The sequence below is a fragment of the Bordetella sp. BOR01 genome, from assembly GCF_019218885.1.
GTDB lineage: Bacteria > Pseudomonadota > Gammaproteobacteria > Burkholderiales > Burkholderiaceae_B > Bordetella_A.
Genome location: NZ_JAHUWT010000003.1, coordinates 678,217 through 735,468, shown reverse-complemented (window position 1 = coordinate 735,468; position 57,252 = coordinate 678,217). Strand labels below are relative to the sequence as shown.

The 57,252-nt window shown below is 61.9% G+C and carries 54 protein-coding genes (2 of these 54 cut by a window edge); 29 read left to right on the top strand and 25 right to left on the bottom strand.

Annotated features, from left to right (window positions below):
- The 4 genes in view from glmU to KW845_RS18255 are tightly spaced (at most 59 nt apart) and all read left to right on the top strand, a layout consistent with a single transcriptional unit that may run on beyond the window.
- Positions 1-1,282, top strand: partial view of a bifunctional UDP-N-acetylglucosamine diphosphorylase/glucosamine-1-phosphate N-acetyltransferase GlmU gene (gene glmU / locus KW845_RS18270; RefSeq protein WP_218370755.1) — the 3' portion only. Its footprint begins 89 nt before the window's first position; 1,282 of the gene's 1,371 nt are visible here — the last part of the coding sequence; its start codon lies beyond the left edge, outside the window; it ends in the stop codon at positions 1,280-1,282.
- Entirely contained in the window at positions 1,279-2,670 is a 1,392-nt protein-coding gene (locus KW845_RS18265; protein WP_218370754.1) for an MFS transporter, read from the top strand. The genes glmU and KW845_RS18265 overlap by 4 nt, the downstream gene beginning before the upstream one ends.
- 59 nt (positions 2,671-2,729) lie before the next feature.
- Positions 2,730-4,052, top strand: coding sequence for a UDP-glucose/GDP-mannose dehydrogenase family protein (locus KW845_RS18260; RefSeq protein WP_218370753.1), 1,323 nt, complete (start codon positions 2,730-2,732; stop codon positions 4,050-4,052).
- A complete protein-coding gene (locus KW845_RS18255) occupies positions 4,049-5,116 on the top strand; it encodes a glycosyltransferase family 4 protein (protein WP_218370752.1) in 1,068 nt (355 codons plus the stop codon). The genes KW845_RS18260 and KW845_RS18255 overlap by 4 nt, the downstream gene beginning before the upstream one ends.
- Before the next feature lie 105 nt (positions 5,117-5,221).
- Here KW845_RS18255 and KW845_RS18250 read toward each other — a convergent pair whose 3' ends face one another.
- Entirely contained in the window at positions 5,222-5,740 is a 519-nt protein-coding gene (locus KW845_RS18250) for an Lrp/AsnC family transcriptional regulator (RefSeq protein WP_218370751.1), read from the bottom strand.
- A 149-nt stretch (positions 5,741-5,889) separates the two neighbouring features.
- On the opposite strand from KW845_RS18250, the gene glmS reads away from it, so the two are divergent.
- On the top strand, positions 5,890-7,722 hold the full coding sequence (gene glmS / locus KW845_RS18245; protein WP_218370750.1) for a glutamine--fructose-6-phosphate transaminase (isomerizing): 1,833 nt from the start codon (positions 5,890-5,892) through the stop codon (positions 7,720-7,722).
- A 188-nt stretch (positions 7,723-7,910) separates the two neighbouring features.
- Here the strand turns inward: glmS and KW845_RS18240 are convergent, their stop codons facing one another.
- Positions 7,911-8,519: an HD family hydrolase gene (locus tag KW845_RS18240; protein WP_218370749.1), complete on the bottom strand. Its 609-nt coding sequence runs from the start codon at positions 8,517-8,519 to the stop codon at positions 7,911-7,913.
- Between the two features lie 130 nt (positions 8,520-8,649).
- Between KW845_RS18240 and alaE the strand changes: the two genes are divergently transcribed.
- Positions 8,650-9,111, top strand: a complete 462-nt coding sequence (gene alaE, locus KW845_RS18235; protein ID WP_218370748.1) for an L-alanine exporter AlaE — start codon at positions 8,650-8,652, stop codon at positions 9,109-9,111.
- A 13-nt stretch (positions 9,112-9,124) separates the two neighbouring features.
- On the opposite strand, the gene KW845_RS18230 is transcribed toward alaE, so the two are convergent.
- Positions 9,125-10,093, bottom strand: coding sequence for a tripartite tricarboxylate transporter substrate binding protein (locus KW845_RS18230; protein WP_218370747.1), 969 nt, complete (start codon positions 10,091-10,093; stop codon positions 9,125-9,127).
- A gap of 43 nt (positions 10,094-10,136) precedes the next feature.
- On the bottom strand, positions 10,137-11,357 hold the full coding sequence (locus KW845_RS18225) for a CaiB/BaiF CoA-transferase family protein (RefSeq protein ID WP_218370746.1): 1,221 nt from the start codon (positions 11,355-11,357) through the stop codon (positions 10,137-10,139).
- Between the two features lie 85 nt (positions 11,358-11,442).
- Here KW845_RS18225 and KW845_RS18220 point away from each other — a divergent pair, with 85 nt between their 5' ends.
- The 8 genes from KW845_RS18220 (at position 11,443) to KW845_RS18185 (ending at position 19,390) form a co-directional block, all read left to right on the top strand.
- Complete coding sequence (locus KW845_RS18220; protein WP_218370745.1) at positions 11,443-12,384, top strand: LysR family transcriptional regulator; 942 nt, start codon at positions 11,443-11,445, stop codon at positions 12,382-12,384.
- A 430-nt stretch (positions 12,385-12,814) separates the two neighbouring features.
- Positions 12,815-13,780 carry a tripartite tricarboxylate transporter substrate binding protein gene (locus KW845_RS18215; protein ID WP_218370744.1) on the top strand — a complete coding sequence of 322 codons (966 nt, stop codon included), beginning with the start codon at positions 12,815-12,817 and terminating at the stop codon, positions 13,778-13,780.
- Between the two features lie 81 nt (positions 13,781-13,861).
- Entirely contained in the window at positions 13,862-14,704 is an 843-nt protein-coding gene (locus tag KW845_RS18210; protein WP_218370743.1) for an alpha/beta fold hydrolase, read from the top strand.
- A 31-nt stretch (positions 14,705-14,735) separates the two neighbouring features.
- A complete protein-coding gene (locus KW845_RS18205) occupies positions 14,736-15,623 on the top strand; it encodes a xanthine dehydrogenase family protein subunit M (protein WP_218370742.1) in 888 nt (295 codons plus the stop codon).
- Entirely contained in the window at positions 15,610-17,916 is a 2,307-nt protein-coding gene (locus KW845_RS18200; RefSeq protein ID WP_218370741.1) for a xanthine dehydrogenase family protein molybdopterin-binding subunit, read from the top strand. Before KW845_RS18205 ends, KW845_RS18200 begins: the two co-directional genes overlap by 14 nt.
- The gene (locus KW845_RS18195; RefSeq protein ID WP_218370740.1) at positions 17,913-18,407 is read left to right on the top strand and encodes a (2Fe-2S)-binding protein; all 495 of its coding nucleotides are present in this window, start codon (positions 17,913-17,915) and stop codon (positions 18,405-18,407) included. Before KW845_RS18200 ends, KW845_RS18195 begins: the two co-directional genes overlap by 4 nt.
- Positions 18,407-18,994: a carbon monoxide dehydrogenase subunit G gene (locus KW845_RS18190; RefSeq protein ID WP_218370739.1), complete on the top strand. Its 588-nt coding sequence runs from the start codon at positions 18,407-18,409 to the stop codon at positions 18,992-18,994. Before KW845_RS18195 ends, KW845_RS18190 begins: the two co-directional genes overlap by 1 nt.
- A gap of 27 nt (positions 18,995-19,021) precedes the next feature.
- Positions 19,022-19,390, top strand: a complete 369-nt coding sequence (locus tag KW845_RS18185) for a RidA family protein (protein ID WP_218370738.1) — start codon at positions 19,022-19,024, stop codon at positions 19,388-19,390.
- Here the strand turns inward: KW845_RS18185 and KW845_RS18180 are convergent.
- From KW845_RS18180 to KW845_RS18165, 4 genes are all read right to left on the bottom strand, one after another.
- Positions 19,374-20,312 carry a LysR substrate-binding domain-containing protein gene (locus KW845_RS18180; protein WP_218370737.1) on the bottom strand — a complete coding sequence of 313 codons (939 nt, stop codon included), beginning with the start codon at positions 20,310-20,312 and terminating at the stop codon, positions 19,374-19,376. The two genes, KW845_RS18185 and KW845_RS18180, sit on opposite strands and share 17 nt — an antisense overlap.
- Before the next feature lie 191 nt (positions 20,313-20,503).
- Positions 20,504-21,163 (bottom strand): flavin reductase family protein, encoded by a 660-nt coding sequence (locus KW845_RS18175; protein WP_218370736.1) that lies wholly within the window; start codon positions 21,161-21,163, stop codon positions 20,504-20,506.
- A 25-nt stretch (positions 21,164-21,188) separates the two neighbouring features.
- A complete protein-coding gene (locus KW845_RS18170; RefSeq protein WP_218370735.1) occupies positions 21,189-22,031 on the bottom strand; it encodes a tripartite tricarboxylate transporter substrate binding protein in 843 nt (280 codons plus the stop codon).
- A gap of 444 nt (positions 22,032-22,475) precedes the next feature.
- Positions 22,476-23,363 (bottom strand): LysR substrate-binding domain-containing protein, encoded by an 888-nt coding sequence (locus KW845_RS18165; protein WP_218370734.1) that lies wholly within the window; start codon positions 23,361-23,363, stop codon positions 22,476-22,478.
- A gap of 165 nt (positions 23,364-23,528) precedes the next feature.
- Here KW845_RS18165 and KW845_RS18160 point away from each other — a divergent pair, with 165 nt between their 5' ends.
- The 5 genes from KW845_RS18160 (at position 23,529) to KW845_RS18140 (ending at position 29,360) form a co-directional block, all read left to right on the top strand.
- Positions 23,529-24,374: a p-hydroxycinnamoyl CoA hydratase/lyase gene (locus KW845_RS18160; RefSeq protein ID WP_218370733.1), complete on the top strand. Its 846-nt coding sequence runs from the start codon at positions 23,529-23,531 to the stop codon at positions 24,372-24,374.
- 10 nt (positions 24,375-24,384) lie between these two features.
- Complete coding sequence (locus KW845_RS18155; RefSeq protein WP_218370732.1) at positions 24,385-25,581, top strand: CaiB/BaiF CoA-transferase family protein; 1,197 nt, start codon at positions 24,385-24,387, stop codon at positions 25,579-25,581.
- Positions 25,582-25,598: 17 nt separating this feature from the next.
- Positions 25,599-27,059, top strand: a complete 1,461-nt coding sequence (locus KW845_RS18150) for an aldehyde dehydrogenase (protein ID WP_218371422.1) — start codon at positions 25,599-25,601, stop codon at positions 27,057-27,059.
- 78 nt (positions 27,060-27,137) lie between these two features.
- Positions 27,138-28,199, top strand: a complete 1,062-nt coding sequence (locus KW845_RS18145) for a hypothetical protein (RefSeq protein ID WP_218370731.1) — start codon at positions 27,138-27,140, stop codon at positions 28,197-28,199.
- A 6-nt stretch (positions 28,200-28,205) separates the two neighbouring features.
- Positions 28,206-29,360, top strand: coding sequence for an acyl-CoA dehydrogenase family protein (locus tag KW845_RS18140; protein ID WP_218370730.1), 1,155 nt, complete (start codon positions 28,206-28,208; stop codon positions 29,358-29,360).
- On the opposite strand, the gene KW845_RS18135 is transcribed toward KW845_RS18140, so the two are convergent.
- A complete protein-coding gene (locus KW845_RS18135) occupies positions 29,317-29,808 on the bottom strand; it encodes a tripartite tricarboxylate transporter substrate-binding protein (protein ID WP_370628249.1) in 492 nt (163 codons plus the stop codon). The two genes, KW845_RS18140 and KW845_RS18135, sit on opposite strands and share 44 nt — an antisense overlap.
- Positions 29,809-29,903: 95 nt before the next feature.
- Here KW845_RS18135 and KW845_RS18130 point away from each other — a divergent pair, with 95 nt between their 5' ends.
- Positions 29,904-30,473 (top strand): sugar O-acetyltransferase, encoded by a 570-nt coding sequence (locus KW845_RS18130; RefSeq protein ID WP_218370729.1) that lies wholly within the window; start codon positions 29,904-29,906, stop codon positions 30,471-30,473.
- Here KW845_RS18130 and KW845_RS18125 read toward each other — a convergent pair.
- On the bottom strand, positions 30,439-31,242 hold the full coding sequence (locus tag KW845_RS18125; RefSeq protein WP_218370728.1) for a hypothetical protein: 804 nt from the start codon (positions 31,240-31,242) through the stop codon (positions 30,439-30,441). The two genes, KW845_RS18130 and KW845_RS18125, sit on opposite strands and share 35 nt — an antisense overlap.
- 165 nt (positions 31,243-31,407) lie before the next feature.
- On the opposite strand from KW845_RS18125, the gene KW845_RS18120 reads away from it, so the two are divergent.
- From KW845_RS18120 to KW845_RS18095, 6 genes are all read left to right on the top strand, one after another.
- Positions 31,408-31,788, top strand: a complete 381-nt coding sequence (locus KW845_RS18120; protein ID WP_218370727.1) for a c-type cytochrome — start codon at positions 31,408-31,410, stop codon at positions 31,786-31,788.
- 40 nt (positions 31,789-31,828) lie between these two features.
- Entirely contained in the window at positions 31,829-32,287 is a 459-nt protein-coding gene (locus tag KW845_RS18115; RefSeq protein WP_218370726.1) for a (2Fe-2S)-binding protein, read from the top strand.
- Positions 32,284-34,494, top strand: coding sequence for a molybdopterin cofactor-binding domain-containing protein (locus KW845_RS18110; protein WP_218370725.1), 2,211 nt, complete (start codon positions 32,284-32,286; stop codon positions 34,492-34,494). Before KW845_RS18115 ends, KW845_RS18110 begins: the two co-directional genes overlap by 4 nt.
- A gap of 121 nt (positions 34,495-34,615) precedes the next feature.
- Entirely contained in the window at positions 34,616-35,815 is a 1,200-nt protein-coding gene (locus tag KW845_RS18105; RefSeq protein WP_255592739.1) for a carboxylesterase, read from the top strand.
- A gap of 65 nt (positions 35,816-35,880) precedes the next feature.
- Positions 35,881-36,783, top strand: a complete 903-nt coding sequence (locus KW845_RS18100) for a LysR family transcriptional regulator (RefSeq protein ID WP_218371419.1) — start codon at positions 35,881-35,883, stop codon at positions 36,781-36,783.
- 335 nt (positions 36,784-37,118) lie between these two features.
- The gene (locus tag KW845_RS18095; RefSeq protein ID WP_218370724.1) at positions 37,119-38,000 is read left to right on the top strand and encodes an MBL fold metallo-hydrolase; all 882 of its coding nucleotides are present in this window, start codon (positions 37,119-37,121) and stop codon (positions 37,998-38,000) included.
- Positions 38,001-38,042: 42 nt separating this feature from the next.
- Here KW845_RS18095 and KW845_RS18090 read toward each other — a convergent pair whose 3' ends face one another.
- From KW845_RS18090 to KW845_RS18080, 3 genes are all read right to left on the bottom strand, one after another.
- The gene (locus tag KW845_RS18090; RefSeq protein WP_255592737.1) at positions 38,043-39,263 is read right to left on the bottom strand and encodes an MFS transporter; all 1,221 of its coding nucleotides are present in this window, start codon (positions 39,261-39,263) and stop codon (positions 38,043-38,045) included.
- Between the two features lie 88 nt (positions 39,264-39,351).
- Entirely contained in the window at positions 39,352-40,884 is a 1,533-nt protein-coding gene (gene proP, locus KW845_RS18085; RefSeq protein ID WP_218370722.1) for a glycine betaine/L-proline transporter ProP, read from the bottom strand.
- A gap of 877 nt (positions 40,885-41,761) precedes the next feature.
- Complete coding sequence (locus KW845_RS18080) at positions 41,762-42,712, bottom strand: LysR family transcriptional regulator (RefSeq protein WP_218370721.1); 951 nt, start codon at positions 42,710-42,712, stop codon at positions 41,762-41,764.
- Between the two features lie 117 nt (positions 42,713-42,829).
- On the opposite strand from KW845_RS18080, the gene KW845_RS18075 reads away from it, so the two are divergent.
- On the top strand, positions 42,830-43,840 hold the full coding sequence (locus KW845_RS18075) for a tripartite tricarboxylate transporter substrate binding protein (RefSeq protein WP_218370720.1): 1,011 nt from the start codon (positions 42,830-42,832) through the stop codon (positions 43,838-43,840).
- 8 nt (positions 43,841-43,848) lie between these two features.
- On the top strand, positions 43,849-44,733 hold the full coding sequence (locus KW845_RS18070; protein ID WP_218370719.1) for an MBL fold metallo-hydrolase: 885 nt from the start codon (positions 43,849-43,851) through the stop codon (positions 44,731-44,733).
- An 85-nt stretch (positions 44,734-44,818) separates the two neighbouring features.
- Here KW845_RS18070 and KW845_RS18065 read toward each other — a convergent pair whose 3' ends face one another.
- From KW845_RS18065 to KW845_RS18050, 4 genes are all read right to left on the bottom strand, one after another.
- Positions 44,819-45,640: a cyclopropane-fatty-acyl-phospholipid synthase family protein gene (locus KW845_RS18065; RefSeq protein ID WP_218370718.1), complete on the bottom strand. Its 822-nt coding sequence runs from the start codon at positions 45,638-45,640 to the stop codon at positions 44,819-44,821.
- 27 nt (positions 45,641-45,667) lie between these two features.
- The gene (locus KW845_RS18060) at positions 45,668-47,038 is read right to left on the bottom strand and encodes an APC family permease (RefSeq protein ID WP_218371418.1); all 1,371 of its coding nucleotides are present in this window, start codon (positions 47,036-47,038) and stop codon (positions 45,668-45,670) included.
- Positions 47,039-47,191: 153 nt separating this feature from the next.
- On the bottom strand, positions 47,192-48,565 hold the full coding sequence (locus KW845_RS18055; RefSeq protein ID WP_218370717.1) for a heavy metal sensor histidine kinase: 1,374 nt from the start codon (positions 48,563-48,565) through the stop codon (positions 47,192-47,194).
- Positions 48,562-49,260 (bottom strand): heavy metal response regulator transcription factor, encoded by a 699-nt coding sequence (locus tag KW845_RS18050; protein ID WP_218370716.1) that lies wholly within the window; start codon positions 49,258-49,260, stop codon positions 48,562-48,564. The genes KW845_RS18055 and KW845_RS18050 overlap by 4 nt, the downstream gene beginning before the upstream one ends.
- A 406-nt stretch (positions 49,261-49,666) precedes the next feature.
- Here KW845_RS18050 and KW845_RS18045 point away from each other — a divergent pair, with 406 nt between their 5' ends.
- On the top strand, positions 49,667-49,951 hold the full coding sequence (locus tag KW845_RS18045; protein ID WP_218370715.1) for a DUF4148 domain-containing protein: 285 nt from the start codon (positions 49,667-49,669) through the stop codon (positions 49,949-49,951).
- Positions 49,952-50,000: 49 nt separating this feature from the next.
- Here KW845_RS18045 and KW845_RS18040 read toward each other — a convergent pair whose 3' ends face one another.
- From KW845_RS18040 to KW845_RS18005, 8 genes are all read right to left on the bottom strand, one after another.
- Positions 50,001-50,786, bottom strand: coding sequence for an SDR family NAD(P)-dependent oxidoreductase (locus KW845_RS18040; protein ID WP_218370714.1), 786 nt, complete (start codon positions 50,784-50,786; stop codon positions 50,001-50,003).
- Positions 50,783-51,763: a tripartite tricarboxylate transporter substrate binding protein gene (locus KW845_RS18035; protein ID WP_218370713.1), complete on the bottom strand. Its 981-nt coding sequence runs from the start codon at positions 51,761-51,763 to the stop codon at positions 50,783-50,785. Before KW845_RS18035 ends, KW845_RS18040 begins: the two co-directional genes overlap by 4 nt.
- 47 nt (positions 51,764-51,810) lie before the next feature.
- The gene (locus KW845_RS18030) at positions 51,811-52,683 is read right to left on the bottom strand and encodes a MaoC family dehydratase (protein WP_218370712.1); all 873 of its coding nucleotides are present in this window, start codon (positions 52,681-52,683) and stop codon (positions 51,811-51,813) included.
- Positions 52,684-52,706: 23 nt separating this feature from the next.
- A complete protein-coding gene (locus KW845_RS18025) occupies positions 52,707-53,873 on the bottom strand; it encodes a CaiB/BaiF CoA-transferase family protein (RefSeq protein ID WP_218370711.1) in 1,167 nt (388 codons plus the stop codon).
- Positions 53,870-55,081, bottom strand: coding sequence for a CaiB/BaiF CoA-transferase family protein (locus KW845_RS18020; RefSeq protein WP_218370710.1), 1,212 nt, complete (start codon positions 55,079-55,081; stop codon positions 53,870-53,872). The genes KW845_RS18025 and KW845_RS18020 overlap by 4 nt, the downstream gene beginning before the upstream one ends.
- Complete coding sequence (locus KW845_RS18015) at positions 55,078-55,542, bottom strand: MaoC/PaaZ C-terminal domain-containing protein (RefSeq protein ID WP_218370709.1); 465 nt, start codon at positions 55,540-55,542, stop codon at positions 55,078-55,080. The genes KW845_RS18020 and KW845_RS18015 overlap by 4 nt, the downstream gene beginning before the upstream one ends.
- Before the next feature lie 58 nt (positions 55,543-55,600).
- On the bottom strand, positions 55,601-56,755 hold the full coding sequence (locus tag KW845_RS18010) for an acyl-CoA dehydrogenase family protein (protein WP_218370708.1): 1,155 nt from the start codon (positions 56,753-56,755) through the stop codon (positions 55,601-55,603).
- 111 nt (positions 56,756-56,866) lie between these two features.
- Positions 56,867-57,252, bottom strand: the 3' portion of a protein-coding gene (locus KW845_RS18005) for a DUF4286 family protein (RefSeq protein WP_218370707.1). Its footprint extends 307 nt past the window's final position; 386 of the gene's 693 nt are visible here — the last part of the coding sequence; its start codon lies off the right edge, out of view; its stop codon occupies positions 56,867-56,869.

The window sequence follows — 57,252 nt, the reverse complement described above, 5'->3', positions numbered from 1 at the left end:
CATGCTTGAACACGTGCTCGACAGCGCCAGCCAACTCGAGCCCGGCCGTATCGTGGTCGTGGTGGGCCATGGCGCCGACCGCGTGCGCGCCGCCTTCGAGGGCCGCGCCGGGGTGAGCTTCGCCTTGCAACAGCCGCAGCAGGGCACCGGCCACGCGGTGCAGCAGGCCGTGCCCTTGCTGCAGGAAGACGGCAAAGACGACGTCACCCTGGTGCTGTACGGCGACGTGCCGCTGGTGCAGCCCGATACCTTGCGCCGATTGCTGCAGGCGCGCGGACAGGGGGCGGCCGTGCTGACCGAGATCCTGGACGATGCTACCGGCTACGGCCGCATCGTGCGCAACGAACAAGGCCAGGTGCAGCGCATCGTCGAACACAAAGACGCCAGCGAAGTCGAGCGCGCCATCCGCGAAGTGAACACCGGTATCCTGGTGGCGCCCACGGCGCAACTCAAAGACTGGCTGGGCCGCATCGACAACAACAATGCCCAGGGCGAGTACTACCTGACCGACGTGGTGGGCCTGGCCGTGGCCGATGGCGTGCCCGTCGGCGCGGCACAACCCGGGGCCGGCTGGGAAACCCTGGGCGTCAACAGCCGGGTGCAGCAGGCCGAACTGGAACGCCGCTGGCAGCACGAACAGGCGCGCCTCCTGCTCGAGGCCGGCGTCACGCTGGCCGACCCGGCGCGATTCGACGTGCGCGGCACGCTGACCTGCGGACGCGATGTATTCATCGACGTGGGCTGCGTGTTCGAAGGCAAGGTCGAGCTGGCCGACGGTGTGCGCGTGGGCCCGCATTGCGTGCTGCGTGACGTGTCGGTGGGCGCGGGTACGCATATCGAGGCATTCAGCCACGTGCAGCAGGCCACCGTGGGCCGCGATGCGCGCATCGGCCCCTATGCCCGCCTGAGGCCGGGCGCCAGCCTGGGCGATCGCACTCATGTCGGCAATTTCGTCGAAATCAAGAACAGCGTGTTCGATGCTGACAGCAAGGCCAACCACCTGGCCTACGTCGGCGACGCTGATATCGGCGCGCGCGTGAATGTGGGCGCCGGCACCATTACCTGCAACTACGATGGCGCCAACAAGCACCGTACCGTCATCGAAGACGATGCCTTCATCGGGTCGGACACGCAATTGGTCGCGCCCGTGCGCGTGGGCCGCGGCGCCACACTGGGCGCGGGCACCACCCTGACACGCGACGCGCCGGCCGGCCAACTGACTGTCTCGCGGGCACGCCAGACCACTATCGAGGGCTGGCAGCGTCCCCAGAAAAAATCGTGAGTGCCGAGCCTGCGGCTTCAACCGGGTCGTGCGCTCGCCACGCGCTGCCCGATGGCCTGCCGACGCCACGCAGGCACTGGGCGGCTGCCACTGTCCTGACCGGCATCAGCCTGTCGGTGCTGGACACCACCATTGCCAACGTGGCGCTGCCCACCATCGCCACCGACCTGGATGCCTTGCCGTCCCAGGCGGTATGGGTCGTCAATGCATACAACCTGGCGGTGGTGGTGCTGCTGCTGCCCCTGTCGGCCCTGGCCGAACGCATCGGCTTCAAGCGTATGTTCACCATCGGCCTGGCGCTGTTCGCGCTGGCCTCGTTGTCGGGCGCCTTGTCGCAGTCGCTGTGGCAGCTGACTCTGGCACGCGTGGTGCAGGGCATAGGCGCCGCTTCGCTGATGTGCATGTTCGGCGGGCTGGTGCGCAATATTTATCCGCTGCACCTGCTGGGCCGCGGCATCAGCGTCAACGCGACAACCGTGGCGGTGATGTCGGTGCTGGGGCCCACGCTGGGTTCGGTCATTCTGGAAATCGCCCATTGGCGCTGGATCTTCGCCATCAACCTGCCCGTGTGCGTGGCGGTGATGTTCGGCCTGCGCTACCTGCCTGAAGTGCCGCGCAACAACGTGCGGCTCGACTGGCTGAGCGCGCTGCTGTGCATGGTGACGCTGGGCGTTTTCATTTCAGGCGTCGACACCCTGGGGCAGAGCCCCGTGCAGGGCGTGACCATGATCGCGCTGGCCACCTTGGCCGGCTGGCTATTGGTGCGCCGCGCCAGCGGGCAGCCCGCGCCGCTGGTGCCGGTAGACCTGCTGCGTATCCGCGCCGTGGGGTTTGCCGTGGCGGCCTCGGCCTGCACCTTCGCGGCGCAAATGGCCTCGTACGTGTCGCTGCCCTTCTACTTCCAGCAAATACTGGGCCGGACCTACCTGGAAGTGGGCATGCTGATGGGCGCCTGGCCGGTGGGCACCGCTATCGTCGCGCCCTTGGCGGGCCGCATGTCCGACCGCTATTCGGCGGCCACGCTCAGCGGCATAGGGGCGGCAGGCATGGTGGTCGGGCTGGCCACGCTGGCCTTCCTGCCATTGAGCGTGACCAATCCATGGATCATGGCCGCCATGTTCGTCACGGGCATGGGCTTCGGGTTTTTCCAGACCCCCAACAATCGCGCCATGCTCTCGTCGGCGCCACGCCAGCGCAGCGGCGCCGCCGGCGGGCTGCAGGCCACCACGCGCGTGTTCGGCCAAAGCTTTGGTACCGCGCTGGTGGCCATCGCCTTTGGCGTCAGCGGCGCGGCGGGCCCCACTTTTGCGCTGATCCTCGCCACGCTGTGCGCGGCGGTGGCGGTGGCAGTGAATGCGGTGCGGGTGAACAAACTGAAGATGAGCTAGCGGCCCCATAGCGGTGTCCTTCTATAATGCGGCCGAATAGACCCCTATAGGCATTGCGCATGAAAATCACGGTTATCGGCACGGGCTACGTGGGACTGGTCTCGGGCGCCTGCCTGGCCGACATGGGCAACGAAGTGATTTGCCTGGACGTCGACGCGGCCAAGATCCAGACCCTGCAGCAAGGTGGTATTCCCATCTACGAGCCGGGCCTGGACGAACTGGTCAAGCGCAATGCGCAGGCAGGCCGCCTGCGCTTCACGACAGACATTGCCGAAAGCGTCGCCTTTGGCGACGTGCAGTTCATTGCCGTGGGCACGCCGCCCGGCGAAGACGGCTCGGCCGACCTGCAGCACGTGCTGTCGGCGGCCCGCAACATCGCGCGCCACATGGACAACCGCAAAGTGGTGGTCGACAAGTCCACTGTTCCGGTAGGTACGGCCGACAAGGTGCGCCAGGCCATGGCCGCCATCCTGGCCGAGCGTGGCGTAGACATGCCTTTCAGCGTGGCCTCGAACCCCGAGTTCCTGAAAGAGGGTGCGGCCATCAAAGATTTCATGAGCCCCGACCGCATTATCGTCGGCGCCGATGATGACTACACCGTCGATGTGATGCGGCGCCTGTACGCGCCGTTCCAGCGCACGCACGAACGCCTGATGGTCATGGACGTGCGTTCGGCCGAACTGGCCAAGTACGCGGCCAACGCCATGCTGGCCACCCGCATCTCGTTCATGAACGAGATGGCCAACCTGGCCGAAGTCCTGGGTGCCGACGTCGAACAGGTGCGGCGCGGTATCGGCGCCGACCCGCGCATCGGCTACCACTTCCTGTATCCCGGCGTGGGCTATGGCGGATCGTGCTTTCCCAAAGACGTGCAGGCGCTGGTGCAAACCGCCGCCGAGCACGGGCTGCCCATGCGCGTCGTGACGGCCGCCGAAGCCGCCAACGATGCGCAGAAGCTGCGCCTGTCGCAAAAGATCGTGGCGCGCTATGGCGAAGACCTGTCGGGCCGCACCTTTGCGTTGTGGGGCCTGGCCTTCAAGCCCAACACCGACGATATGCGCGAAGCCCCCAGCCTGACCGCCATCGCCGAACTGACCCGGCGCGGCGCCCGCGTGCGCGCCTACGACCCCGTCGCCATGCCGCATGCGCGCCAGATCCTGGCGCACAACCCGGCCGTCGAATTCGCCGACGACATGTACCAGGCGCTCGATGGCGCCGATGGCCTGCTGATCGCCACCGAATGGAAAGTGTTCCGTGCGCCCGACCTGGACCGCGTGCGCACCCTGCTGAAGACCCCGCTGGTGATCGACGGCCGCAACCTGTACGTGCCTGCCGATATGCGGGCCCAGGGCTTCGAGTACGAAGGCATTGGCCGCGCATGAAGATCCTGCAGCTCAACTTCGAGAAAGGCTGGCGCGGCGGCGAACGCCAGACGCTGTACTGCATGCGCGCCTTCCGCGCCGCCGGCCATCAGGTTGAATTGCTGTGCCGCGCCGGCGGCCCGCTGGAAAGCCGCGCCGGCGAAGAAGGCTTCGTGGCCCATGGCGTGCGCAACGTGCCGGCGCAACTGGCCTTCCTGGCCCGTGCCGGGCGGGGCTACGACATCATTCACGCGCAAACCGCCAACACCGTCACGTGGGCCGTGTTGACCAAGGCCTTGCACCATCGGCCCGTGGTGTTCTCGCGCCGCACCTCATTCGTGGTCGAGCCGAACGAAGAATGGAAAACCGGCGCCAAGTGGCGGCGCGTGGACTGCTTCGTGGCCATCAGCGAAATGGCCGCGGCCGAACCGCGCCGGCTGGGGCTGCACCCCGTCATCATCCGCAGTGCCGTCGAACCTCACGAGGTCGACCGCGACCACGTCGAACGCCTGGTCGGCGAACTGGGCCTGCAGGGCAAGAAAGTGCTGGCCACTTCAGCCGCGCTGATCCGGGACAAAGACCCCTTGACCCTGATCCGCGCCGTGGGCGAACTGGCCCGCACGCGCGGCGATTTCGTCTTCGTGCATTTTGGCGCCGGGGGCGACCGCGAAGCCGAATCGCGCGCCGAAGTGCACGCGCTGGGCTTGCAAGACGTGTACCTGTTCGCGGGCTTTCGCAAGGGCATCGAAGACTTCTATAGCGTTTTCGACGTATTCGTCATGAGCTCGCAAGAAGAAGCGCTGGGCAGCAGCGTGCTGGATGCGTTCCTGCAGCATGTGCCGGTAGTGTCCACCGATGCTGGCGGCCTGAAAGAAAGCCTGGCCGACGGCCGTGGCGTGCTGTGCGCCACCGGCGACTGGCAAGCGATGGCGCAGGGCATGGCCCGCTGCCTGGACGACGCCGCATTTCGTGCCGACTGCACCAAGCGTGCCTACGACTACGTGCGCACCGAACACGACGTCACCGAAATGGGCCGCCGCTACCTGGCCCAGTTCGAGCGGCTGCTGGCAGCGAAAGCAGGGTAGGCGCGCCAGCCGCAGCCAGCGCAGCCAAGTGTCGCAGCCAGGGGTCAGGCTCCCGTCAGGGTGCCTGACCCCGTACGACTGAGACAGTGATGGCACACGATGGGGTCAGGCACCTGCGGAGCCTGACCCCTGGCTACCCGCCGACACATCGATCCGGGTTTCGAACTTTGCCCGGTGCACCGAAAAGAAGGTGCGCACATTGCGCACGTTCGCCTGTGCCGTGAACACCCGGTGTACCAGTGCATGGTAGGACGGCATATCGCGCACCTGCGCCACCACCACGAAATCCGGCCCCGGCGATACCCGATAGCACTGCAGCACGGCCGGTTCGTCCAGCAGGCTGCGCTCGAACGCGTCCAGGCTTTCCGCCGCCTGCACGTCCAGCGTGATTTCCACGATGGCCGTCAAAGTGCTGCCCAGCTTCTCGGGCGCCAGAATCGCCACCTGCCGCGCGATGACGCCGGATTCCACCAACCGTCGCACCCGCCGCAGGCAGGTAGGGGGCGACGCATGTACCCGCGCCGCCAGCTCCTGATTGGTCAGTGCGCAGTCGCGCTGAAGCTGATCCAGGATGCGGCGGTCCAGATCGTCCAGTTCAACAAGGGGAAGGGCCTGTTCTTGCATTTTTATTTCATAAAAGACTGATTTACGAAAATATATTTAATCACGTATTTGTAAGAAAATCAGCTTTCACATAAGACAAAATAAAGAAATCAAATTTCAGGCCAGCAAGTGCACAATGCGCCGATACGCAAATCATCGGAGATTGCCTTATGTGCGGCATTGTTGGCGCCGTCGCCCAGCGCGACATCACCCCCATCCTGGTCGAAGGCCTGAAGCGGCTGGAATACCGCGGCTACGACTCGTGCGGCGTGGCGCTGTACATCGACGGCCACTTGCGCCGCACGCGCAGCACGCAGCGCGTGGCCGAACTGGCCGACCAGGTCGCCCAGGACAAGCTGGCCGGCTTCACCGGCATCGCGCACACCCGCTGGGCCACCCATGGCGTGCCCGCTACCCACAATGCCCACCCGCATTTTTCGCACCTGGGCAAAGACGAGCCGCGTATCGCGCTGGTGCACAACGGCATCATCGAGAATCACGACGAACTGCGCGCTGAACTGCAGGCCGCTGGCTACGTGTTCGAAAGCCAGACCGACACCGAAGTCATCGCCCACCTGGTCAACCACCTGTACAACGGCGACCTGTTCGATGCCGTGCAACAGACCGTGCGCCGCCTGCATGGCGCCTACGCCATCGCCGTGTTCTGCCGCGACGAACCGCATCGCGTGGTCGGCGCGCGCCAGGGCTCGCCCCTGGTCGTGGGCGTGGGCCAGAACGAGAACTTCCTGGCCTCTGACGCGCTGGCCCTGGCCGGTACCACCGACCAGATCATCTACCTGGAAGACGGCGATGTCGTCGACCTGCAGCTCTCGCGCGTGTGGATCACCGATACCGAAGGCAAACCCGTCGAGCGCAAGGTGCACACCGTGCAAGTGCACACCGGCGCGGCCGAACTGGGCCCGTATCGTCATTACATGCAGAAGGAAATCTTCGAGCAGCCGCGCGCGGTGGGCGATACCCTGCAAGACATCGAGGCCATCTCGCCCGAACTATTCGGCGACGAGGCCCACAAGGTCTTCAAGGAAATCGATTCGTTGCTCATCCTGGCTTGCGGCACCAGCTACTATGCCGGCCTGACCGCCAAGTACTGGATCGAATCCATCGCCAGGATTCCGGTGGCCGTCGAGATCGCCAGCGAGTATCGCTACCGCGACAGCGTGCCCAACCCGCGCACTCTGGTGGTGACCATCTCGCAGTCGGGCGAAACCGCCGATACCCTGGCCGCGCTGAAGCACGCGCGTTCGCTGGGCATGGAACAGACCCTGACCATCTGCAACGTCGCCACCAGCGCCATGGTGCGCGAGTGCAAGCTGTCGTACATCACCCGGGCCGGGGTCGAGATCGGCGTGGCGTCCACCAAGGCATTTACCACCCAGTTGACGGCGCTGTTCCTGCTGACGCTCGCGCTGGCCCAGACGCGCGGCCAGCTCACTGCCGAACAGGAAGCCGAGCACCTGAAGGCGCTGCGCCACCTGCCGGTGGCCATCGGCTCGGTGCTGGCGCTGGAACCGCAGATCATGGCCTGGGCCGATCGCTTCGCCACCAAAGAAGATGCCCTGTTCCTGGGCCGCGGCATGCATTACCCCATTGCCCTGGAAGGCGCGCTGAAGCTGAAGGAAATCAGCTACATCCACGCCGAGGCGTATCCGGCCGGCGAATTGAAGCACGGCCCTCTGGCGCTGGTAACCGACCAGATGCCGGTGGTTACCATCGCGCCGAAGGATTCGCTGCTGGAAAAACTGAAGTCCAACATGCAGGAAGTGCGCGCACGCGGCGGCGAGCTTTATGTATTCGCCGATGCGGATAGCCGCATTGCCAGCGACGAGGGCATGCATGTGATCCGCATGCCCGAACACTATGGCATGCTGTCGCCCATCCTGCACACGATTCCGCTGCAACTGCTGTCGTATCACACGGCATGCGCACGTGGCACGGATGTGGACAAGCCGCGGAATCTGGCCAAGAGCGTGACGGTGGAGTAGTCGTGGAACTTCTTGGTTGATCTGATTGCGTGGAATAAATTTGGTCAGGAATCGGTCGTTACGGCCAACTTTATTTCACGTACGCAGTTAGAAGCAAAATCCAATAGGCATGGCAGTGTTGCCTAGTCAAAGGGATTTGCTGCGACCTTCAGATGGAGCAACTTTCGAATAAGACACGGCCTTGCCGCTCAATCTTCCTGCCTGGGGATTCCTGGCGCTTGTTCCGAAAAATGCTGGCTTATCCACTGCTCACACACCGTCCATAGCTGGGGCGCGCCCCTCTTGATGGCAGGGCCGTACCGAGAAAGCACCTGTTGACATGAAATACCGTTCTCCGTCCAGGTTCCTCCGCCGGTGAATATATTCGTCAGTAGCGGCTGAAAACGATCGAGTGCTTTCGCGAACTTCGCGTCTTCTGTTTCTGCCCGCTCAAATTCTTGCCACAGTCCGAGAAACTCGTCGCGTTGCGACGGCGGCAATCGGCCAAACAACCGCGTTGCCGCTCGGGACTCTTGCTCAGCCTGCAATTCGCTTGCATATCCGCCATGGATGGGAAAGTCACCGACATCTATCTCGACAATGTCATGCAGCAAAAGCATCTGTATGACCCGGTTCGAGTTCACCGCCCCGCAGGCATGCTCGTTCAGTACCAAGGCGTACATCGCCAAGTGCCAGGAATGTTCGGCGGAATTTTCCTTCCGGCTTCCGTCAAGCAAAGGTGATTGCCGTATGACGGTCTTCAGCCTGTCGATTTCTCTTAGAAAGCTCAGCTGCTTATCCAATGTAGGCAATGGCATGATCTTCTACGTATAAAGTGAATTCGCAGATCGTTGGCCCAGGCCAGGCCGAGATCGAGGCTTGGCATCAGGTCTACAATGACAGCCGGCTTTATATGATCGCTGTGAAATGATATAGGAAACATGCTACTTGGCGGCCACAACAAGACCTACACATACAACGCGGGCTTACATCGCAGATACGCTGGCCCTGGTCCTGTTCTTTACAACAACCGGCGCACTGAACGAACGCTTTATAGCTGGGATGACATGGGACCAGGTTCTTCATGCGCGCTTGATCGGCGGCGTCTTGATGATCCCGGTCGGGCGGCCGTACGGTATGTGGCGCGACTGGGTGATGCGCCACGCCAAGCAAACGCGCTCATCGCAGATTCTCTGGGACAGCTTGGCCCTGATGAGCTTCCAGGTGCCTATCTATGCCGCGATCATCGCGTTCAGTGGCGCGACCGGAGATGGCCTGTTGCGGGGAATACTTGGTGCGGCGGCGATGATGCTGTTCCTGGGCCGCCCCTACGGGGCATTCCTCAACTGGATCAGGCACCTTTTCGGCCTGCCGCCCGGCGGCGAGAAACCCATGTCGCTAAACAACTAAGCCAACGTTTGTTCTAGTCCACCTTCGCCCCGGATTGCCTCACGAGCTCGCCCCAGGTCGTGTATTCGCGCTTGAGCAGATCGGCGAACGCTTCCGGGCTGGACGGCCGGGGCAAGGCTCCCAGGGATTCAAGCTTCGCGGCAACCTCCGGGTCCCGCAGGATCGCCTGTAATTGGTCGTTGATGGTCTTTACGCATGCGTCGGGCGTGCCTGCGGGGAACACCATTCCAAGCCAGGCAGCCACGTCGAAGCCCTTGACGCCCAGTTCGTCCAGCGTGGGCGTGTCCGGGAACAGCTTCAGCCGTTCGGGCACAGTCACGGCCAGCAGCTTGAGACGGCCCGAATCGATGAAAGGCTTCGCTACCGTGACGGTCTCGATGCCGACGTCCACGTTGCCAGCGGCGATGTCCGTCATGGCGCGCGCGCTGCCCTTGTAGGGCACGTGGACAAGTTCGGTACCGGTTTCTCGCTGCAGCAGTTCCATGCCCAAGTGGGACAGGGTGCCGCTGCCCGACGAGGTGTGATCCAGTTCGCCCGGATGGGCCTTGGCATATTTCAGGAAACCCTTGAAATCATCGAAAGGCGCATCGGCGCGCGCCACCATCACCAGCGGGAAATCGATCAGGGTGCCGATGGGCTTGAAATCTTTCAACGTGTCGTAGCCGACCGACTTATACAGGTGCGGGTTGGTGACATAGGCCGCAGTCGCGGAAAGCACCATGGTATAGCCATCGGGCTTGGCCTTGGCCAACTGGGCCAGCGCAAGGCTGGCGCCCTGGCCGGGCTTGTTTTCCACGATGAAGGACTGGCCCAGTTTTTGTGCCAGTTTTTCCGCCACCAGGCGGCCCACGATGTCCGTCGCCTGGCCTGGCGGATACCCGATGATCATGGTCACGGGCTTGTCCGGGTAGGCCGCCCATGTGGGCGACGTGGCGGCAAGGGCCAGCGTGCCGGCCGCCATCCATTTGGCAAAAGTCTTCATTTTCCTGTCTCCTGTTTTTTTCGTCGGCCAATAACGGCTTGCATCAAATAACGCCCGCCTCTTTCAGCGCTGCGATGTCTTCATGACTTAGCCCCAGCGCCTGCAGGACCTCGTCATTGTGTTGCCCGATGGAAGGGCCGGCATGTCGCACCGTCCCGGGCGAGTTAATGAAAACCGGCGCCACGCTTTGCATGCGCACGGTGCCCAGTTCGTCATCCCGCACTTCGACCACTGCCTTGCGGGCGGCGAAGTGCGGGTCCGCGAAGATATCCGCGATGTCGTAGATGGGGCTGAACCCTACTTCGTTCTCGTCCAGGCTGGCGCCCAGTTCGTCCAGCGTACGCTTGGCGATCTCGTCCCGGATGATGGTATCGAGCGCTTGCCGGTTCGCCACGCGTTCGGGGTTGGCCAGGAAGCGCTCGTCGGCGATCAAGTCCGTCCGCCCCAGGGTGCGGCAGAAGCGTTCATAGATGCTCTGGGTGGATGCGGCAATCGACGCCCACTTGCCATCGCGCGTCTTGTAGATATTGCCCGGCGCGGCGTATTGGCTGAAGCTGCCGGAACGTTGCCGCACGATTCCCAACTGGTCGTACTCGATGGGCAGGAATTCCATGATCCGGAACATGGACTCCATCAGCGAGCAGTCGATTTCCTCGCCCTTCGCCGTACCACCCGTGTGGCGCTGGTACAAGGCGGCCAGCACGCCGACGGCGCCGAACAAGCCTGCCACCGCATCCGCAATAGGAAAACCCAGGTGCAACGGCGGGCCGTCGGCCTCGCCGCAGATATTGGTGAAGCCGGTCATGGCCTCGAATACCCGTGCGAAGCCAGGCCGATGGTTGTAAGGGCCGGTCTGGCCGAAACCCGTGACACGCAGGATCGTCAGGTCGGGATTGATCTCGTGCATCCAGCCCTTGGTGATGCCCCAGCCATCCAGTCTGCCCGGCCGAAAGTTCTCGACCAGTACGTCGTAGTCCGGCAGCAGCCGTCCCAGCAGCTCGCGACCTTCCGGGCGGCGCAGGTCGATGGTGATGCCGCGCTTGTTGCGGTTGGTGACCTTCCACCACAGGGGCACGCCGTCCTTGTATGGCGGCAGGCTGCGCAGCGAATCGCCCGCGCCAGGCAGTTCTACCTTCAGCACGTCGGCGCCCAGGTCGCCCAGCATGGTCGCCGCGAACGGACCCGCGTACACCGTGGACAGATCGAGTACCCGCAGGCCTTTCAAGGGCCCCGGAAACGTAGAGGGATCGTGCGCGTCAGGCATGGTTATCGCTTCAGTGGAATAATCGTTCCATCGAGTATAGGAAGCCACCCCATACGCCGGAACCTGCATATCCTGGATATCAGCCATGCATGATTTAGATAGCCCATTGCTGGACCTGAGGAACATCCGCTGCTTTGTCGTCGCTGCCGAGTACGGCAGCCTCAGCAGCGCGGCCAGCACGTTGGGCATGGCGCAATCGGCCCTCAGCCGGCAAGTGTCGCAACTGGAGTCCCTGCTGGGTTGCCGGCTGTTTCATCGTACGGGGCGCGGCGTGGCGCTCACGGAAATCGGGCAAGCCATCCTGCCGCGCGCGCAGATCATGCTGCAGACGGCAGGCCAGTTGGTGGACGACGTCCTGGCGCAGCGCAACCAACCGGCGGGCAGCGTCACGATAGGCGTGTTGCCGGGGCTGTCGCGCCCGCTCATGAGCCGGGTACTGAGGCGGTTGCTGGCCGCTTATCCGGACATTCGCTTGAAAGCCGTCGAGGCCTACAGCGGCGAAGTAGAGAACATGCTGGCCGAAGGCCGTGCCGATATCGGCATCTTCAACCGCTACCGTCCCACGCAACGCGATGCCCGCGAAGCCGTCTTCAGCGCGCCGCTGTACCTGGTGGGTAGGGCGGGCGCGCTCGCGCTGGCCAGGCAGCCGGTGCGGCTGGGCGCGATGGCGCGCGTACCCTTGGTGCTGCCGGCGCGGCCTAACGGCATGCGCTCGTACCTGGATGAAGTCTGCAACCGGCGCGGCCTGAAGTTGAATGTGGTGCTCGAAGCGAGCAGCGGTACGCTGATAAGAGAGGTCGTGCTCAATTGTGACGTCTACAGCCTGTTGCCATACCATGCGGTGGCAGACGAAATATGTGCAGGCACGCTTGCCATGGCGCCCATCAAGGACCCTGTTCTTCGACAGGCCGCTTTCGTGGACACCACCCGCAAGCACCCTTTGTCGAACGCGTCGAAAGCGGTACTGAAGGTGGTGCTGGAAGAAATGCGCGCGCTCGATACTACCGTGAAAAAAGCCGACGGCTGAAGGCGCCTGGCCTGTGGCCCGAGCAGCCGCACGTTATTGGGTCGCTGTGCCGCCCGCACGTGGTGGGCATTCAGATACGTCGTGACGAAGACGAGGCCGTCAGGTTGACAGACCTACATGTCGAGTTGACCATGGAGTTGGTCCCGGACGCCTCGCTGCCGCATGAGTCTATGGGCGAGGGCCGAGCGTTTTGACCGCTCCTGATTCTTCGGATTTCCTTCAATCTCACGCGCATGACAGCAGCTCCGAGGCGCATGCCGTTTCCTAGCCGCGCCATGCCGACGCCCCGTGGCTCGCATAGGTGTTATGAAAACTGCTCATAGCCCAAAGCAATATTCATCATTTGTCCCGGTCGCCTGGGAACCGTACGCTCTCAAGTCAGTTGCCTGCCCTCGCAACTGCCATAACTCCTACAACCATGGGACAGCGTATGAAGACCTTGCTTGCATGCCTGCTGGCACTCTCGACGATATCCGCCCCGGCCTTGGCGCAAAACTACCCCGATCGACCTGTGCGCGTGCTGGTGCCTTTCGCCCCCGGCGGCGTCGTAGACATTGCTGCGCGCCACGTCAGCGAACAATTATCCAAGACCTGGAATCAATCGGTAATCGTGGAAAACCGGCCCGGCGGCAACGGCTTTATTGCCACCACCGCGGCGGCGCGGGCTGCGCCGGACGGTTACACGCTACTCATGGCCCATACCGGGGAGTTCTCGGTCAACCCGGCGGTGTTCCCCAAAGTGCCCTACGACCTGGATCGAGACTTTGAGCCCATTACCCTGGTGAGCGATACGCCGTTGGTGCTTGCCACTAAGTCCGACTCCAAGCTCGATTCAATCAAGACCGTCATTGAACTGTCCAAGGCCACGCCCGACTCGCTGACTTTCTCGTCGCCAGGCAGGGGAAGCTTCAACCACCTGGCAGGCGAATGGTTCGCCAATAGCGCTGGCATCGAGTTGATGCACGTGCCTTATCGCGGCGGATCGCCCGCGGCAGCCGCAGTGGCCTCAGGCGAAGTATCGTTGGGAGTGGTAGCGGCTTCGTCCATGGACCAGTTCGTCAAGTCGGGACACGTCAAGATCCTGGCAGTCATGACCAAGCGGAAGATCGCTTCACGGCCCGACTGGCCCACGCTGGAGGACGCGGGCGTTAAGGACGTGGACGCAGCGAATTGGGTCGGCCTGTTTGCCCCCAAAGGTACTCCACCCGAAATTCTCGAGAAGATCAACCGTGACGTGAATGAGGCCCTGCAAAGCCGCAAGCTGCAGGAAACCTTCGCCATGGGCGGTGGCGAGGCGGTGGGCACTACGCCGCAGGAGTTTCGTGTGCGCATCGCGCGGGATCTGCAAACTAACCGAGAAATCGCGCAGCGCGCCAACGTGCAGATGCAGGAATGACACCGCTTTTCCTTGAGGCGGCCGGCCGTCGCCTGGCCACCTCAGCGCCGGCGAGCGATCGAAAAAACAGGAGTTGGCAGCATGTCCTCGAGACCGGATATTACGCCCCAGTACGGCCAGGCCCAGGCTGGCGATGGCGCAACCCTTCACTATCAGATCTATAGAAACAAAGCGAGCGACCAGTGCATCGTGCTTCTGCACTCGTTGGCCATGGACTATCGGTTCTGGCGCCTGATAGCGCCAGCCCTGGCAAGCTGGGCCACCGTGATCTGTCCGGACGTACGCGGACATGGGCAGTCATCCAAGCCGACTGGCCCGTACTCCATTTCGCTGTTCGCCCGGGACTTGAAGGAACTGCTGCAATCGCTAGGCTACCGACAGGCCATCGTAGGCGGCGCATCTATGGGCGGCTGCATCGCGTTGCAGTTTGGCATCGACTATCCCGAACTGGCAACCAGTCTGGCGCTGATCGATACCACGGCCTGGTACGGACCGACCGCGCCAGCGGACTGGAGCGGACGTGGCCAGAAGGCGGTCACCGAAGGATTCGGGGCGCTGGTGCAGTTCCAGACCACGCGCTGGTTCAGCGATGAGTTCCGCCGTGCGCAGCCCGACATTGTGCAAACATGCGTTGATACCTTTCTGGCCAATGACTCCGATGCCTATGTGGCGACCTGTCATGCCATGGGCAGCTTCGACGGGCGTGAAGGAGCCAAGCGCATTGGCTGCCCAGCCGAGGTCGTGGTGGGGGAACAAGACTACGCGGCCCCCGTGTCGATGGCCCAGGACCTGCATGCCGTCATTTCGGGCTCGGCTTTGACCGTCATACCGTCCGCCCGGCATCTCACTCCTCTCGAAACGCCGACGGTGATTGTCCAGGCCTTTGAGCGGTTGCTGGCCGGTGCAGGTGACACCCCTGTATGAGCGCCCGCCTACCCAAGCAAGGAACGCAGCAGTGATACCTTTCGATTATCTGACGCCTCGCACGCTCCAAGAGGCGATCCAGCTCCTGGACCCCGACGATCCTGACATTCGCCCGGTGGGTGGCGGAACGGCCGTCATGCTGATGATGAAAGCCGGCGTGTTGCGTCCAACGCGCCTGGTCAGCCTGAGCAAGGTCGAAGATGCGTACAGGCAGATCCAGGTGGACAGCGAGGGGACGCTTCGCGTTGGCGGGATGACGACCTTGGCCGAATTGGAACGCTCGCCGCTGGTGCTACGCGGCTGGCCCGTGCTCGCACGTGCCTTCAAGGCCCTGTCGAACATCCGGGTACGCAACGTCGCCACGATAGGAGGCAACCTGGCACACGGTGACCCGCACATGGACATGCCACCGGTATTGTCTGCGCTCGGGGCCAGAATCGTGGCACGCGGCCCATCCGGTGCACGAGAAATCGATGTCGAGCAGTTGTGCGTCGGCTACTACGAAACCGTACTCGCACGCAACGAGATCATCGCCGAGGTTGTCGTGCCGCCCATGCGCCAGCAGCGCGGCGCGTACCTCAAGGTGACGACCCGGGCGGCGCACGATTGGCCCGCCCTGGGCGTGGCGGTGACGTTGCAGTCCGAGGAGGATCTTATCCGCCAGGCCAGGATTGTCGTGGCGGCGGCCACCGACCGGCCCATCCGCCTGCTCACCGTCGAAGAGGCGTTGCGCGACGCCCGGTTCGATGAAGAAAGAATCCGGCAAGCCGCGTTGGCCGCAGCCGATGAACTGGATATCGCCAGCGATCAGCACGGTTCGGCACAATACAAGAGACATTTGCTGGGCATTTACCTGGGGCGCGCAGTGCGCGGGGCCCTGGCCGAGCAGGAAGGAGGCGCTTCAAATGAACAGCATTGACGAGCCCGGCCTGGCCCGTGCGCACGTAGGAAAATCCCGGCACCGGCTCGAGAGCCGGGCGAAGGTAACCGGCCGGGCGGACTATACGCACAACCTGGTGCTACCTGGCATGCTGCATGCCAAGATACTGCGCAGCACGGTCGCGCACGGAAGAATCGTATCCATTGACGCCTCCGAGGCGCGACAACTGCCCGGCGTGCATGCCGTGGTAACCGCCGACGACATCCTCAGGTTGATTCCCGAACCCTACTTCGGGCCGGCTTTCCATGACCAGCCTATCCTGGCGATCGGTAAAGTCCGCTACGTTGGAGAGCCGGTCGCGGTTGTCCTGGCGCAGGACCCCTACGTGGCTGAAGAGGCGTTGCATAGTATCCAGGTGGAGTACGACGAACTACTAGCGGTGTTCGATGAGGAAGAAGCCGCCAAGTCCGAGGTGATCGTGCACGAAGTCTTGAAGCCCGCCGGCACCTTTCCCGACCTCAAGCACCTGGCAGGCCAGCGCGATACAAACATCGCCCTGGACTTCACCGTACGAAAGGGCGACGTGGAGTCTGCCTTCGCCTCGGCCGACCACGTGTTCGAGCATACCTTCCGCACGCAGCAGGTCATGCATACCCCGCTCGAGCCCATGGTGACCCTGGCGGAGTTGACCGATGCCGGTATGACGCTGCATACGGCGTCCCAGAGTCCCTCCTTCGTCAGACTGGAGATCGCCCGGCTGCTGAACTGGCCCGAAGCCAAGGTGCGCGTGCGTACCGGCCTGTTGGGTGGTGGCTTTGGCGCCAAGCTATACATCAAGCTGGAGGCCTTGGCCGCAGCGCTCGTCTTGGTGGTCCGGCGGCCCGTCAGGGTGGCGCTGACCATGGAAGAGCAGTTCTATACGATCACCAAGCATGGCACCACTTTCAAGATTAAAACGGCCGTCACCGGCGAAGGCCGCATTACCGCTCGTCGATGTGAAGTGTGGTGGAACGGTGGCGCGTATGCCGACATTGGCCCGCGGGTGACACAGAAATCGGGGTTCACCGCCGCCGGGCCCTATGACATCGAAAGCGTCTGGATCGATTCGTACCAGGTCTACACCAACCTTCCACCGGCCGGAGCCTTCCGCGGCTTCGGCATCACGCAGATGGTATGGGCCTACGAGAGCCAGGCAGACATCATCGCGCGCGCGCTGAACATAGACCCCGTCCAGTTCCGACGCCTGAATCTGCTACGCGAAGGGCAGCCGCATGCGACCGGCACCGTAATGAAGGATGCTGCGCTGATCCAGGCACTGGAGCGCACCGCGGAACTGATGAAGTGGAACGAGCCCCAGGCCAAGGGAAAAGGCACGCTGCGCCGCGGCCGGGGCATCGGTATAGGCTTCAAGGCGCTGGTTGCTCCAACCACCTCGATGGCCATGGTCAACCTGTCGGCCGATGGCAGTTGCTTCATCTACTCCAGCACGGTGGACATGGGCCAGGCATCGGACACGGCAATGGCGATCATTGCGGGCGAAGTGCTGGACATCGAGCCAGACGCGATCCGCGTGATCCATCCTGACACCGATGTCACACCCTACGACATGGCGACCCTGGGCTCCCGCTCGACCTTCCATATGGGGCATGCGGTCCGTCTGGCGGCCGAGGATGCACTGGCCAAAATGCGCGCCCTGCAAACCGAGCTCGGCCTGCCCACCGCGGAAAAGCCCAATGCCGCACAGCTCTTGGTCACGCGCTACGGCATGCAGGCAGGAAACATCATAGGGATAGGCAGCTTCGTGCCCGAATACCTATCTCCGGACAAGCAGAGCGGCCAGTCCAGCAATATCACGCCCAACTGGATGGTGGGCGCGACAGGCGTGGAAGTCGAGGTCGATACCGAGACGGGCAAGTTCCGTGTGATGCGTATGCTCAACGTGGGTGACTGCGGTACGGCAATCAATCCCCGCATCGTCAAGACCCAGCTGTCGGGTGCAGCCATTATGCAGTTGGGTGCTGCGTTGTACGAGGAAATGGACTTCGACGAGAACGGGCAGTTGCGCAATGCCTCTTTCGCTGAATACAAGATCCCGGGCATCCACGACGTACCGCAAGTCTTCGACACGGAAATCGTCGATGCTTGCCAACACAACGGCCCCTTCGGTGCCAAAGGCGTGGGCGAGTCGGGCACCTTCGGCGTAGCCTCGGCGATCGCCTCGGCCATTGAGGATGCGGTTGGCGTACGCCTATACAGCATGCCCCTCAAGTACGAGTTGGTCTGCCAAGCGCTGCACGAACGCCAGCCCGCTCAGTCAAGGAAACAGTCATGAAGGGCCAGACGACCAGAATTCAATTCACGCTCAATGGCCTGCCGGTCGAGGCCGACATCCAGACACACCATAACGCGCTGGACGTACTGCGCAATGCCTTTGCGCTGTATGGCGCCCGAGAAAGCTGCGGCCAAGGCTTGTGCGGCTGCTGCACGATCATCGTCGATGGCAAGAGCGTCAGCGGCTGCCTGTATCTGGCCGCGGCGCTGGACGGATGCGAGGTGCGGACCATTGAGGATCTGGACGCCAGTGGCGAACTGCATCCCGTGCAGCAGGCGTTCATAGATTGTGATGCGTTCCAGTGCGGTTTCTGTACTTCAGGCTTCATCCTGATGAGTCAGCAACTGCTGGCCGAGAATCCCCAGCCAACGCCAACCGAAATCAAGAACTACCTCGCGGGCAACTTATGCCGGTGCGCAGCCTATCCCGAGATCATCGAGGCCGTGCAGCTTGCCGCGACCCGCATTAACGCTTCCAAAGAGGCTATGTAGTGCAACTCAAGGATCAACAAATCATCAACTTGCCGCTCGATACGGTCTGGGCGGCGCTGAACGATCCGGCCATCCTGCAGCAATGTGTGCCTGGCTGCGACACGTTCGAGCCTGCCGGTGAGAATCAGTACAAAGTCGTCATGAGGGTATCGGTCGGCCCCATTCAGGCTAAGTTCACAGGCAAGCTGCATTTGTCAGATATCGTGCCTCCGGAATCATACAAACTAAGCTTCGAAGGCTCGGGCGGCGCCGCTGGCTCAGGCAAGGGCGATGCCGCCGTGCAATTGATCGAAGTGCCCGAAGGCACCCGGCTGGAATACGCCGTTATGGCGACTGTTGGCGGAAAACTCGCCCAGGTCGGCACGCGCCTGATCAATGGAGTGGCCAAGAAAATGGCCGACCAATTCTTTTCGCGACTGAAGGCTCTGATCGAACCGATTCAGGCACCGACAGCTGCGTTGCTGTCCGACGTTGACGCAGGCCAAACGCAGGCGCCCGTCGGTGCGCCAGTGCCCAGGCAGTCCTTGCTATGGCCGGCTGTAGCAGGCGCGGCCGTCATTATCGGCCTCATCATCTATCTGAACTGATACATCGGGCTATACGGAAACGCGAATATGGAATTCATCAACGACCCCAACAACCCGCCCGCAGGGCACTATTCCCAGGCGGTCATCGCCAACGGCTTGGTTTTCCTGTCGGGGGTCCTGCCGGCTGCGCTCGCACCAGGCGACTTCGAGAACCAGGTTCGGCAGGTACTGGCCAAGGCAAACGAGATCCTGGTGCACGCGGGTAGCGCACTCGATCACGCCGTCCAGTGCACGGCCTACATCGTCGGGGTCGAGCACTGGCCTGACTTCAACCGTGTTTACATGGAAGTGCTGGGCCAGCACAAACCTGCCCGTACCGTGGTGCCGGTCACCGAGCTTCACTACGGAAGCCTGGTCGAACTGCAGGTTGTCGCGGCTCTTAGGCAGACCCGTTGAGCCGCTCCGGCGCGAGGCCAGTGCTATTGGGCGAACGGCGGCCGAACTTGCCCAGCGCCCACTCTTTGAAGTACCTAATCTTCGGGACTTCGGCCAAGTCCTTGCAGTAGCCGAGGTAATAGCTCACGCTGAGCCTGACCTTGTTATCGAAAGGTATGACCAGGGTGCCGCTGGCAAGCTCCTTCTGGATAATCCAGGAGCGGCCCATGCATATGCCAATGCCGGCCGTGGCTGCTTCCACCGGAAGACACAATCCGCTGAAACTGATCTCGTCTTTGAAGATCAGCGCCTCCGGACAGGTGTAGGACATCCAAGTAGCCCAGTCGTCCTCCACCAGGGGCGACACTGACCGTAGGATGGTGTGCTGGGTCAGGTCGCTCAGTTTCTTTAACCGGCCGGTAGCCAACAGGGAAGGGCTACATACAGGAAAGATATCGTCGGGCGGGAATGGGTGGATCACAAGATCGGGGATGGTATTCATGCCATACCCAATACACACGTCAAAGTCGTGCTCCTGGATGCGGTCTACGCCGATTACCGGCGTCAGGCGGATTTCGATAGCAGGATGCTTGTATTTGAAATCCTGCAGTTCGGGTACCAGACACCGGGACGCGAAGCTGGACAGGCAGGCGATATGCAGGCGCGAGCGGCGCTGATCGGATATCTCGTCGGCGGCCGTATCTAACATGACCAATGCGGGCTTGATCCGCCTCAGGTAGCTCATGCCGGTATCAGTGAGTGCGACCCGGTTAGTGCTGCGGTCGAACAACTGGGCGCCTACCAGCGTTTCCAACTCCTTGACCTGGTGACTGATCGCCGTTTGAGTCAGATTCAGCTCGCGAGCAGCGCGAGTGAAACTCAGGTGGCGGGCGGTGGCTTCGAATGCACGTAAGGCATTCAACTTCGGGAGGTACTTCGGCATTTTTGTCTCCTCCTGCAGCGATCTTTCAAACGCGAAGAAATTGGCCGACACGACAACACCGGCTCATCTTGGATAGTAGTCTGCGAGGAGAAAAACTTATAGCATGCCACTTCGCCAGCAAGCCGCAGATGTTTGGCAGATTGATGGAATTCATCGAGACCGCGATCATCACGAGGCGAGTGCAGACGAATTTACCGGCCGCCCGCCAGCCCCCATGAAAGATAGTCCCGCCGCTCTGCCGCGAGTTCCATCGAAAAGATGCTCTCTACCGAGGTGTAATCAGTGTAGCCAAGGCGAGCAAGCGGACGGATTTTCAGGATGTCGACCTTCCCATCGGAGCCGATGTACTCGTCCTGAATGTGTACACCGACGACGCGGCCGACGACGACATGATGCGTAGACTTCCAGTCGTTTCCGGGCAGCACCAGCGTCGTGTAGTAGGCACACTCAATGCTGATCGGGCTTTCTGCGACGCGAGGCGCCTTGACCATTCGTGATGGAGCTGGCGTGAGACCTACCGCTTTCATCTCGTCGATGTCGGAATCGACGATCTGCGCTGTCTCGTGCACGGCTTCGCGTAACGCATAGGATGCCATGTTGTAGACAAAGCATCCCGTTTCCTCTGCGTTGATGACCGAGTCTTTCCGGCCGCCATCCGGGAACTGTCCTCCACCTGAGAACATTAGGTATCCCGGCTCGTAGCCCAGGTTATTGAACTGGCTGTACGGTGCTAGATTGATGCGCCCTTGGCGGGACACGGTGGAGATCCAGCCGATCGGTCGCGGCACCATGCAACTCTTGTAAGGGGCATACGGCAGGCCGTGGTTGTTTTTGTCGGGTTCGTAGAACATTTAGCTTCCCATGCTTGCAAGGGAATTAGTGGGGCGCGATGCCGGCATCGCGCGCGAGCTTGGTCCACAGAATTTGCTCGCGAGCAAGAAAAGGCACGAACGTGGCGGGTGGCAGGTAACCGGGAATGACTCCCAGGGACTTCAGGCGAGCGTCGACCGTCGAGTCGTTGAGAACGGTCTTCATCTCGCGTGCTAGTGTGTCCACTACTTCGCCAGGCATGTGCACCGGTCCGAACACGCCGAACCATCCCATATTGTCGTTGCCCGGGCCGAGTACCTCGTTCATCGTGGGCACATCAGGCAAGATCGCCATGCGTTTTTCCGTGAGCACCGCGAGAGCACGTACCTTGCCCGATTCCACCGCACCAAGCCCGGTAGTAATGTCGACCACCATCGCATCGATGTGACCACCCAGCAGATCCTGCACACCTTGCGGGTTTCCTTTGTAGGGAACCGGGATCATCTCTCCGCCGACCGCGCGGCGCAGGGCTTCACCCCCGATCTGACCGCTGGAATTCCCGAAACCATAGCTCACCTTGCCCGGGTTGGACCGAGCACGCTGTACCAGCTCAAGAAGGGAGTCCACGGGCAATGACGGTCCCACGATCACCATCGATGGCAGGTCGGCGAGCTTCACCACGGGAGTAAAGTCCTTCTGGGGGTCGTACGGCACCTTATTGAGCAGGCTGCCAATGATCGAGTGAGTAGTGTTGGTGGTGAACAGAATCGTGTAACCATCGGGTGCGGCGCGCGCGGCCTGCGACGCGCCGATCGACCCGCTTCCACCCGGTCGGTTTTCCACCACGAAGGGCTGACCCAGCCGTTGTGTAAGGTACTCCGTAACGATGCGAGTGACGGTGTCGGTCACGGTACCAGGCGGAAAGGGCAGGATTACCGTAACGGGACGGTCAGGGTAGTCAGTCGCATGTGCGAGACAGGCGCCAGATGCGAGCACGAGTGACGCCAAGGCACGGGCGACACCTCGCGCGGAAGAGGAATGATTCACGGGGCTTGTCTCCTTTGACGCTTATATATGCGTCATTGCGCTGGCAGTTTAGGGCGCGTGGACTTTGCCTCCCAAATGACGAATTTTCATGACGGGATGACATTGTTGAATCGAGATGCCATGGGAACTTTATGAAAATCGTTGATAGCGATCGAAGTGGCGCTTCCCTGCATGCAGACAGCCCTTACGTGAGCAGCTTTGCACAGGAGTCATTCATTCTCTCAGCCGCCATTGCGCGGGAACGTGCGTGCCGGAACGATTTGGCGCCTCGTTCGGCTAAGGCTGAATACGACCAGTTGACGGCTACTACCCGAAATATTCGAGTAGCCACTCGGTGAATACCTTCACGCGTGGGAGGGCGCTCTTATCGGGGCGGCTCACCGCGTAGTAGGCAGAGTCGGACGGCAGTCGTACGCCGAACGGCTCAACCAGGCGCCCATTAGCGAGATCGTCCTTCACCAGTGAGCTGCGCCCGAGACCCACGCCTAGGCCCGCGCGTGTGGAAGCCATCGAGAAAAACAAGCCTTCGCAATAGATTTCGCCGCCGAACTCTGTTGATTCGTGGCCTGTGTGCTGCAACCAGGCGGGCCATTCGTCCGTAATGATGGGCGATACCGTACGCACGACGCTGTAATGGCGTAGATCTGCGGGCGTTTCCAGCTGCGGCCTGTTAGCCAGCAACTGTGGCGAACACACCGGGAAAATCTCTTCCTTCGAGATACGAGCCGACTCGAAACCGGGCCAATCGTTTGGGCCATGCCAGACTGCCACGTCGAAATCGCGCATATCGGGCCGTCCGGTAGCAGCGCTCGGCATCAACCGAAGCGCGATGCCGGGGTGCCTATTCTGGAAGTTCGGCAGCGCCGGTATCAAGCAAGTAAAGGCGAACGCACTCAAGCAGGTGATGTTCAGGCGATTCTCTCGCACCGACGATATGCCGTCGGTGGCGCTTGCGATCTGCGCCAGCGCCGGGCGGATCGAGTCGAGATACGCGCGTCCTTCTTCCGTAAGCGAGATGGCGCTTTGCTTGCGGGCGAACAGCTTCACCATGAGCAGCCCTTCAAGCTCCTTGATGCGATGGCTTATCGCGGTTTGAGTCAGGTTCAGCTCAACAGCGGCGCGCGTGAAACTGAGGTGCCGCGCTGTCGCTTCGAAGGCACGAAGAGCACTGAGCGAAGGAAGATGGCGTCCCATGGAAGCTGCTGATCTCCTGGTAAATACAGAAAATTCTATCGTTCATCCGGTGTGGCTCTTCCGAGCACCAAGTCTTGTCATGCGCCCATGTACCAATTTCATTGGCGGCCTTCGCGCATTGTTCGCATCATACAACTCACCACTAACCAAAGCAGGAGTGAATCAATGAGCGAACAGAAGCAATCCGTCGTGAAGGTCGAGAAATACAACGGCATCAGCACGATCTGGTTCAACCGCCCCCACAAGAAGAACGCCATGAGCCCAGAATTGCACGAGGCCATGGACCAGACGCTGATTGAGCTGGAGGAGGATCCTGATACAAAGATCGTCATAATCCGCGGGGCCGGCGGGAACTTCTCCGCCGGCCAGGATTTGAAGGAGTTCTTCCGCGGCATGGACAACAATCCGCTGAAGGCCAAGCACATGGCCGAAGTGGCGAATCGCTGGCGCTGGGAGCGCTTGTACAACTACGATAAGCCGACGATAGCCGTGATCGAGGGCTATTGCGTGGGAGGCGCGTTCATGCAGTTGTTGGCAACGGACTTTGCCGTCGCCGCCGACAACGCACAATTCTCGTTGGCAGAGGTGAACTGGGGCATCCTTCCCGGAGCACTCGTGGGCAAGGTGGTCGCTGACGCCGTGCTCTACCGCCATGCGCTTTACCATGCGTGCCTGGGTGAAGCCTTTCCGGCCGAGGAGGCCGTTCGCATTGGCCTGATCAACTACGCAGTGCCGAAGGAGAAGTTGGATGCCGATGTGGAGAAGCTGGCCAAGCGTCTGATGGAGAAGAGCCCGGCCGTGCTGCGAGCCACCAAGCAGGCGATGCGCGTGGTTCGCACCATGTCCTTCGACCAGGCCTACGACTATCTGCTGGCGAAGAACACCGCTATCCGCGTGAACGACCCGGAGGAATCGTACAAGACCGGCCTATCGCAGTTTATCGACAAGAAGTCGTACAAACCGGCGCACGGGCCTTTCCAGCTGGGCACTCTGCTGGCGCACAACAAATGATGCCCAACGTATGAGCGATTCAGCGCATCATGATACGAGTGCCGCCGGCCCTCTGGGCGGGGTCCGAGTAATCGAACTCACCACTATGATCACCGGCCCTCTGGCCGGGATGATGCTAGGGGATTGGGGTGCGGACGTGGTGAAAGTGGAGAATCCGAGCGGCGGGGATCCCTTCCGCAGCTTCCGCGACGGCATGTACAGTCCGCACTTTTGTGCGTACAACCGCAACAAGCGCAGCGTGGTGCTAGATCTCCAATCCGGAGAAGGCCACGCAGCGTTGAGTGAGTTGCTGCGGACTGCCGATGTGCTGCTGGATAATTACCGCCCAGGGGTGATGCAGCGACTCGGCTTGGATGACCAGACGCTCGCCACGCTAAATCCGCGTCTGGTCCGCTGCAGCATCACGGGATTCGGGCCTCAGGGGCCCTACGCCGAACGGCCCGCCTACGATGCGATTACACAGGCTGTAAGTGGCATGTCGAGTCTCTTCGTGCAACCGGACGACCCACGCCTCACCGGCCCCACCATTAGCGACAATGTAACGGGCCAGTACGCTTGTCAGGGCATCCTGGCGGCGCTGTTCGAGCGCGAGAAGACGGGGCGTGGCCGGCGCATCGATGTCAATATGCTCGAGGCTACGCTTGCCTTCATGCCTGACCCGTTTGCCTATTACACGCAGATGGGCCTAGTGTCGGATCCCTACTTGCGGGTCCATACGTCGCAGTCCTTTGCCTTCACGTGCCGTGACGGCAAGCTGCTGGCGGTGCACCTGTCGTCCCAGGCCAAGTTCTGGGAAGCATTCGTTCAGGCCATCGGGTGCCCCGAACTACTGGGCGACGAGCGCGTGGCGACACGCGCGCAGCGCATCGCCAACTACGAGTTCCTGCGCGGCTATGCCGCCAAGTTCATTGGTATGCGCCCGCGCCAACATTGGATAGACGTTTTCGTCAACGCTGACGTTCCCTGCGCGCCTATCTATAGCGCTACCGAGGTCTTCACGGATCCCCAGGTCCAGCATCTCGACAGCTTCATGACGTTGAACCATCCTCGAATGGGCGACGTCGTTTCGATCCGGCGGCCAGTCTACCTGGATGGCAGCCGTCGCGAGCAGCCGCAGCGGCCTCCCCCCCTGCTCGGCGAACACACCGCTGAGGTGCTGGCCGAAGTCGGCATCACCTTCCCCGAGAACAACAAGGAGCAAGTATGACCACCGACATCAGCCGGATGCGCGAGTATGGGCTATTCATCGACGGACAGGAGGTGCCAGCTTCCCACTCGATGAAGAGCCTCAACCCCTACAACGGGCAGCCCTGGGCCATCGTGCCCGATGGCACCGAGGAGGAGGTGGACCACGCTGTCGCCGCCGCTCGCCGCGCGTTCGATACCGGTCCATGGGGGAGAATGACGGCGCAGCAGCGTGGCGCCCTCATGCGCAGCCTTGCCGACATCATCAAGCGAGACGCCGAGGAACTGGCCCGCATCGAGAGTACCGACAACGGCAAGCTCTATCGCGAGATGCTGGGCCAATGGCAGTACTTGCCAGAGTATTACTACTACTACGCTGGAATGGCCGACAAGTTGCAGGGCGACACCGTGCCGTCGGATCGGCCAAACTTCTTCATCTACACCCGGCGCGAAGCACTGGGCGTGGTGGGCGCGATCACGCCCTGGAACTCGCCCATGTTGCTGCTTACCTTCAAGCTGGCGCCTGGCCTGGCGGCGGGTTGTACGTTTGTCGTGAAGCCCTCCGAGCACACATCGGTGTCCACGCTGGAATTCGCCAAGCGGATGACGGAAGCAGGATTTCCGGATGGCGTGTTCAACGTCGTGACGGGTATGGGCCATGTCGGCGCCGCACTCGTCAAGCATCCCGGCGTGGACAAGATCGCCTTCACCGGCGCTACCGAGACCGGCAAAGTGATCGCGGCCGGAGCCGCACGCAACCTGACACGAGTTTCGCTGGAGCTGGGAGGCAAGTCGCCCAATATAGTGTTCGAGGATGCCGACCTAGACGTGGCGGCCAACGGCGTCATTGCCGGAATCTTCGGCGCTACTGGGCAGACCTGCATGGCGGGTTCGCGGCTGCTGGTGCAAGAAAGCGTGCACGACGAGTTGCTAGAGAGAATTGTCGGGCGCACGCGCGAAATCCGCCTCGGTGACCCGATGGCAGCCGAGACCGAGATGGGACCGGTCGCCAATCAGCCGCAGCTCGACAAGGTACAGGAGTACCTTGAAGTCGCCTTGAAGGATGGAGCCAAGGTCGCTTGTGGCGGCAAGTTAGACCCGATGTTGGGCGGTCTGTTCGTGCAGCCCACGGTGCTGATCGACGTTACTAACGATATGCGCATCGCGCGAGAGGAGGTGTTCGGTCCCATTCTGTCGGTAATTCGCTTCAAAGACGAAGCCGATGCCGTGCGCATTGCCAATGACACGCGGTTCGGATTGGCCGCGGCGGTATGGACGCAGAACGTGCACCGCGCGCATCGCGTAGCCCATCAACTGCGGGCGGGCACGGTCTGGATCAACGCCTACCGCGTGGTGAGCTACGCGACGCCTTTCGGCGGTTACAAGGAGAGCGGCATAGGACGCGAGAACGGCATGGACGCGATCCGCGAGTACACGGAGACCAAATCGGTGTACGTGGAACTCACTGGGCAGCCACGAGATCCATTCACGCTCGGGTAATCCCGAGAACGCCAGGCCACGTGTCGACCCCGTTGCACGGCATGTGCCAAAAAGAAAAGCAAACAAAGGAGACACAGCATGCATTTACTCAAGACGGCCCTCGCGGGTCTGGCACTATTCGTGACAGGGACGGCCTGGGCACAGCACTTCGCCGGCCATGACGTGACGATGATCGTCAACTACACGGCAGGCGGGCCTACCGATATCGAAGCCCGCATGGTGGCTCAGTTCTTGCCTAAGCACTTGAAAGGCGTACGCAGCATTGTGGTTCTTAATGTCGGCGGCGCAGGTGGCAACATCGGGGTGAACCAGCTCGGCGCTAGCGATGACAAGTACACCTTCGGCTTCTTCACCTGGGATCCGGTAGATCAAATCGTCGAAAACAAGGCCTTGCGCGTCAAGTATAACGACCTGAAGTTCGTCGCCGGTTTCCAGCAAGTGGCCTTGACGTACGCACGCAATGACACAAAACCAGGACTCAAGAAGCCAGCTGACATTGTCAAGTCGCCGCTCGTCCGCGTTGGCGCTCTTTCACCCAGCAATCACCAGACGACGCGTATGCGCCTGGCATTCGATCTGCTTGGCGTGAACTATGAGCTCATCCCGGGCTACCGTGGACTTCGTGACATCGAGATGGCAGTGCACCAAGGTGACATCAATGTCGCAGGTACGTCGTTGCCAGGCTGGTACGCGACAGTCAAGCCAAACATGGCGGACTCCGGAATCGTCATGCCGCTCTTTCAGTTCGATTCCGACCTAGGCAACGGCAAGCTGGATCGCAATCCAGACCTGCCGGACATGCCGAGTTTCCTTGATGTGTACAGGGACGCGAAAGGTGCGAACGCTATGCCGAGTGGTCAGCGCTGGGAGTCGATGCTTATGTTGGGCCGAATCATGGATGCGATGTATAGAACGGTCTTCATGACGCCCGCGGCGTCGCCGGAAGCGGTGCATGAAATGCGGCAGGCATTCGAAGGACTAGCCAAGGATTCGGACTTCATCGCTCAGTACGAGCGCATAGTCAAGACCAAGCCGCGTGTCCTGGTGGGCGAGAAGGGCGAGGATATCATCGGCGAGCTCGGCCGGATCTCGCCTTCGCAATTGGCTTTTTTGCGCGACTACGTGGAAGCAGCGAGGTAAACACTCATGGATTTCGAACTTCCCGAAGAGATGAAGATGCTGCAGGAAACCTTGCGGCGCTTTGTTGACAAGGAGCTGATTCCGATCGAGCGCACGGCGCAATCAGGCTCGGACCTGAAGCCGGCGCTACGCGAGGAGCTCTCGGCCAGGACGCGGGAAATGGGTTTGTGGCACTTTGCGACTCCGGTCGAGTATGGCGGCCAGGGACTGGGCATGCTGGCACGCGCAGTGGTGTGGGAGCAGATGGGCCGCACGATTGCGCTGCCCACGCGCAAGTGGCAGGTGTTCGGACCAGAACCCAGCCCGACGCTGTACTTGCTTGACGAAAGGCAGAAGCCAGAGTACTTGCTCCCGGTGATCCATGGCCAGAAGACCGATTGTTTCGCGCAAACTGAACCCGACGCGGGCGGCGACCCCGCTGCCATGAGGACTAGCGCCATCCGAGACGGCGACGACTACATCATCAACGGCAGCAAGCGGTTCATTACCTCGGGCGACACCGCTTCGTTCGCACAGGTGATCGCCAAGACCGACAAGAATCGGGGCAACCATGGCGGCATCTCGGCGTTCCTCGTCGATATGAATACGCCTGGGATCAAGGTGGTGCGCAAAGAGCAGACCATGATGGACGACGAACCCTGCGACATCCTTTTCGACAATGTTCGAGTCCCTGCCTGGAAACGCATCGGTGCGGAAGGGGATGGCTTCAAAGTGGGCCAGGCCTGGATCAATCAAGGCCGCGTCCGGCATGGTGCCCGTGCGCTCGGAGTAATGGAGCGCTGCATAGAGTTGGGGGCGAAGTATGCGAAGCAGCGCGTCACCTTCGGCAAGCCGCTCGCCGAACGTCAGGCAATCCAGTGGATGTTGGTGGACAGCTACATGGCGCTGCAAGCACTGCGGTTGATGGTGTATCGCACTGCGGATAAGTACGACCGCGGCGAGGACGTACGCTACGATGCCTACATCATCAAGATGCAGGGCGATCGCCTAAGTTGGGAATGCGCCGACAAATGCCTACAGATCCATGGTGGCGCGGGCCTAACCAAGGATCTTCCTGTCGAGAAGTTCTGGCGCGACCAGCGTAGCATGATGATCACCGAAGGTCCGGAAGAGATTCTCAAGAGTGCGCTGGCCCGCCGTGTGTTCGAGCTGTACGTATGAACAGAGAAGCATGAAGTGATGGCGCTGGGCCGCGCTGAAGTTGTCCGGTGACCGAAAGCGGCCAATTCAATTCACTGCGGCTCAAGCTTCGGCCCCTCACAATAGCCGCGTATTTCTTCATCTCACTGCGAAAGTAATCCCCCGTCTCCTTCGGGTCTTTCAGCCAGATACTGTTGCCTTGCGCGTCCATGGCCTTTTTGACTTCCGGGTCTGTAAACGCGGTACGCAGGTAGCCGTGGATGGTCCGAACCTTCGATTCCGGAAGTTCCTTGGGAGCAATCACGGCAAACCATCCCGACGCGTCGTAATCCGGCAGGCCTTGTTCGCGTAGCGTCGGCAGGTCGGGTAGCATCGCGCTGCGTTCTGTACCGCAAGCGCCTACGGCCCGCAGCGCACCGCTTTTGAGATTGCCGATCATGGACGGCAGCGAAAGCACGCCGAATTGCACTTGGCCGCCTGTGGCCACGAAGAAAGCTAGTTCAATAATGTAGGGGGGTTGCCGCGCCGACCCGCACGCTTGACCGCCGCCAAGGAAAATGACCAATGCCGAACGAGGCCAGCATCAAGACAATCCGCAGCAAGACGCCGGAATCAGCCGCCATGGTGGACAACGCCAGGCGGGCAATGGCGATCACTGCCGCGCTCAACCGTTTGACGTTCAACGACGCAGATGAAGTCCGGGCCTTGTTCAGCGAACTCATCGGAAAAAAGGTAGACGACAGTTTCCTGCTCATCCCGCCGTTCTATACCGCCGGCGGAGAAGAGATCCGCGTCGGGCATAATGTCTTCGTCAATCAAAACTGCACGTTCTATGATCTTGGCGGGCTCGATATCGCCGACGATGTCATGATCGGGCCGAATGTGAACATCATCACGACAAGCCATCCCCTTGATCCTTCGCAGCGCCGCGCCACCACGCTTGGCAAGCCCATCGTGATCGAGAGAAACGTCTGGATCGCGGCCGGTGCAACGATCATCGGCGGGGTGACGATAGGCGAAAACTCGGTTGTGGCCGCGGGCTCGGTCGTTACCAAGAGCGTTCCCCCGAATACCCTGGCCGGAGGAAATCCGGCGCGGATCATCCGTTCGATTGCCTGCGGCGCGCGTAGTTAAGCACCACCACCAAACCTGCCGCCACCGAAAACAAGTGCTTGATCGTATGGCCACTAAGGTAGGCGAAGTCCTGGAAAATCTGGTGGTCCAGTAATTCAGCGGCCTTGGCCAGTGCATAGAACCCGATAGCCGCGGCGAAATATAAGCGCTCTCTGGGGGGCGTCTTGTTCTGCCATTGCAGCAGCGGAATCAGCAAGAGCGGCATGAACTGCACATACAGGTAAGGGCGCAGGTCGCCTGCCTGGTTGTTGTCCGTGTACCACCACCAGATCACACTGACGACCGCAATAATGGCCCATAACCTGTCGACCCAGCGGCCATCGCCCAGGGTCTCCCGCCACACGGCCGACAAAATGCCCGCGCATGCCAGGGCAATGGGCAGGCGATCCCAGATCAGGCGGGCATTGTCCGGCAGCAGGTGATACCAGCCCGAACCAAACGCCGTGAGTATCAAGGCGAATGAAAACAAGCCGTAGCCCGGGCGAATGGCGTCCAGCGCAGGGTTGTTGCGGCTATGCAGCACAAGCGCCAAACCATACCAGCCCACTACCGCAAACCCCAGGTTGGACAGGACATCCGCCGCGTTGGGAATGCCCAGCCAGGACCGGTGATCGGCAAAGTCATGGTAGTGCTCAAGCTGCGCAATCGGCCCGTACCAGGCAAGCCCGGCTGCCACCAGCACCACCACTGCCCAGGGCAGCACATGGCGTGTATCGATATAAGCCTTGAAGCCGGAACCGGCTTGTGCTGGATCTGATTGAATGCTCATGCAGATTCACTCCCGGCGTACGGGTTGGCTTGGCCCATTGCCGCATGCCAACCGCATTGTTGTGCGATTTTAAATTGTCTTGGCAACTTTCCGCCGATTTTCTCCTGACATAGAGCTGATAGCCTTCGCCGGTGGGTTCTGTAGCCCTACAAACAGGGGATCAATGTGTCTACGCAGCCGACCTGCCTTTCCGGGCTGATTGCTGTCCTGGCATTACTGGCGTTCCAGTCTGCGCCCGGCAACGCCCAGCAACTTGACGGCGAACGTCTCTTTCGGCAGCGCTGCGCCGCCTGCCACGCTATCCAGCCTGGACAGAATCGCGTCGGGCCCACCTTGTTCGCGGTGCTGGGGCGCGCAGCGGGCAGCGTAGCGGGCGCCCGGTACTCAGAGGCCATGCGGCGCTCCGATGTGGCGTGGGACGAGCAGGCCTTGGATAAGTTTCTCGCCAATCCTCTTCGGCACACTCCTGGCACCACCATGAGCGTTGCGGTTCAAAACCCGAATGAGCGGAAAGCGCTCATCGATTTCTTGGCAACACTGCGCTGACGCGGCATCCGTGCCCGGCTATTCATTCGAAGGAGCAAACATGGCTAGCGTGACCATCAATGGACGGCCTGTCGACGTACAAGCCCGTCCTGAAACACCACTGCTATGGGTATTGCGAGAACATCTGGGCCTGACCGGTACGAAGTTCGGCTGTGGCGCGGGGGTCTGCGGGGCCTGCACCGTGCACCTCGATGGCGAGGCCATTTTCGCGTGCCAGACGCCATTGGAAGCCGTGGCCGGACGGTCTGTTACCACCATCGAAGGCCTTTCGCCGAGCGATGAACATCCCTTGCAGAAGGCATGGATCATCGAACAAGTTCCACAGTGCGGATACTGCCAATCCGGGCAGATCATGCGTGCCGCCTCGTTGCTTCGAGCCAACCCTGAGCCGAGCCGCGAGGAAATCATCGACGCCATGGCTTCCAATCTGTGTCGCTGCGGCACTTACCACCGCATCGTCCGGGCCATCGAGCACGCCGCAAAAGGGGCGCAATCATGAAGGCCGCCGTCGGTGTGTCGCGACGAGACTTCCTTCGCTCGGCAAGCGTATTGAGCTTTGCCATCATGGCCGAGGGAGCCGTCCAGGTCTTTGCAGGAAAAGCCTATGCCCAGGATGCCGCGCCGAAACCGGCGAACGCCTGGGTGACGATCAACGCGGATGATGAAATCACGATCCGTTTCGCGTCGACCGAAATGGGCCAAGGTGTCATGACATCCCTGCCGATGATCCTGGCTGAGGAAATCGATGCGGATTGGTCGAAAGTCAGTGTAGAGCAGATCGACAAGGGCGCCGAAAGTACCTACGGCAATCCCCAGACCGGCGGATTGCTGTTTACTGCGGGAAGCTCTTCCGTCGCCGGATATTTCGACATAATGAGGCGTGCCGGCGCCGGTGCGCGCCGGATTCTTATTTATTCTGCCGCCGCGGCCTGGAGAGTTCCGGCTGGCGAGGTCACGACCGAGCCAAGTGCGGTGGTGCATCCGTCAAGCGGCCGTCGAATGACGTTCGGCGAGGTGGCGGCCCTGCCCAGGATCGTCGACAAGGTTCCCGGAATTGCCGATTCGGACCTCAAGCCCCGGTCTGCGTATCGCTTGATCGGCACCAATCTTGAGCGTCGCGACATTCCAGGGAAAGTCCGGGGCGACGCGGTTTACTCGATCGACGTGCGGCTGCCGGGCATGGTCTACGCTGCCCAGTTGCACCCTCCGGTCGAGGGCGAGGTGCCGCTGGCCGTGTCCGGTGCCGAGGCAAAGGCCCTGGATGGCGTGGTCGATGTGATCAAGCTGGCTCACTCTATTGTCGTCGTGGCTGAACGCTGGGAAACGGCGCTGCAGGCGCGGGATCTCTTGAAAGTCGAATGGAGCACCGAGTCGCCGTTTCGCTCGGCAAACAGTGAAACCGAGCTTGCTGCAACAGTGGCGGCCGTCAACGATGCGCAACGTGCCGCGACAGCATGGGAAGCACGCGGGGATGCCGCAACGGCCTTCAATGGCGGCCGTCACCGGCGCCTGACAGCCAATTTCACCACCGAATACATCTACCATGGGCAGATGGAGCCGCTGAACGCAGTAGCGGCCGTCGACGCCGATGGCAAGGGCGCCGAAATCTGGCTTGGTACTCAAAGCCAATCTGTTTCCGTTGCAGCGGCGGCGCAGGCATTGCAGACCACCCCTGACCGGATCCGCTTCCACGCCATGCAGATGGGAGGATCGTTCGGGCGTAGAACTTTCTTCGCGCGCGACAATCTGCGCGATGCATTAATGATATCGCGGCAGGTAAAGCGGCCTGTCAAGCTGATGTGGACGCGTGAAGACGACGTCAAGAATGGCTGGCTTCGTCCGGCCACTGCCCATAAGCTGCAGGCAGCCTTGGACGAAAACGGTCGTGTCGTGGCATTTCACCATCGCGTCGCCAGCCCCTCGATTCTGGCCTATGCCGCGCCATCGCGCTGGCAGCACGCCAAGAATCGCGATGTGCTGGTAATGGAAGGAACGGAAAGCACTGACTACGATATACCCGACCTACTCGCCGACCATGTGATTCTTGAACGAGGCTCACGCGTTTCGGCATGGCGGGGTATCGGTTGGGGGCCAAACTGTTTTGCGCGTGAATGTTTCGTGGACGAACTCGCTGAAGCGGCCAACAGCGACCCGGTGGCATTCAGGCACAGCCTGCTCGCGAAAAGTGCGCGCGGCCGGGCGGTATTGGATGCGGTTGTCTCGATGTCGAACTTCGGCAATGCGCCCAGTGGCCGGGCCCACGGGCTTGCATTCGCTGGTTATAAAACCACTGTCGGGGCCGGCGTCGCCGAGATTTCGATAGATCGCGAATCGGGGCAGATCCGCTTGCACCGATTCTGGGCCGCTGTCGATCCCGGAATGGCCATTCATCCGAAGAATCTCGAGGCGCAGGCCGAGGGCGGCATCATCTTTGGCCTTTCTGGCTTGCTGAAGGAACGAGTCACCATCATCCAAGGCCAGATTCAACAAAGCAATTTTTATGACTACGAGCCCCTGCGCATCCATGAGGTTCCGCAGATTGAAGTCCGGATTGTCGAATCCGACGCCAATCCGTCCGGGGCAGGCGAGATCGGCGTACCGATGACGGGGGGAGCCGTCGCCAATGCCGTCTACGCGTTGACGAAGAGACGCCTGCGCGATATGCCGTTCACTCCCGAGCGGGTCAAGGCTTTGCTCGACGCATGACTACTGTAATGGCGCAATGACGTGAAAGCGCCTGTGCCTGGCAATGTGCAGGTATGATCGGCTACAGCCGCCGCCCTGGCGGCGGCCATACGAGCATCGCGGATAATCATCTCATCACGCTTTGAAAAGCTGGTCCATCGTGAAAGCACCAAGTCGCTTGATAAGGGCGCTGTTTTGCGGCGCAGTGGGTGTTGCGGCGTTGCTGGCTGCCACTGCTTGCGCGGTAAGAGATCAGGCAGGCCACGCGCCGCGCCAGGTCTCGTTCGATACCTATCGGCAAGATGCCCTCCAGACGTTGCAACAACGGCGCGTCCGTCAAGACGGCGATTTCGCGCTCGAGCTCGCCTGGAACGCGCCTCGGGAATGGCGCCCTGCGGGGCAGCCCCACCGGGGTGTGTTGCTGGTTCATGGGCTGGGAGACTCTCCCTGGTCCTTTCACGATATTGGCCAGCAATTGGCCGCGCAGGGGTTTCTGGTTCGCGCGGTCTTGCTGCCCGGTCATGGAACGCGCCCGGAAGATCTGCTGGACGTAACGCTTGAAGATTGGCGCCGTGTGGTCGACGAGCAGGCCGAGGCGTTGCGCCGCGAGGTCGAACAGGTCTACCTGGGAGGCTTTTCAACAGGCGCCAACCTGGTTGTCGATTATGCCTATGCGCACCCCGACGTGGCGGGGCTGCTTCTCTTTTCACCGGCCTTCATGTCGAATAGCGCCTACGACTGGTTGACCCCGCTTATTGCGTGGGCCAGGCCCTGGCTGCGCGAGCCGGACGATACTCGACCGCTGCAGAATGCCGTGCGCTACATGACGGTTCCGACGAATGGTTTCGCGCAGTTCTATCGCAGTAGCCGGCAGGCGCGCCAAGCGTTGCGCGGTGCGCCCTATGGCAAGCCTGTCTTGATGGTGGTGGCCGAACATGATTCGGTGCTTGATACGGCATACTTGTCGAAAGTGTTCAATTCCCGTTTCACTCATCCAGCCAGTCGGCTGATCTGGTACGGCAACGACGACGGCCAGCTTGGCCGGGACCAGCGCGTACTGGTCCGGACGGACCGTCTTCCCGAACTGCAGATCAGCCAGTTTTCCCATATGGGCTTGTTGTTTTCGCCTAGCAACAAGCTCTATGGCACGACGGGAAGCCTGCGCCTTTGCTGGAACGGGCAGAGTGAAGCGGCGCGGGTCGCCTGCCAGCAAGGTGGCCCTGTCTGGTTCTCGGACTGGGGCTACCAGGAAGAAGGAAAGGTCCATGCGCGCCTGACCTTCAACCCGTATTTCGATTGGCAAAGCGACGTGATGAGGCAGGTTCTGAAAACGCCCGATTGACCTCTAACGGACATATGCTGTGAAATTGCTGCGGTTGCACGGTGTCCACCAACTACTGGCCTCTTATGGACCGCTTTCTTGCATTGCAGTTATTCAACCGTATCGTTGAACTCGGCAGCTTCACAGAAGCCGCGGAAGTGCTGGAAATTCCGCGCGCGACTGCCACCCACGCGATCAAGAAGCTCGAGAGCCGGCTGGGAGCGCGACTGCTGGATCGCACGACACGCCAGGTAAAGCCGACCCTGGATGGGCAAGCCTTCTACGAACGCAGCAAGCGGGTTCTGGCCGAACTCGAAGACGCCGAGTCTTCAATAAGCACTCATATCGCCAATCCTCATGGAACCTTGCGGCTGGATGTGCACGGTGCGCATGCGACGATGATCATCCTGCCGCGTATCGGCGAGTTCAGGGCGCGTTATCCAGATATCAACGTGATTCTCAGCAGCGGCGACCGCCTGGTCGATCTGGTCAAGGAAGGCATCGATTGCGTAGTGAGGGCGGGACGGCCGCGCGACTCTTCGCTGGTCATCAGGAAGCTTGCAAGCCTGCAAGAGATTATCTGCGCCAGCCCCGATTACCTGGCTCGATACGGCGCACCCAAGCATCCCCAAGAATTGGAACAGCATCAGGGAATCGGTTTTTTTTCGCGAGGCAATGATTACCGCTATCCGTTTTCCGTCATCGTAGACGGCAAACTGCAAGAGTTCGAGGCCAGCGGCTGGATCTCTGTCAGCGATGCCGAATGTTATACAAGTGCTGCGCTAGCCGGCTGCGGGCTGATCCAGGTGCCGCGCTTTCGATTGGAAGAGCATCTGAAGGCGGGGCGGCTGGTCCAGGTCTTGTCGGAATGGGCCTGCCCAGACTTGCCCATCTGTGCCCTCTATCCCTCTCATCGCCAGCTATCCCCTAGGGTCCGTGTCTTCGTGGACTGGCTGCGCGATCTCTATGCTGAAAAATTCGACGGCTGATCCAGCAACCGATGTCCACCTGTGGCCGGCAGCGGCCGACGTGCAATGTCCAACCATTTCTTGTCCATGCCTCGCAATCCCATCGGGGACACCGGCTGCGCTTCATGGCGTAGCCGCTGCTGCTGCCTGCCGGTGAATTCGATCCGGCGTTGCCGCCATCGCCGGTTCAGATAGCCATCCGCCAGGCTTGCGGGCTAAGGCCATAAATCGGCTTATCAACGCGCCAGTGGAACGCTATGATGGGCTGTTGCCGCCTATCATGGCGTTTCTTCCGGTTGGCGTAGAGGAAACCGCAATGCCATCTGGCGCGGCCTGTTTATCCCCAAGGGGCGATCATGAAAGACCTGGCTCCGATCGATGCGTTTTTTGACGAAGCCACCCAGACCGTAACCTATCTGCTTGCCGATGCCGCGACGCGCCAGGCGGTGGTCATCGATCCTGTACTCGATTACGATCACGCGTCGGGTGAGGCATCCACTGCATCGGCCGATCGCGTGCTCGATGCCGCGCGGCAAGCAGGGCTGGCAATCGCCTGGGTGCTCGAGACACATGTGCATGCCGACCATCTCAGCGCGGCCCCCTATATCAAGCAGCGCACGGGCGCCCGGGTCGGTATAGGCGAATATGTACGCCAGGTACAGAACGTCTTTCGGCCAATATTCAACCTGGAATCGGTATCGGGCGACGGCAGCGAGTTCGACCGCCTGTTTAGCGACGGCGATGTGCTTGCCATCGGCAGCCTGGCCGTCGAAGTCATCCATACTCCGGGCCATACACCCGCCTGTGTGTCGTACAAAATAGGCGACGCCGTCTTCGTGGGCGATACGCTGTTCATGCCTGACTACGGCACGGCTCGTGCCGATTTCCCGGGTGGCTGCCCCCAGGGCTTGTATCGTTCGATCCGGCGCCTGCTGGCCTTGCCCGGGCACACCCGTCTTTACATGTGCCACGATTACAAGGCCCCGGGCCGCGATACCTATGCCTGGGAAACCACTGTTGCGCTACAGCGCATGCACAACGTGCATGTGCACGACGGGGTGACGGAAGACCAGTTCGTGGCGATGCGCCGGCAACGCGACGCCACGCTGTCGGCCCCCAGGCTGATGCTGCCTTCCATCCAGGTCAATATCCGGGCGGGCCGCTGGCCACAGGCCGAGGCCAATGGCGTGCACTATCTGAAAATTCCCATGCGCAGCGCCGGCAGCGCGCTGTCTTGATGGTGATGGGCCCACGCGCGGCGCGGGCCTTGTCCGGTTGCATCAGGCAGGGCGGGCCGTGCGCCCGGGCGTGCCGGAATCGCCACGCGGTTCGCGCGGCAGGAACACCAGTACCAGCAGCGTGCATGCGCCCGCGCAGATAAAGGCGTAATCGTAGCGCCCGCTGACCGCAACAAACGCCGCGAAAGCCGTGGGCGCCAGCATATTGATCAGGTTGACCAAGATGCTGGATCCCGCCGCCGTTTCCGAAATCAAATGGGATGGCGATCGCCGCGCGACTTCCGCGATCTGTACGCCGTTCCAGCTTGCCGCCGAACAACCCGCAATAAACGCCAGCAAGATAACCGTCCATAGCGGCCATTCAGGGTTGGTCAGCCCCAGCAGCGCCGTCGTAGCCGCCGAAAATATTGCCGCGATCGACAATGTGGCGGTGGCCGAACCCAAGCGGTCCGACAACCAGCCCAAGGCAATACGGCCAATCACGCCACCGGCCTGCATCACGGCGAACACCATCCCGGCCAGGCCCAGGGAATAGCCCAGGCCGTCTATCAGGTAGATCACCGTGAAGGTGAACCAGCAGCTTTGCGACACGGCAAACAAGCTACCGACTAGCGATATCTTCAGCAGGCCGCGGCTGCGCATCAACGAAGCCAGCGGCACGCTCAGCGTGCGCAGGGACTGCAAGGTCGGGATGGGGGACGCGACGCGCTTCTTTGCCGGGGTTTCATCCAGGCCGGCGCTTAGCCGCCAGGTCAGCCCGGTTGGCAGTATCACGATAAGCGCGCAGATAAAAAGGGCAATACGCCATCCGGCCAAGGCCACCACCGCGGGAACCAGCAGCCCCGCAATCACGCCGCCCAAAGGCACTCCGGCCTGTTTGATCGAAAACATCAGATTGCGCATGCCTGGCGGCGAATACCGCTGCAGGACTTCGCTGCCGGCCGGATTGGCGGCGCCATTGCTCAAGCCCATGGCAAAGCAGGCCACCAGGGCGATTCCCAGGCTGGGATACAACAAGAACGCCATGCAAGCGGCGCCCAGGACCAAGGTAAGTTGCAGGGTGCGCATGCCGCCTATCTGCCTGAGCATGGCCGAGCCCGCAACCAGGATGGCGAGCCCTCCCAGGGAATTGCTGGCGGTCAGGTAACCGATGGAACTGCCACTCCAGCCGAACTCGATAGCCATTGCCGGGGCAATGATGGGAATAAGCCGGGTCAAGAATGACGAGGTGGTCTGCAGGGTGAAAATTGCCGCTACAGGCATAAGCCAAGCAGGTGCTGCGGTGGTCATTGAGTCTCTTGGGTCATTCTTGTCGGGGTGTGTGGCCAGATCCAGGCTGGAACAGGGCGGTTCATTCCAGATGGGGATGACGATCCGCAAGGCGTTGGCGGCGCTGCCGCAGTGCCTCGAGTTTTTCTTCCATCGTCGCGATCTCGGTCTCGATATCCGCCAGGCTTTCCTCGATATGCTCGTACGCTTGCTTCAGCAGGGCCTTGGCCTCGTGGGGGCTGGACGCGTTCGGCGTATCGCCTCGCATCGGCCGATTTGCCGTCTCGGGAAGAAAGAACGACGTAATGAGGCCGATCGCGGCTGCCACCATCAGATAGAAGGCGGGCATCATCAAGTTGCCGGTTTCCTCGACCAGCCACGCGGACACGGTGGGAGTCAGGCCGGCGACGATGATCGCGATATTGAAAGAACTTGCCAGCGCGCTGTAGCGGATGCGCGTCGGGAACAGCGCCGGCAGCGTGGACGCCATTACGCCGGTCAGGCAGTTCAGCAACACCGCGATGAACAGCAGGCCCAGGAAAATCAGGCCAGTATTGTCGCTGCCGATGAATTTGAACGCGGGCAGCGCCAGCAACAGCAAGCCGATGCTGCCGACCAGCAGAAAGGGCTTGCGGCCAATCTTGTCGCTGGCAAAGCCTACGACGGGCTGCACGAACAGCATCCCTATCATGACCACCACGATGATCAGCACGCCGTGCTCTTCGGAATAGCCCAGGCTGCGCGACAGATAGGTGGGCATATAGGTCAGCAGCATGTAATAGGTGATGTTCGTCACCAGGACCATGCCTATGCAGATCAGCAATGCCTTGCGGTACTTGGAAAATATCTCGCGAAAGGATACCGTCGGCCGCTCTTGCAAGGCGTCGCGGTCTTCCTTTGCCATCTTTTCCAGTTGCTGCGTGAACGCGGGCGTTTCTTCGGCGGCATGGCGCAGATACAGGCCCAGCAGCCCCAGCGGCCCGGCTACGAAGAATGGCACGCGCCAGCCCCAGTCCAGGAAGGTCGGTTCGCTAAGCATGGTTTGCAGAAGCACCACCATTCCCGCGCCCAGCACGAAACCGGCAATAGAGCCGAAATCCAGCCAACTGCCCAGGAACCCGCGCTGGCGGTCGGGCGCATACTCGGCAACGAAGATCGCCGCGCCCGTGTATTCGCCCCCCACTGAAAAACCCTGGGCCAGTTTGCACAACAGCAGCAGGATAGGCGCCCACAAGCCGATGGTGTGATATGACGGAATCAGCCCGATGCAGAAGGTACTGATCGCCATGATGATGATGGTGAGCGACAGCACTTTCTGCCGGCCAAAGCGATCGCCCATCACGCCGAAAAAGACACCGCCCAGGGGGCGAACCAGGAACGGCACCGAGAATGTGCCCAGCGCGGCGATGGTCTGGACCGCGGGCGAGGCATCCGGGAAAAACACCTTGCCCAGCGCGAAGGCGACAAAACCATAGACGCCGAAGTCGAACCACTCCATCGCATTGCCCAGTGCGGCGGCCGTCACGGCCTTCTTCAGCTTGGTATTGTCGATGACGGTAATGTCGTCGATCTGCAAGGGCCGGGCTTGTTGTGACGCTGCGGATGTTTCGGTCATGAATCTGCTTCCCGTGGTGTGCAAGGCATGATGATTGCGGACATGAAACCATTGCTCGGCCAGCCTGCCTTTGACCCGATAAGGGGCTGGCGGCTGAATCTGGCGTCTTCGATCGGTAGCTCTCTTTCACTCGAAAATTCTACTCGTTCGTCGAGTGATGCACTTCCTGGGGATAAAACGCGGGCAGGGCGGCCTTTTATCCTGCCTGGGGCCCGCGGCCTTCGGCGCCGAAATATGAGAATAATCATGAGCGCCTGAAGGCTTGTTTTGTGGCCTGGACCTTGTCGCCGTCGAGCCGCGCCTCGCTGAGCCGGCTCATTCGCCACTATCGCGCCTGGCGCCCAGAGGCGATTCTGGCTGAAGACACAAGCCGCCGGGCCTGGCCGGTTGCGCCACACGATGGCAGGGGCTCCGCCAGGCGGCGCCTTTTTCATGGTGCCGGATCGACCCGCAGGGCATCCCGCACTCTCGGGCCCCTGGCCTGGCGATAAGGCCTGGTACTTGGCCTGGCGGCCGATAGGCGGCTGGATCAGCCAGTTGAACGGTGCGCCGCGCACAACCGCCCCGGTGTGGCCGATGGGCACCGGACCGATGCTGCCGCGGAAGATCCGCATTCCAATGGCCGCTCCACGGTCTGGCTGGATCCGCGCAGCGGCGCGGTGCTGGCAAAGCATCGCTTGAACGAGCTGGACCCGGGCATGCGCGTGAATTCCATCATCTACCCCTTGCACACGGGCGAGCGGGGGGGGTGTGGCATGGCAGGCCGGCGTGGCGATGCTGGGCCTGGGACTGGGCGTGGTGGGCGGCAGCGGCGTTTGGCCGTGGTGGTGGCGTCGGAGTGCGATCCGGCGGGCACGCTGGAACACGACGCCAGCGCTCAAGCGTAGGCCGAAACCTGCGCAATAGCCTGGTGCACGACGTCGCGAACGATGCTGTTCGCGGCTCGGGCGCGATTCTTCGACAGCATGATCAAGCCGACCGTCGGCATGCGAAACGGAGCGGGAAAGGCCAGGCAACGGACTTTGCCCCAAGTCTCGAGTTCGCGCCCGATATCCAGGGGGAGCAGGCCCAGGCCTGCGATGCCGGAACTGATTGCCGAATGTACAACCCGCGCCGAGGTGGCCTCGATGCGGGCGGTGGGCGCAACCGCGTCGCGGCCGACGAATGCCTCGACGAAGGCCAGGCGCGTGGGGCTGTTCGCTGGCGGCAAGACCCACGAGAATCGATGCAGCGCTTCCAGATCCAACTTCGCTCGCTGCTTGTAAAGCGCCTCGCTGACGAGCATCGAGGCTGTTTGCGTGAACAGCTTTTCCTGCGACAACTCATTGGATAACGCATCTACCGAAATTCGGCCGAGCACGATATCCAGTTCCTGGCGACGAAGTGCGGCAACAAGCTGATCGGTCGAGGCTTCATAGGTGCTGACCGACATGCGCAAGGGTTCCCCGGCAAGTTGCCGGAGCAGTGTTTCCAGCAGTGTGTTCGAAACAAAGGGAATCACACCTATGCGCAGGTGCGAACCGCTTCCTTCCTGGAAGGCACGCAGTTCGCTTTGCAGCGCGCCGGCATCGGCCAGCAGCAGGTCCACGCGGGCGAGAACCTGTCGCCCGATCGGTGTCGGCTCAAGCCGGGCGCCCTTCTCGCGCGAGAACACCTGGACTCCCAGGGCGGCCTCGGTATCGCGCAGGGCACGGCTAAGCGCCGGCTGCGACAGGCCGCGGGATTCTCCTATTGCCGTCAACGACCGCATGGCCGCAATTTCTCGCAGCAGCAGAAGATCCTTGAATCGCAGCTTGGTAAATAGCGCATTCTTGGCCAGCAGATTCATCGCAATCTCCGGGAAAACCCTTGGTTTTGAATAACGAAATAGTTATGACCCAAAACCATTCGATTACATCAAAATTATGTCCCGGAAAGCAAAAAAACTCATCCAAGGGGTGTGCCCATGAAAGACCATCAAAGCCATTCGACCTGCTGGAGCCTGGCCGCTCGGCTGTTCGCCGCCGCGGCGGTGTCAGCCGCGGCCCTGGCGAGCCCCTTCGCCGGTGCCGCCACGTCCTACCCTGACCAGCCCTTGCGTATCATCGTGCCCTACGGTCCGGGCGGCACCGGCGATGTCATCGCGCGACTGGTCGCGAAGAAGTTGGGCGACGACCTGGGTCAGTCGGTGATCGTGGAAAACAAGGGCGGCGCCGCGGGTTCGATCGGGACAATGACCGCCGCGCGTGCGGCGCCCGACGGCTACACCATCTTGCTGGCCTACACATCGGAAATGGTCATCAATCCGATCGTGCAGAAAGGGGTCAACTACGATGTGGCGCGCGACTTCGCACCCGTGGCAATGGCCGGCTCCACGCCGCTGTTGCTGGTGGCCAACCCCAGCCTGGGCGTCGAATCGATCCAAGACCTGGTCCGGCTTGCCAAGGCGTCCCCCGACCGCGTTTCCTATGCGTCGGCCGGCCCAGGCAGCCCCGCGCATATCGCCGGGGCACTGTTGGCCAAGGAGGCCGGCATCCAGATGGCGCACATTCCCTATAAGGGCGGCAGCCAGGCTGTGGCCGACACGGTGGGCGGGGTGGTCGATGTGTATTTCTCGGGTATGCCACCCGCGATTCCGTTCGTGAAAAGCGGCAAGCTGGTCGCGCTGGGCGTGGCCTCGAAGCAGCCCAGTCCTGCCCTGCCGGAAGTGCCCGCGCTGGCCGCAAGCGGATATGCCCGGCTGGATCTGTCTGGCTGGTTCGGGTTTTTCGTTCCCAAAAATGTGCCGCTGGAAATCCAGGCGTTGCTGCACGGGAAAATCGCCGCGGCGCTGCAGTCCGAAGACATCAAGACCAAGCTTGCCATGCAAGGCGTCGAGACGAACGCGATGAGTTCCGCGCAGTTCCAGTCGTTCGTCGAAGCAGAGCAAGCCAAGTACAAGCAATTGATCCAGGAACTCGGCATTGGCGCCGAATAAGGACGGACATGAAACTCTGGTTACTTGGCACGGGCACGCCCACGCCTTCGCTGCGCAGGATGTGCTCGGGCTATGTGGTGCGCGTGGGCGAGACATACATCGTGTTCGACCACGGGTTTGGCGCCCACCATCGATTGCTGGAGCTGGGCATCCGTGCCACCGAGGTCTCGCATGCATTCTTCAGCCACCACCACTATGACCACATGGGAGACTACCCGCGCCTGCTGCTTACCCGGTGGGACCAAGGCGCGGGAAAGATCGACGAACTGGACGTGTATGGCCCGCCGCCGCTCAAGCTGATTACCGAGCGCCTCATTGCCGATGACGGCGCCTTTGGTCCCGACCTCGTTTCGCGTACCGAGAATCAGGCCAGCATCGACGTCTATCACGCCCGTGGCGGGCAGGGGATGCGCGCCAGGCCCGCTCCGCGCCTGCATGAGCTGACGGCCGATGCCGCGGTACAAGCACCCGGATGGACCGTGCGCGTCGCGCCGGTGAACCACTTCGCGCCGCATCTCGTGTCTTACGGCTACCGGCTGGATGCCGACGGCCAATCCTTTGTCTACTCGGGAGATACGGGCCCCAGCCGCGCCCTCGGCGAACTGGCAAGGGACTGCGATGTGCTGGTTCATATGTGCCACTACATGTCGGGAACGGCGCCCAGCAAGACCTTCGCCGCGTTCACCATGGGTCACCGCGAACTGGCGGAGATGGCCGCGGAGGCGAACGTGCGCAACCTGGTCATCTCTCACGTGACCGAGCAGTTCGACCACCCCGGGTTGCGGGAACAGATCGTTCGAGATGTGGCCGAGATATACAAGGGCAATATTTTCTTCGGTGAAGATTGCATGGAAATTCCTTTCACCGCCCCTTGTCCCGTGAAGTTGGACTAAGGCTTGTACGCTGATAGATGTCCTGGCAATGCACCAGGGGCCGGAAACCCGGCCCCTGCAACCATGGGAACGTCCCGCGCCGAGGCTAGCTCCGCGTCGCGCTCCAGGTACCGTTGCCGTCAATGGTGCCTTGCATGGTCTTGTCCGACACCTGGCCGGTATAGCGTTGCGTTCCTACCATGAACTGGATCTGGTCGCCGTTGAGCCACGCATCGCTGATCGGTGTGGCCTTGCCGCCGTCCTGCAGCGATCCGGCGAGCTTCTGGTACGTTTGCTCAAGCACCAGCTCTTTGCCTGACAGCTGCCAGGTGCCGGCGACCTTGGCCGGCACCACCCACTTGTAGGCGCTGCAATAGGCCGAGCACTCGCCACCCGCCTGTGCGGTTTCGTCGGGCTCCCAATCGTCCATGGTGAACGAGTTGGAGACGATTCGGGTGCCCGGTGGCATGTCCAGCAGGATGGGGCGCAGCTTGACGTTCAAGTCGGGCAGCAGGAAAAGCGTAATCACCGTGGCCTCCGAGAAATCCGACTCGAAGATATCCGCCTGCTCGAACTTGGCGCGGTCGGCCACGCCCGCGGCCTGGGCGGCTTGCCGGGCCAGGGCGACCATGTCGGGATTGAACTCGATGCCGCGTGCGGTGGCGCCTCGCTGGGCGGCGGTGATCACGGTTCGGCCATCGCCCGAGCCCAGGTCGACCAATCGGTCTTGCGGGGTAAGCGCCGCCATATCCAGCATGCGGTCGACCAGGGCCTGCGGCGTGGGTACCCACACCACATCTTTGCCGGACTGGCCTACCGTTGGCTTGTAGGGTGCGGACTCGGCGTTCTGGGCCTGCGCCGCAGCATTGCCATGCAGGGCAAAGGCGCAGATCGCGGCAGCGGCCAAGGATTTGTGCAGGGCTTTCATCGTCACTCTCCTGTTTGGGTCGTCACTTCAAGAAGGAATATCGTGCCGCGAGGAAGCGGCCACGACAGGGTCTGCAAGCTTTCTCTTGAACAGCAGAATCGGCGTGCCGGCGGCCAGCACGGCCAGCCCGATCAGCGCCGCCGTGCCGGTGTACTTGATGCTGGCGTGCAGCATGTACAGGCATGTCAGGCAGAACACGATGGGCGTGAAGGGGTAGAGCGGAACGCGATACGGCAGCTTGCGTTCAGGGTGCCGCCACCGCAGCACGAATAGCGCCATGCCCACCATCAGCAGGAAGCCCCAGAACACGGGCGCCGTATAGTCGACCATGGCCTTGAAGCCGTCGCGCGTGAAGGCGCCCATGGCGATCAAGGCAAGCGCGATGATGCCCTGGGCGATCTGTCCGTTGGCGGGAGACTTGCCCCGCCCGTCCCATATGCCGATCCAGCGCAGTATGGCCAGGTCCTGGGCCATGGCATAGAACACCCTGGCGCCGGTGAAGATCGTCGCGTTGAGCGTCGATACTGCCGCTATCACTACCGCCAGGGTAACGATGACCTCGCCGGCCGGCCCTGCAACGATGCGCATCATGTCCGCGGCCACGGCTTCCGATCCGCGCAGTCCATCCAGGCCCAGTATCGACAGCAGGGCCAGGTTGGCCAGGGTATACAGCCCGATCAGGATCAGCGTGCCCAGCGTCAGTACCTTCGCGATATTGCGGGGCGCATCGTTCAATTCGCCGGTCAGGTATGCGGCTTCGTTCCAGCCGCCGAAGGTCAGCAGCACGAAGATCATGGCCGTACCCAGGGCGGCCGTCTCGACGGGCAGTGGCTGGATGGCTGGCGTGCCGGCGTCGGACGTGCCGAACAGGCCGAACAGAATGATCGCGGCCAGCGCCGCCACTTCGATGAAGGTTACCAGCACCTGCAGGGTCTTGCTTTCGGCGGTTCCGATGATGTTGATGCCGGTGAACAGCAGCACCGCCAGCGCGGCGTAGATGGCCGATCCATAGGGCCCCAGCGGGAAAATCTGGGTGATGTAGTCGCCAAGCATGAAGGCCACGCCGGCTATCGCGCCGGTCTGGATCACCGTGCACCGGGCCCAACCGAACAACATGGCGAACGATCGCCCGTAGGCGCGCGACAGGAAGTGATATTCCCCGCCTGCATGAGGCTCGGCGGCGGCCAGTTCGGCATAACAAAGCGCGCCCACCAGGGTGATCAGCCCGCCCGCGACCCACACGGCAAGAAAGGCCCATTCAGAGCTCACATTGGCGGCGACGATCGAGGGGGTCTTGAAAATGCCCACCCCGACGACCAGGCCCACCATGATCGTTATCGCATCGAAGACCGACAGCACGCCATCGGGTTTGGCCTGGGACGGCGGCGGGGCCGGCATTGCCGGCGCGCCCGGCACGGCGGCCGAGGCGTGGGCGGATGCGCCATTGAACTGAACGGCCAATGTTCCCTGCTTGTTCTGATGAGACCGATTCATGAGTTTGTCAGGTTCTGGACCAAGGGGGGCGGGCGGTGGGCATCGGAACAGGCATGCTCAGATAGACCGCAGCAACGAAAAGCCGAAGGTGTTGATGCCTTGTGCGCTGCGCACGAATACCGTGCCCCCGTGCATGGAGGCGATCGCGCGGACGATGGACAAACCCAGCCCGTGGTGTACGCCGCTGCGCGTGCGGGCCGCATCGCCCCGGTAGAAGCGCTCGAACAATCGAGACTGCTGGTCTGCGGGGATCGGGTCGCCCCGATCGGATACCGAGATCCATACGTATTCGCCACGGGCCTCGATGGACACGGTGACTTCCGTATCTGCATGGGCATGCCGCGCGCTGTTGGACAGCAGGTTGGCCAAGGCGCGATGGAACAGGCGCTTGTCGGCCCGCACCTGCACGTCGCCTTGCACGCGAACGGCCAGGTGGCGTTCCGCAAAAGAGTACTCGACGTATTCCACCGTCTTCTGTGCTTCTTTTTGCAGGGAAAACTCGCTGAGCTCGGCGGCGCGGTGGCCGTTCTCGGCGCACGACAGGAACAGCATGTCGTTGACGATGCTGCTCATGCGCTCGAGCTCTTCCAGATTCGATTCCAGCACGTCCTGCAATACACCCAGGTCGCGCTCGCGTGCCAACGCAACCTGGGTCTGTCCGATCAGGTTGGTCAATGGCGTGCGCAGTTCGTGGGCAACGTCGGCGTTGAACCCTTCTAGCTGCAGCCACGCCGACTCGCGGCGTTCCAGGGCATTATTGAAAGAGACGGCCAATTCGCGGATCTCTGGAGGCAGGCCGGCGATGTCCAGCCGTTCTCGCGGGTTGTTGGGCGGCAGCCCATACGCCTGGCGGCTGAGCCTGCGCACGGGCAGCAGGCCCAGCTTGGCGATCCAGTATCCCAGCACCGCCACCAGCAGAATACCCAGGCCGGAGGCGATGCCCATGACACGCGTGAAATTCTCTTTGGTCTCTATGTATGCCGTGGCGTCCAGCGCCACCAGGAATTCGATCGGCGGCCGGCCTTCGTAGGCGGGAATGGTGCGGCTCAGCACGGCCCATATCTTGACCGGGTCGCGTACCTTGACGAACCCGAACTGGCTCTCGGGCATTTTCCAGCCTGTTTTCAGCACGAAAGGCTCGCCATACGAATACCGGGCGTCGGGCGACTTGATCCAGTAGCGCACGCGTGAGCCTTCCTGGGCCATGCCGTCGAGCTTGCGATGCACGAACTGCCATTCCTGCTCGGTGTGGCGGGTTTCGATGACCGGGTCGAGCAGGGTGTGGTGGAATTCCAGCTCGGAACGCACTTGCGCGCGAATCGAGTCCGAAAGAAAGTGGTACAGGAAGAAAGCCACGCCCGAGAACACCACGGCCGCGGTGATCGCGAACATGGTGGCCAGGCGCCACGCGATGGGCAGGCTGAGTTTCATGTGGCCTCGGCGGGCCCGTTGGCATGCCTGTCCTCGAGCACATAGCCCATGCCGCGCACCGTGTGCAGCAACTTGCGAGGATAGGGCGCATCGACCTTGGCACGCACGCGCTTGATGGCCACTTCGACGACATTGATGTCGCTGTCGAAATTCATGTCCCAGATTTGCTCGGCGATCATCATCTTGGACAGCACTTCTCCTTGATGGCGCGCCAGCAGGCTTAGCAAGGCGAACTCTTTGGCGGTCAAGTCCAGCCGCTGCCCGGCTCGGATCACCCTGCGTGCCAGCAGGTCGATGGTCAGGTCATCGATCTGCAACGTGGTGAGCTCTATGGATTCGGAGCGGCGGCGGGTAAGCGCCTGTAGCCGCGCAACCAGTTCCGTGAATGAAAAGGGCTTCGGCAGATAGTCGTCGGCCCCTTTGCGCAAGCCTGTGACCCGGTCGTCGACGGCGCCGCGCGCCGAAAGCATGATGACCGGCGTGGCCTTGTGGCGGCGCAACTGGGTCAGCACGCCATAGCCGTCCAGGCCGGGCAGCATCAGGTCCAGCACGATGGCGTCGTAGGCGAACTCGAGTGCCAGGTGCAGGCCGTCCGTGCCGGTATCGGCGATATCGACGGTATAGCCCAGCTCGGTCAGGCCACGCAGGATGTAGGAAGAAGTTTTTTCTTCGTCCTCGATGACGAGTATTCGCACAGTGCTCTCTTGCGAAAAGAGTGAAAAGCTCGCCACAGGGCGAAAGGCCAGTCTACGCAGGCGCACCGGTCGCGGCCCTGACGGAATGCTGACATTCTTGTCAGGAAGCGGGATGCATATCCGCGTACCGCGAATCAACCCTTGGCCCGTGCCAATGAAGGCAGTTTAGATGATATGGCCCGGCCCGCGTTTCAATTGAATGACATCACCCTCTTTGTCGATGTGGTGACGTCTATGTACAGCCCTTGGATCATGGCATTACCCAGCCGCAGGCTGACAAGAATGTCCATTTGCGGTCAAGGTCGGGTCAGTCGCCGCTGCTTAAAGTAGGCATACGGGTCGCCGCCTGGGTGTGCAAGACCGAAGCGTTGGCCCTTACCCACGTTACCTTATCGAGGAATACACCATGAACAAGTCGATTTCGATCAAGTATGCAATTCCCGCTGCCTTGGCCGCCATGCTAATGGCCGGCACGGCCCACGCCACCGAAGAAACCCAGGTTCCCGCCACCGAAAGCACCCAATCGCGCGAGGCGGTACGCGCCGACTTGCGCAACTGGAAGGAAGCCGGGCTGGACAAGCTGTCGCATGGTGAACAGACCGCCGATATTTCCAGCGCCGAATATCGGACCGCAGAGCGTCATTATGCAGAGCTGAACAGGAACGGCGCTTTGGCGTCGGCATCTCGGTAGCGCGAGAGCCTGCCGGTTCGCAGCAATGCGGGGGGCTGTCATGCAACCATCAAGGCATGAACTGCCCGCCCGCTACATCAATGACGGTGCCAGTCAGGAAACTGGCATCGGATGAGGTCAGGAACGCCACGGCTGCGCTGACGTCGGCGGGAACGCCGAGCCGGCCCAGCGGCGTTTCGGCGATGAACTGGGCGTCGATGGCCGCGGGATTCGCGACCGTATGCGCCATCGGGGTCGAGATGCGCGATGGAGCTACCGTATTTACGGTGATGCCCAGCGGCCCCACTTCGTCGGCCAGGATGCGGGCAAAGCCCAGCAGGCCCGCCTTGGACGCCGCGTAATGGGCTGACGACAGCTTGGACCGTGTCCGTCCCCCGCGCGAAGATATATTCACGATGCGCCCTGAACGAGAGCGCTTCAGTAGCGGCAGCGCGGCGCGGGTGACCAGGAACGTGCCGGTCAGGTTGACGGCAAGGGTGCGATTCCAGTCCGCCAGCGTGGTCTCTTCGACCCGCGACTTGGAGCCGTTCACGCGCGGCGCAATACCGGCGTTGTTGACCAGAATATCCAGCCGGCCGTGCCGATTGTCGATCTCGCTGAATAGCCTGGCTACGCTGTCTTCGCGCAGGACGTCGAGTTCCATTCCCTCGACGCTGCCAGCCCCTTCGGCCCGCAGGCTCTCGGCCACTTGCTCGATGGCATCGCGCCGGGTGGCCGTCAGGACCACGTGGCAGCCATCGCGTGCCAGGCGCCGCGCGATGTCCAGGCCGAGCCCGGCGGAAGCGCCGGTCACCAGGGCGACGCGAGGTCCTGCCTGTTCTGCTGTCGTGGTCATCGAGCTGCCTGCGCGTTGCTGTCCCGGATTACCTGGGCCCATTTCGCCGTGTCTTTGCTCACGAAATCAGAGAATTCCTCGGGTGTGTCCTTTTTCAGTTGCATGCCCTGGCCCTCGAGTTGTTTGCGCACCTCGGGGTCATCCATGGCCTCGTGCAACGAGTCGCTCAGCCGTCGCAGGATATCCGCGGACGTTCCTGCGGGGGCGAACATGCCATACCATGTGCTGGCAACGTACCCCGGCACGCTTTCTTCGTTGATGGTCGGCACATCAGGCGCCAAGGGCGAACGCTGGGCACCTGTCACCGCCAGCGCCCGTGCTTTGCCGGACTGAACGTGCGTCAGCATGCCGGTCAGGCTGGTGATCGAATACTGCACTTCGCCGGCCAGCAGTGCGAGTGTCGCCGGTCCGGCGCCCTTGTACGGAATGCTGGTGGTATTGATGCCGGCCATTTTCTTGAATAGCTCCGTGGCGAGAAAGGTAGTACTGGCCGATGTCGCGCTGTTGTATTTACCCGGGTCGGCCTTGGCCAACGCGATCAGCTCGGCGGCTGATTTGGCAGGTACGGAGGGATGCACGACCAGAAAATTGGGCGAGCTGCCGATCAGCCCGATCGGTGCGAAGTCCTTCACGGGGTCGACCTTACTGTCTGGATACAGTGTTGGGTTGATAGAGTGGCTACCAGACGCCACCAGCAAAGTGTAGCCGTCGTTCTGCGCTTGGGCCACGAATTGCGTCGCGATCAAGCTGTCGGCTCCCGCGCGGTTTTCCACCACGATGGGTTGTCCCAGTATGTCGCTCATTTTTTTGGCCAGTATGCGGCCGATGATATCCGTCGATCCGCCCGGAGAGAAGCCGATCACAAACCGGATAGGCATGGATGGGTACTTGGATGCGGCAGTCGAAGCGGCGGGCATGAGCAGTGATGCGGCAATGGCCATACCGGCCAAGGGACGCAGCAGTTTGTTCGTTGGCATGGGTTCCTCCTTGGGGTTGCAAATCGAGTTGCGTACGGCAACTTTTCTTATGAAAACTCGGCAATACCTCTGTCGAGTACGCGTGTCGACCGGTCTATCGCATCGGCGCAGAAACGGGCGGTGCCGCCGCGCTCGTGCCATAGATGAAAGCGCAAGGTTTCACCGGGATAGATCGGGGCGGAAAATCGCACGGCCAGGCGCCGCAGCCGCTCGGGTTCATAGTTGCAGCAGGCGCGCAGTACGGCATGGGCTGCCATGCCGAAGCTGCCCAGGCCATGGAAGATCGGCCGCGCGAAGCCCGCGATACGGGCCACATCGGGGTCTGCGTGCAGGGGATTGGGGTCACCGCTCAAGCGATAGACAAGTGCGGCCTGCGGAATGATCGGCAGGCAGACTTGCTTGTCAGCGGGGCCGGGGTCAGCGGGCATTCCGGGCAGCCGAGGAGGTGCTTCATCATGCGTGCCTGCTTGCGCCGAGAAGCCGCCGTCGAGACGCAGTATTTCGATGCGACTCGCACGGGCAACCAGTGCGCCCGCGCTGTCGTGGATCTCTCGCGTCAGGCCCGCGACCGCGCCGCGTTCGCGCCCACGATCGTGCAGGTGCGTGACGCGGTTTCCCGCCGTCATGGTGGCGGCTGCCGGCAGTGGGCGGTACAGGCGAAGATCCTGTTCGGCATGCAGGACATGTTCCCAGGCTACGCCGGTGCCAGGCAGCCGCCACCACGAGCCGGGCGTGCCGATGACCGCCGCCATGCTGGGCATGGCGACCAGCCCCTGGTCGTACACGAAGCGCAGTTGGCGTCGATCCATCGGATCATGGCCCATGCCGCAGCCGAGCGCGTACAGCATGGTGTCGCGAGCTTCGTAGCGATGCTTGATAGTGCCGAAAGGCCAGCTTTTGAGCGCGTGATAGTCGACCATGTTGTCTGCCCCGTGCAGGGCCCTCAGGCAATAGTGCCCGCGGCGCGAAGCGCCTTGATGCGTTCAGGCGGCAACCATTTGGCCAAGGCCGCTGCATTGTTGTCCGAAGACATGTCGCGCGGCGGCGTGGGCAATCCGGCGGGAGTGCGGCTGAAGCGCGGCGCCGTGGCCGGCTGCCACACATCATCCACCTGGCAGAAGCTGCCCCGTTCATGCAAGTGGGGGTGCTGCACCGCCTCATCCCACGAGAGCACCGGGGCAAAACAGGCATCGCTGCCTTCCAGCAGCTCACACCATTCATCGCGCGTACGTTGGCGGAAGCGGTCCGCCAGCAGCGTCTTGCCCTTGGGCCAATTGCGGGGGTCCATGTGATCGCCGATCTCGGCCAGATCGATACCGATCCGCTGCATCAGTTCGTCGTGGAATCTCTTTTCAAGTGCCGCCACTGAAATCCATTTATGGTCGGCGCACTCGTAGACGTTGTAGAAATGGGACCCGGAATCGATAGGATTGTGGCCGCGGCGCGAGTCCCAGATTCCCGCGGCATGCATGCCCAGGAAGATCGTCTGCAGCGAGATGACGCCGTCCACCATCGCCGCGTCCACAACCTGGCCCTGGCCGCTCGAGCGGGCCTCGATAAGGGCGGCCAGCATGCCGAAGGCGAGATAGAGCGCCCCACCTCCGAAATCGCCGATCATGCTCAATGGCACAGTGGGAGGTTGTCCCGCGCTCCCCATGGCATTGATCGCGCCGGTCAATGCAACGTAGTTCAGGTCATGCCCGGCAGCCTGGGCGAGCGGACCCGACTGGCCCCAGCCAGTGACCCTGCCATAGACCAGGCGCGGATTACGCTGCAGGCAGGTATCGGGCCCCAGTCCCAGACGTTCCATGACGCCGGGCCGGAATCCTTCTATGAGTGCGTCTGCCTGGCCGATCAACTCGAGCACCAGTGCGACGGACGCAGGGTCTTTCAGATCCACGCCCAGCAGGTCGCGATTGCGCAGCAGCAGGTCATACTTGCGTGGTCGCCGGATTCCGAGATCGGCGGGCTGCCGGCGATCCACGCGGATGACGGTCGCGCCGAGGTCCGCCAGCAGCATTGCGGCCATCGGCGCCGGACCGAGGCCGGCAAGTTCCACGACTTTGATGCCGGCCAGTGGGCCAGAGAATGGGCGCGCCGTTTCGGTCATGGCACATCCCGCCTGACTGCTTCGATCTCGGCCGGGCTGAAGCCGAACTCGCGCAATATTTCGTCAGTGTGTTCGCCCAGTGTTGGAGGAGGGCGGCGCAATTGCGGCGGCGCTTTGGAGAACTTGACCGAGATCGACGGCGTGACCAGGGGGCCGGCCACCGGGTGGCGGTAATGGTGAAAGTAGCCGGTTTCCACCAAATAAGGGTCTTCGGGAAGTTCTTGCAGCGTCTTGGCGCGCGCATGCGGAATATCGGCGGCTTTCATGCGCTGCTCCCACTCGGAGACGGGACGCTTGGCAATCTCGTCGGCGACGATGCCGTAGATCTCCGGAAACCGCGCCGAGCGGGCCGCCACCGAGACGTAGCGTGGGTCGGTTGCCAGTTCGGGCCGATCCAGTGCTCTGAACAGATTCGCCCATTGCTGGTCGGAAGTCGCCATCAGACAGATATGCCCATCCTGGGCGGCGAACGGCCGCCGGTGCGGCATGACGGCCCGGTCGTAGCCCAGCGGGCCCATCGGCTGGTCGAACTGCCCGGTCCAGAGATGTTCGACCAGGTTGAAGGACATCATGGTTTCGAGCATGGGTACTTCGACGACCTGCCCTTCACCAGTACGTTCCCGGTGGTACAGCGCCATGCCTACCGCCGATGCCAGCACATAGCCGCAGAATTTGTCGGCGATCACCGTGGGAAGATAGCGCGGCTGGCCGCCCGTCAGTGCGGCCAACCCGGCGATGCCGCTTTCGCCCTGAATCACATCGTCGTAGGCTGGCGCGTCGCGCTTGGGGCCGTCCGAACGATAGCCTGGCGCACTGGCGTAGATGATCCGCGGGTTGAGCGCCATGATGCGCGCAGGATCGATACCCAGCCGCTTGGCAGCACCAGGCCTGAGGCTGTGCATGAACACATCGCAATTGCCGGCCATGCGCATCAGCATCGCCAGCGCCTCGGGTTGTTTCAGGTCTAGCACCACGCTGCGCTTGTTGCGATTCATGCCTAGGAAAAGCGCTGCCATGCCAGGGTAGCGTTCGGGGCCGATATGGCGGTTCAGGTCGCCATGCGGCGTTTCGACCTTGATGATATCGGCGCCCATGTCGCCAAGAATCTGCGACGCGAGCGGGCCCAGGATGAACTGGCTCAAGTCCAGCACGCGCACTCCGGCCAGTGGACCGGTGCAAGCGCTGTCGTGATCGCTTGTATGGCTCATGGCGTTTCCTTGCACTTGACCATGCGCAGGGGGGTGTAAGTGATGGCAATCGTGCCGTCTTGCTTGACAACATGGTTGCGCGTGCGTACTAGTCCGCGACCGGGGCGGCTCTTGCTCGGGCGGGCCTCTATGACTTCGACTTCAGCGTGGATGGTGTCGCCGACGAAGATCGGGGCCTTGATATCAAGCTCCATGTGCAGGAAGGCCAAGCCGGTGTGCTGCATCGTCGCCTGCACGAGCAGCCCCTCGGCCATGCCATAGGCCAGCATGCCGGGCACCAGCCGGCCCTTGATGTCCGAGTCGCGCGCGCGGAACTCGGCATTGGTGAACAGGACTTCGACCAGTCCCAGGCAATTGATGTAGTTGATCAGGTCGGCTTCTGTGATGGTGCGTCCAGTGGTGCGGAATTTCCTTCCCAGGGGAAGGTCTTCGAAATGCAAGCCAAGTCCGACGATTTCCATTGCGCATCTCCGGGTTCTGCAGTTCGTGGCTGGGGGGGCAGCCGGTCGTATCGCGCGATCAGCCGGCCCGGCCCAGAAGGGCATTGGCGACGATGTTGCGTTGTATCTGGTTGGTGCCTTCTATGATCTGCAGGACTTTCGCATCCCGCATATAGCGGTTGATGGGGTAGTCCGTCGTGATTCCGGCAGCGCCGAAGAGTTGCACGGCATCCGTGGCGACCTTCATGGCGACGTCGGTCGCAAAGCACTTCGCGGCGGCGGCCATGGGTGCCAGCGCCTTGCCGCTGACTCCGTCATCCACGGATTGGGCGACGCTATATACCAGGGCGCGCGCAGCGTCGGTCTGGATCGCCATGTCGGCGAGCATCCAGCGCAAGCCCTGGAAATTCTCTGCCGGCTGGCCGAACGCGCTGCGGTTCTTGATGAACGCGACGGCATGGTCGATCGCACCCTGAGCCAGGGCCACGCCGCGTGCCGCGTGGATCGGCCGGGCCGTGTTGAAGGCTTCCATCACCAGCTTGAACCCGCCGTGTTCGGCGCCCAGGCAGTCGTCGGCAGGCACGAAGACATCATCCAGGAACAGCGGATGGGAGGGCACACCGCGCGCTCCGGTCTTCTCTTCCTTGCGGCCGATTTGCAGGCCGCTGGCCTCGCGCGGCACGCGGAACAGGTTGATGCCTGCGCGCGTGTTGTCTTCTCCGGTCTTGGCGGCCACGAAGATGTAGTCGGATACCGAGGCGCCAGTGCACCAGACCTTGGAGCCTGACAATGTGTAGCCGTCCGGCACGCGCCGCGCCCGGGTACGGATGCCGCCGACATCCGAGCCGCTTTGGGTTTCCGTGACCGATATCGACGCGCGGGCCTTGCCGGTGGCCAAGTCGGGTAACCAGCGGTTTTTCTGTTCGGCAGTGCCGCCAGCCAGAATCGCCCCGAAGGGGGTCCATTGGACGGCCAGCAGGTAAGCGGTGTTGTAGCAGACGCGCCCCAGTTCTTCGATGGCGAGGCATGCCGACACCAGGCTGCCTGCGCCGCCATGCTCGGGCGGGAAGGGCAGGGCGAACAGGCCGAGGTTGCACAGTAGCTCGAACATGTCCTGTGGATACTCGCCGGTGCGGTCGATATCGTTGGCGCGCGGCGCGACTTTTTCCTGGGCGATGCGCCTGACCAGATCTTGGATCTGCCGTTGGTCGTCGTTCAGTTTGAATGCCGTCATTGCTCCCTCTGGGAAGTTGGTAAACGACCATCTGCCGAACGACGCCAGCTGTTCACCCGGAAAGAATGAACGATCGTTCAGTTTCGATGATGATGCCAGCGATGCGCTTTGTCAAGGGCGCGTCGCGGGCGGGTGGACCGCCAGCAGTTGGCGAAAGATGACGGGGCGGGTATCCGGAACGGCCCCGAGTCGTGCCAGCTGTTGCAGGTCGATTGCCGTGACGGCGCTGCGCAATGGGGTGGGATGAGTGGCCTCCAGGATCAGCAGCGCATCGACGGTGCGATCGCCTTGCCGAAGAAAGCGCGCGCCCATCCGCGACGTCAGGGCATGATCTGTCTCGGCCATGCGTGCCGCAACCATCGATTCGCGTGTCAGTAGCGCGGGCAGTTGTACTTGTCCCAGCCACGCGCGCAGCGCATCGTGATCCGGAGCGCGCCACCGAAGAGGGATCAGGGCAGCGTACGCGGCTTCGGCTTCGCCGCACTCGACGGTCAGGG

Coding starts and splice junctions, on each gene's coding strand:
- KW845_RS18010 (WP_218370708.1), bottom strand. CDS start 56,755: ATGACGGCATTCAAACTGAACGACGACCAACGGCAGATCCAAGATCTG.
- KW845_RS18075 (WP_218370720.1), top strand. CDS start 42,830: ATGAAAGACCATCAAAGCCATTCGACCTGCTGGAGCCTGGCCGCTCGG.
- KW845_RS18040 (WP_218370714.1), bottom strand. CDS start 50,786: ATGACCACGACAGCAGAACAGGCAGGACCTCGCGTCGCCCTGGTGACC.
- KW845_RS18065 (WP_218370718.1), bottom strand. CDS start 45,640: ATGAAAGCCCTGCACAAATCCTTGGCCGCTGCCGCGATCTGCGCCTTT.
- KW845_RS18020 (WP_218370710.1), bottom strand. CDS start 55,081: ATGAGCCATACAAGCGATCACGACAGCGCTTGCACCGGTCCACTGGCC.
- KW845_RS18175 (WP_218370736.1), bottom strand. CDS start 21,163: ATGTTCTACGAACCCGACAAAAACAACCACGGCCTGCCGTATGCCCCT.
- KW845_RS18025 (WP_218370711.1), bottom strand. CDS start 53,873: ATGACCGAAACGGCGCGCCCATTCTCTGGCCCACTGGCCGGCATCAAA.
- glmS (WP_218370750.1), top strand. CDS start 5,890: ATGTGCGGCATTGTTGGCGCCGTCGCCCAGCGCGACATCACCCCCATC.
- KW845_RS18230 (WP_218370747.1), bottom strand. CDS start 10,093: ATGAAGACTTTTGCCAAATGGATGGCGGCCGGCACGCTGGCCCTTGCC.
- KW845_RS18140 (WP_218370730.1), top strand. CDS start 28,206: ATGGATTTCGAACTTCCCGAAGAGATGAAGATGCTGCAGGAAACCTTG.
- KW845_RS18255 (WP_218370752.1), top strand. CDS start 4,049: ATGAAGATCCTGCAGCTCAACTTCGAGAAAGGCTGGCGCGGCGGCGAA.
- KW845_RS18070 (WP_218370719.1), top strand. CDS start 43,849: ATGAAACTCTGGTTACTTGGCACGGGCACGCCCACGCCTTCGCTGCGC.
- KW845_RS18200 (WP_218370741.1), top strand. CDS start 15,610: ATGAACAGCATTGACGAGCCCGGCCTGGCCCGTGCGCACGTAGGAAAA.
- KW845_RS18060 (WP_218371418.1), bottom strand. CDS start 47,038: ATGCCGGCCCCGCCGCCGTCCCAGGCCAAACCCGATGGCGTGCTGTCG.
- KW845_RS18150 (WP_218371422.1), top strand. CDS start 25,599: ATGCGCGAGTATGGGCTATTCATCGACGGACAGGAGGTGCCAGCTTCC.
- KW845_RS18165 (WP_218370734.1), bottom strand. CDS start 23,363: ATGGGACGCCATCTTCCTTCGCTCAGTGCTCTTCGTGCCTTCGAAGCG.
- KW845_RS18100 (WP_218371419.1), top strand. CDS start 35,881: ATGGACCGCTTTCTTGCATTGCAGTTATTCAACCGTATCGTTGAACTC.
- KW845_RS18115 (WP_218370726.1), top strand. CDS start 31,829: ATGGCTAGCGTGACCATCAATGGACGGCCTGTCGACGTACAAGCCCGT.
- KW845_RS18180 (WP_218370737.1), bottom strand. CDS start 20,312: ATGCCGAAGTACCTCCCGAAGTTGAATGCCTTACGTGCATTCGAAGCC.
- KW845_RS18090 (WP_255592737.1), bottom strand. CDS start 39,263: ATGCCTGTAGCGGCAATTTTCACCCTGCAGACCACCTCGTCATTCTTG.
- KW845_RS18035 (WP_218370713.1), bottom strand. CDS start 51,763: ATGCCAACGAACAAACTGCTGCGTCCCTTGGCCGGTATGGCCATTGCC.
- KW845_RS18210 (WP_218370743.1), top strand. CDS start 13,862: ATGTCCTCGAGACCGGATATTACGCCCCAGTACGGCCAGGCCCAGGCT.
- KW845_RS18145 (WP_218370731.1), top strand. CDS start 27,138: ATGCATTTACTCAAGACGGCCCTCGCGGGTCTGGCACTATTCGTGACA.
- KW845_RS18095 (WP_218370724.1), top strand. CDS start 37,119: ATGAAAGACCTGGCTCCGATCGATGCGTTTTTTGACGAAGCCACCCAG.
- KW845_RS18260 (WP_218370753.1), top strand. CDS start 2,730: ATGAAAATCACGGTTATCGGCACGGGCTACGTGGGACTGGTCTCGGGC.
- KW845_RS18125 (WP_218370728.1), bottom strand. CDS start 31,242: ATGAGCATTCAATCAGATCCAGCACAAGCCGGTTCCGGCTTCAAGGCT.
- KW845_RS18045 (WP_218370715.1), top strand. CDS start 49,667: ATGAACAAGTCGATTTCGATCAAGTATGCAATTCCCGCTGCCTTGGCC.
- KW845_RS18185 (WP_218370738.1), top strand. CDS start 19,022: ATGGAATTCATCAACGACCCCAACAACCCGCCCGCAGGGCACTATTCC.
- KW845_RS18195 (WP_218370740.1), top strand. CDS start 17,913: ATGAAGGGCCAGACGACCAGAATTCAATTCACGCTCAATGGCCTGCCG.
- KW845_RS18080 (WP_218370721.1), bottom strand. CDS start 42,712: ATGAATCTGCTGGCCAAGAATGCGCTATTTACCAAGCTGCGATTCAAG.
- KW845_RS18160 (WP_218370733.1), top strand. CDS start 23,529: ATGAGCGAACAGAAGCAATCCGTCGTGAAGGTCGAGAAATACAACGGC.
- KW845_RS18250 (WP_218370751.1), bottom strand. CDS start 5,740: ATGCAAGAACAGGCCCTTCCCCTTGTTGAACTGGACGATCTGGACCGC.
- KW845_RS18110 (WP_218370725.1), top strand. CDS start 32,284: ATGAAGGCCGCCGTCGGTGTGTCGCGACGAGACTTCCTTCGCTCGGCA.
- KW845_RS18220 (WP_218370745.1), top strand. CDS start 11,443: ATGCATGATTTAGATAGCCCATTGCTGGACCTGAGGAACATCCGCTGC.
- KW845_RS18015 (WP_218370709.1), bottom strand. CDS start 55,542: ATGGAAATCGTCGGACTTGGCTTGCATTTCGAAGACCTTCCCCTGGGA.
- KW845_RS18215 (WP_218370744.1), top strand. CDS start 12,815: ATGAAGACCTTGCTTGCATGCCTGCTGGCACTCTCGACGATATCCGCC.
- KW845_RS18225 (WP_218370746.1), bottom strand. CDS start 11,357: ATGCCTGACGCGCACGATCCCTCTACGTTTCCGGGGCCCTTGAAAGGC.
- KW845_RS18240 (WP_218370749.1), bottom strand. CDS start 8,519: ATGCCATTGCCTACATTGGATAAGCAGCTGAGCTTTCTAAGAGAAATC.
- KW845_RS18155 (WP_218370732.1), top strand. CDS start 24,385: ATGAGCGATTCAGCGCATCATGATACGAGTGCCGCCGGCCCTCTGGGC.
- KW845_RS18055 (WP_218370717.1), bottom strand. CDS start 48,565: ATGAAACTCAGCCTGCCCATCGCGTGGCGCCTGGCCACCATGTTCGCG.
- KW845_RS18130 (WP_218370729.1), top strand. CDS start 29,904: ATGCCGAACGAGGCCAGCATCAAGACAATCCGCAGCAAGACGCCGGAA.
- KW845_RS18030 (WP_218370712.1), bottom strand. CDS start 52,683: ATGGTCGACTATCACGCGCTCAAAAGCTGGCCTTTCGGCACTATCAAG.
- proP (WP_218370722.1), bottom strand. CDS start 40,884: ATGACCGAAACATCCGCAGCGTCACAACAAGCCCGGCCCTTGCAGATC.